The sequence below is a fragment of the Providencia sp. PROV073 genome (assembly GCF_033688125.1).
GTDB classification, from domain to species: Bacteria; Pseudomonadota; Gammaproteobacteria; order Enterobacterales; family Enterobacteriaceae; genus Providencia; species Providencia hangzhouensis.
Map to the genome: position 1 here is coordinate 3,575,629 of NZ_CP096353.1, position 57,671 is coordinate 3,633,299.

55 protein-coding genes, 1 tRNA gene, 1 other RNA gene and 4 pseudogenes (1 of these 61 running past the window's edge) are annotated in these 57,671 nt (G+C 40.7%); 27 read left to right on the forward strand and 34 right to left on the reverse strand.

Going from position 1 to position 57,671, the window contains the following annotated elements; translation table 11 throughout:
• Positions 1-50 precede the first annotated feature (50 nt).
• From M1F17_RS16300 to M1F17_RS16360, 13 genes and pseudogenes are all read right to left on the reverse strand, one after another.
• Positions 51-611 (reverse strand): fimbrial protein, encoded by a 561-nt coding sequence (locus M1F17_RS16300; protein ID WP_004258027.1) that lies wholly within the window; start codon positions 609-611, stop codon positions 51-53.
• Between the two features lie 105 nt (positions 612-716).
• Positions 717-971: a helix-turn-helix domain-containing protein gene (locus M1F17_RS16305; protein WP_004258030.1), complete on the reverse strand. Its 255-nt coding sequence runs from the start codon at positions 969-971 to the stop codon at positions 717-719.
• 1,390 nt (positions 972-2,361) lie between these two features.
• Complete coding sequence (locus M1F17_RS16310; protein ID WP_165879888.1) at positions 2,362-2,571, reverse strand: hypothetical protein; 210 nt, start codon at positions 2,569-2,571, stop codon at positions 2,362-2,364.
• 210 nt (positions 2,572-2,781) lie between these two features.
• The gene (locus M1F17_RS16315; protein ID WP_094962673.1) at positions 2,782-3,051 is read right to left on the reverse strand and encodes a PAAR domain-containing protein; all 270 of its coding nucleotides are present in this window, start codon (positions 3,049-3,051) and stop codon (positions 2,782-2,784) included.
• Positions 3,044-3,970: a hypothetical protein gene (locus M1F17_RS16320; RefSeq protein WP_318837068.1), complete on the reverse strand. Its 927-nt coding sequence runs from the start codon at positions 3,968-3,970 to the stop codon at positions 3,044-3,046. The genes M1F17_RS16315 and M1F17_RS16320 overlap by 8 nt, the downstream gene beginning before the upstream one ends.
• 471 nt (positions 3,971-4,441) lie before the next feature.
• Positions 4,442-4,774, reverse strand: a complete 333-nt coding sequence (locus M1F17_RS16325; RefSeq protein WP_180312120.1) for a hypothetical protein — start codon at positions 4,772-4,774, stop codon at positions 4,442-4,444.
• A 111-nt stretch (positions 4,775-4,885) separates the two neighbouring features.
• Entirely contained in the window at positions 4,886-5,212 is a 327-nt protein-coding gene (locus M1F17_RS16330; protein ID WP_180312121.1) for a hypothetical protein, read from the reverse strand.
• Positions 5,205-6,974 carry an S-type pyocin domain-containing protein gene (locus M1F17_RS16335; RefSeq protein ID WP_318837069.1) on the reverse strand — a complete coding sequence of 590 codons (1,770 nt, stop codon included), beginning with the start codon at positions 6,972-6,974 and terminating at the stop codon, positions 5,205-5,207. Before M1F17_RS16335 ends, M1F17_RS16330 begins: the two co-directional genes overlap by 8 nt.
• Complete coding sequence (locus tag M1F17_RS16340; protein WP_318837070.1) at positions 6,971-7,777, reverse strand: DUF4123 domain-containing protein; 807 nt, start codon at positions 7,775-7,777, stop codon at positions 6,971-6,973. The genes M1F17_RS16335 and M1F17_RS16340 overlap by 4 nt, the downstream gene beginning before the upstream one ends.
• Positions 7,774-9,903: a type VI secretion system Vgr family protein gene (locus M1F17_RS16345; protein WP_318837071.1), complete on the reverse strand. Its 2,130-nt coding sequence runs from the start codon at positions 9,901-9,903 to the stop codon at positions 7,774-7,776. The genes M1F17_RS16340 and M1F17_RS16345 overlap by 4 nt, the downstream gene beginning before the upstream one ends.
• 69 nt (positions 9,904-9,972) lie before the next feature.
• Positions 9,973-10,486: pseudogene (locus tag M1F17_RS16350) on the reverse strand (Hcp family type VI secretion system effector).
• Between the two features lie 848 nt (positions 10,487-11,334).
• A pseudogene (gene tnpA, locus M1F17_RS16355) lies at positions 11,335-11,792 on the reverse strand (IS200/IS605 family transposase).
• Between the two features lie 188 nt (positions 11,793-11,980).
• Positions 11,981-12,057 (reverse strand) — tRNA-Ile (locus tag M1F17_RS16360).
• Between the two features lie 359 nt (positions 12,058-12,416).
• On the opposite strand from M1F17_RS16360, the gene M1F17_RS16365 reads away from it, so the two are divergent.
• Positions 12,417-13,490, forward strand: coding sequence for a dihydrodipicolinate reductase (locus tag M1F17_RS16365; RefSeq protein WP_144139770.1), 1,074 nt, complete (start codon positions 12,417-12,419; stop codon positions 13,488-13,490).
• Positions 13,491-13,535: 45 nt separating this feature from the next.
• Here the strand turns inward: M1F17_RS16365 and M1F17_RS16370 are convergent, their stop codons facing one another.
• Positions 13,536-14,111, reverse strand: coding sequence for a GNAT family N-acetyltransferase (locus tag M1F17_RS16370; protein WP_226617075.1), 576 nt, complete (start codon positions 14,109-14,111; stop codon positions 13,536-13,538).
• A gap of 245 nt (positions 14,112-14,356) precedes the next feature.
• On the opposite strand from M1F17_RS16370, the gene M1F17_RS16375 reads away from it, so the two are divergent.
• From M1F17_RS16375 to M1F17_RS16385, 3 genes are all read left to right on the forward strand, one after another.
• On the forward strand, positions 14,357-16,378 hold the full coding sequence (locus M1F17_RS16375) for an NADPH-dependent 2,4-dienoyl-CoA reductase (RefSeq protein WP_094961530.1): 2,022 nt from the start codon (positions 14,357-14,359) through the stop codon (positions 16,376-16,378).
• A gap of 151 nt (positions 16,379-16,529) precedes the next feature.
• Positions 16,530-17,447, forward strand: a complete 918-nt coding sequence (folE2, locus tag M1F17_RS16380; RefSeq protein ID WP_094961529.1) for a GTP cyclohydrolase FolE2 — start codon at positions 16,530-16,532, stop codon at positions 17,445-17,447.
• The gene (locus tag M1F17_RS16385; protein WP_004258097.1) at positions 17,437-17,997 is read left to right on the forward strand and encodes a carbonate dehydratase; all 561 of its coding nucleotides are present in this window, start codon (positions 17,437-17,439) and stop codon (positions 17,995-17,997) included. The genes folE2 and M1F17_RS16385 overlap by 11 nt, the downstream gene beginning before the upstream one ends.
• Before the next feature lie 75 nt (positions 17,998-18,072).
• On the opposite strand, the gene sstT is transcribed toward M1F17_RS16385, so the two are convergent.
• Both sstT and M1F17_RS16395 read right to left on the reverse strand, forming a co-directional pair.
• Positions 18,073-19,326: a serine/threonine transporter SstT gene (gene sstT / locus M1F17_RS16390; protein ID WP_004258100.1), complete on the reverse strand. Its 1,254-nt coding sequence runs from the start codon at positions 19,324-19,326 to the stop codon at positions 18,073-18,075.
• Positions 19,327-19,591: 265 nt separating this feature from the next.
• Positions 19,592-20,551, reverse strand: coding sequence for a TerC family protein (locus tag M1F17_RS16395; RefSeq protein WP_004258103.1), 960 nt, complete (start codon positions 20,549-20,551; stop codon positions 19,592-19,594).
• Positions 20,552-21,165: 614 nt separating this feature from the next.
• Between M1F17_RS16395 and M1F17_RS16400 the strand changes: the two genes are divergently transcribed.
• The 5 genes from M1F17_RS16400 (at position 21,166) to M1F17_RS16420 (ending at position 23,709) form a co-directional block, all read left to right on the forward strand.
• The gene (locus M1F17_RS16400; RefSeq protein WP_004258110.1) at positions 21,166-21,834 is read left to right on the forward strand and encodes a DedA family protein; all 669 of its coding nucleotides are present in this window, start codon (positions 21,166-21,168) and stop codon (positions 21,832-21,834) included.
• Between the two features lie 236 nt (positions 21,835-22,070).
• Complete coding sequence (locus tag M1F17_RS16405; protein WP_004258145.1) at positions 22,071-22,376, forward strand: DUF883 family protein; 306 nt, start codon at positions 22,071-22,073, stop codon at positions 22,374-22,376.
• A 6-nt stretch (positions 22,377-22,382) separates the two neighbouring features.
• On the forward strand, positions 22,383-22,790 hold the full coding sequence (locus M1F17_RS16410; RefSeq protein ID WP_004258148.1) for a phage holin family protein: 408 nt from the start codon (positions 22,383-22,385) through the stop codon (positions 22,788-22,790).
• Positions 22,777-23,076 (forward strand): YqjK-like family protein, encoded by a 300-nt coding sequence (locus M1F17_RS16415; RefSeq protein WP_004258151.1) that lies wholly within the window; start codon positions 22,777-22,779, stop codon positions 23,074-23,076. The genes M1F17_RS16410 and M1F17_RS16415 overlap by 14 nt, the downstream gene beginning before the upstream one ends.
• Before the next feature lie 237 nt (positions 23,077-23,313).
• Complete coding sequence (locus tag M1F17_RS16420) at positions 23,314-23,709, forward strand: DoxX family protein (RefSeq protein ID WP_004258158.1); 396 nt, start codon at positions 23,314-23,316, stop codon at positions 23,707-23,709.
• Between the two features lie 244 nt (positions 23,710-23,953).
• Here M1F17_RS16420 and M1F17_RS16425 read toward each other — a convergent pair.
• Positions 23,954-24,848 (reverse strand): annotated as a pseudogene (locus M1F17_RS16425) (LysR family transcriptional regulator).
• Positions 24,849-24,971: 123 nt separating this feature from the next.
• On the opposite strand from M1F17_RS16425, the gene M1F17_RS16430 reads away from it, so the two are divergent.
• From M1F17_RS16430 to dagF, 10 genes are all read left to right on the forward strand, one after another.
• The gene (locus M1F17_RS16430) at positions 24,972-25,679 is read left to right on the forward strand and encodes a pirin family protein (RefSeq protein ID WP_094961527.1); all 708 of its coding nucleotides are present in this window, start codon (positions 24,972-24,974) and stop codon (positions 25,677-25,679) included.
• Positions 25,680-25,814: 135 nt separating this feature from the next.
• On the forward strand, positions 25,815-27,785 hold the full coding sequence (locus tag M1F17_RS16435; RefSeq protein WP_004258168.1) for a BglG family transcription antiterminator: 1,971 nt from the start codon (positions 25,815-25,817) through the stop codon (positions 27,783-27,785).
• A 482-nt stretch (positions 27,786-28,267) separates the two neighbouring features.
• On the forward strand, positions 28,268-28,606 hold the full coding sequence (locus M1F17_RS16440) for a transcriptional antiterminator (RefSeq protein WP_004258172.1): 339 nt from the start codon (positions 28,268-28,270) through the stop codon (positions 28,604-28,606).
• Positions 28,607-28,638: 32 nt separating this feature from the next.
• Positions 28,639-29,004: an SFCGS family glycine-rich protein gene (locus tag M1F17_RS16445; RefSeq protein ID WP_004258177.1), complete on the forward strand. Its 366-nt coding sequence runs from the start codon at positions 28,639-28,641 to the stop codon at positions 29,002-29,004.
• Positions 29,004-29,300: a DUF4312 family protein gene (locus tag M1F17_RS16450; protein ID WP_004258180.1), complete on the forward strand. Its 297-nt coding sequence runs from the start codon at positions 29,004-29,006 to the stop codon at positions 29,298-29,300. The genes M1F17_RS16445 and M1F17_RS16450 overlap by 1 nt, the downstream gene beginning before the upstream one ends.
• Before the next feature lie 26 nt (positions 29,301-29,326).
• Positions 29,327-30,118: a DUF4311 domain-containing protein gene (locus M1F17_RS16455; RefSeq protein ID WP_004258184.1), complete on the forward strand. Its 792-nt coding sequence runs from the start codon at positions 29,327-29,329 to the stop codon at positions 30,116-30,118.
• Positions 30,119-30,120: 2 nt separating this feature from the next.
• Complete coding sequence (locus M1F17_RS16460; protein ID WP_004258187.1) at positions 30,121-30,771, forward strand: DUF4310 family protein; 651 nt, start codon at positions 30,121-30,123, stop codon at positions 30,769-30,771.
• Between the two features lie 407 nt (positions 30,772-31,178).
• A complete protein-coding gene (locus M1F17_RS16465) occupies positions 31,179-32,318 on the forward strand; it encodes an amidohydrolase/deacetylase family metallohydrolase (RefSeq protein WP_112307577.1) in 1,140 nt (379 codons plus the stop codon).
• A complete protein-coding gene (locus M1F17_RS16470) occupies positions 32,302-33,414 on the forward strand; it encodes a DgaE family pyridoxal phosphate-dependent ammonia lyase (RefSeq protein WP_165879518.1) in 1,113 nt (370 codons plus the stop codon). Before M1F17_RS16465 ends, M1F17_RS16470 begins: the two co-directional genes overlap by 17 nt.
• Position 33,415: 1 nt before the next feature.
• On the forward strand, positions 33,416-34,156 hold the full coding sequence (gene dagF / locus M1F17_RS16475) for a 2-dehydro-3-deoxy-phosphogluconate aldolase (RefSeq protein ID WP_004258199.1): 741 nt from the start codon (positions 33,416-33,418) through the stop codon (positions 34,154-34,156).
• A 138-nt stretch (positions 34,157-34,294) separates the two neighbouring features.
• Here the strand turns inward: dagF and M1F17_RS16480 are convergent, their stop codons facing one another.
• The 3 genes from M1F17_RS16480 to rsmI all read right to left on the reverse strand — a co-directional run bounded on the left by M1F17_RS16480 (position 34,295) and on the right by rsmI (position 37,014).
• Positions 34,295-35,371 carry a 4Fe-4S binding protein gene (locus M1F17_RS16480; RefSeq protein WP_094961523.1) on the reverse strand — a complete coding sequence of 359 codons (1,077 nt, stop codon included), beginning with the start codon at positions 35,369-35,371 and terminating at the stop codon, positions 34,295-34,297.
• A 301-nt stretch (positions 35,372-35,672) separates the two neighbouring features.
• An RNA gene (rnpB, locus tag M1F17_RS16485) (RNase P RNA component class A) lies at positions 35,673-36,046 on the reverse strand.
• 95 nt (positions 36,047-36,141) lie between these two features.
• A complete protein-coding gene (gene rsmI / locus M1F17_RS16490; RefSeq protein ID WP_004258206.1) occupies positions 36,142-37,014 on the reverse strand; it encodes a 16S rRNA (cytidine(1402)-2'-O)-methyltransferase in 873 nt (290 codons plus the stop codon).
• A 61-nt stretch (positions 37,015-37,075) separates the two neighbouring features.
• On the opposite strand from rsmI, the gene M1F17_RS16495 reads away from it, so the two are divergent.
• The 4 genes from M1F17_RS16495 to dolP all read left to right on the forward strand — a co-directional run bounded on the left by M1F17_RS16495 (position 37,076) and on the right by dolP (position 40,488).
• Entirely contained in the window at positions 37,076-38,776 is a 1,701-nt protein-coding gene (locus tag M1F17_RS16495) for a penicillin-binding protein activator (protein ID WP_318837072.1), read from the forward strand.
• A gap of 39 nt (positions 38,777-38,815) precedes the next feature.
• Positions 38,816-39,196 carry a YraN family protein gene (locus tag M1F17_RS16500; protein ID WP_004258211.1) on the forward strand — a complete coding sequence of 127 codons (381 nt, stop codon included), beginning with the start codon at positions 38,816-38,818 and terminating at the stop codon, positions 39,194-39,196.
• Between the two features lie 116 nt (positions 39,197-39,312).
• Positions 39,313-39,903, forward strand: a complete 591-nt coding sequence (diaA, locus tag M1F17_RS16505; protein ID WP_004908326.1) for a DnaA initiator-associating protein DiaA — start codon at positions 39,313-39,315, stop codon at positions 39,901-39,903.
• A gap of 9 nt (positions 39,904-39,912) precedes the next feature.
• Positions 39,913-40,488 carry a division/outer membrane stress-associated lipid-binding lipoprotein gene (gene dolP / locus M1F17_RS16510; RefSeq protein ID WP_318837073.1) on the forward strand — a complete coding sequence of 192 codons (576 nt, stop codon included), beginning with the start codon at positions 39,913-39,915 and terminating at the stop codon, positions 40,486-40,488.
• 63 nt (positions 40,489-40,551) lie between these two features.
• Here the strand turns inward: dolP and mtgA are convergent, their stop codons facing one another.
• From mtgA to arcB, 3 genes are all read right to left on the reverse strand, one after another.
• A complete protein-coding gene (mtgA, locus tag M1F17_RS16515; RefSeq protein WP_153673829.1) occupies positions 40,552-41,274 on the reverse strand; it encodes a monofunctional biosynthetic peptidoglycan transglycosylase in 723 nt (240 codons plus the stop codon).
• Positions 41,275-41,282: 8 nt separating this feature from the next.
• Entirely contained in the window at positions 41,283-41,933 is a 651-nt protein-coding gene (elbB, locus tag M1F17_RS16520; RefSeq protein WP_096864412.1) for an isoprenoid biosynthesis glyoxalase ElbB, read from the reverse strand.
• 232 nt (positions 41,934-42,165) lie between these two features.
• On the reverse strand, positions 42,166-44,511 hold the full coding sequence (gene arcB / locus M1F17_RS16525; protein WP_144139756.1) for an aerobic respiration two-component sensor histidine kinase ArcB: 2,346 nt from the start codon (positions 44,509-44,511) through the stop codon (positions 42,166-42,168).
• 300 nt (positions 44,512-44,811) lie between these two features.
• Between arcB and M1F17_RS16530 the strand changes: the two genes are divergently transcribed.
• Positions 44,812-46,218, forward strand: a complete 1,407-nt coding sequence (locus M1F17_RS16530) for an FAD-dependent oxidoreductase (RefSeq protein ID WP_318837074.1) — start codon at positions 44,812-44,814, stop codon at positions 46,216-46,218.
• 123 nt (positions 46,219-46,341) lie between these two features.
• Here the strand turns inward: M1F17_RS16530 and tnpA (M1F17_RS16535) are convergent.
• The 6 genes and pseudogenes from tnpA (M1F17_RS16535) to zapE form a co-directional block, all read right to left on the reverse strand.
• A pseudogene (gene tnpA, locus M1F17_RS16535) lies at positions 46,342-46,817 on the reverse strand (IS200/IS605 family transposase).
• Positions 46,818-47,002: 185 nt separating this feature from the next.
• Complete coding sequence (gene sspB, locus M1F17_RS16540) at positions 47,003-47,494, reverse strand: ClpXP protease specificity-enhancing factor (protein ID WP_172412237.1); 492 nt, start codon at positions 47,492-47,494, stop codon at positions 47,003-47,005.
• Between the two features lie 7 nt (positions 47,495-47,501).
• Positions 47,502-48,143 (reverse strand): stringent starvation protein SspA, encoded by a 642-nt coding sequence (gene sspA, locus M1F17_RS16545; protein ID WP_004258227.1) that lies wholly within the window; start codon positions 48,141-48,143, stop codon positions 47,502-47,504.
• 545 nt (positions 48,144-48,688) lie between these two features.
• Entirely contained in the window at positions 48,689-49,081 is a 393-nt protein-coding gene (gene rpsI, locus M1F17_RS16550) for a 30S ribosomal protein S9 (RefSeq protein WP_004258235.1), read from the reverse strand.
• Between the two features lie 14 nt (positions 49,082-49,095).
• Positions 49,096-49,524, reverse strand: a complete 429-nt coding sequence (gene rplM, locus M1F17_RS16555) for a 50S ribosomal protein L13 (RefSeq protein ID WP_004258237.1) — start codon at positions 49,522-49,524, stop codon at positions 49,096-49,098.
• Between the two features lie 307 nt (positions 49,525-49,831).
• Positions 49,832-50,962 (reverse strand): cell division protein ZapE, encoded by a 1,131-nt coding sequence (gene zapE, locus M1F17_RS16560; RefSeq protein ID WP_110591214.1) that lies wholly within the window; start codon positions 50,960-50,962, stop codon positions 49,832-49,834.
• Between the two features lie 346 nt (positions 50,963-51,308).
• Between zapE and zapG the strand changes: the two genes are divergently transcribed.
• The 3 genes from zapG to degS all read left to right on the forward strand — a co-directional run bounded on the left by zapG (position 51,309) and on the right by degS (position 54,666).
• A complete protein-coding gene (gene zapG, locus M1F17_RS16565; RefSeq protein WP_004258244.1) occupies positions 51,309-51,713 on the forward strand; it encodes a Z-ring associated protein ZapG in 405 nt (134 codons plus the stop codon).
• 378 nt (positions 51,714-52,091) lie between these two features.
• On the forward strand, positions 52,092-53,486 hold the full coding sequence (locus M1F17_RS16570) for a Do family serine endopeptidase (protein ID WP_094961516.1): 1,395 nt from the start codon (positions 52,092-52,094) through the stop codon (positions 53,484-53,486).
• A 115-nt stretch (positions 53,487-53,601) separates the two neighbouring features.
• Positions 53,602-54,666, forward strand: a complete 1,065-nt coding sequence (degS, locus tag M1F17_RS16575; RefSeq protein ID WP_004258255.1) for an outer membrane-stress sensor serine endopeptidase DegS — start codon at positions 53,602-53,604, stop codon at positions 54,664-54,666.
• Between the two features lie 98 nt (positions 54,667-54,764).
• On the opposite strand, the gene murA is transcribed toward degS, so the two are convergent.
• The 5 genes from murA to mlaD all read right to left on the reverse strand — a co-directional run.
• Complete coding sequence (gene murA / locus M1F17_RS16580) at positions 54,765-56,027, reverse strand: UDP-N-acetylglucosamine 1-carboxyvinyltransferase (protein ID WP_004258258.1); 1,263 nt, start codon at positions 56,025-56,027, stop codon at positions 54,765-54,767.
• 52 nt (positions 56,028-56,079) lie between these two features.
• Positions 56,080-56,334: a BolA family iron metabolism protein IbaG gene (gene ibaG / locus M1F17_RS16585; RefSeq protein WP_004258269.1), complete on the reverse strand. Its 255-nt coding sequence runs from the start codon at positions 56,332-56,334 to the stop codon at positions 56,080-56,082.
• A gap of 222 nt (positions 56,335-56,556) precedes the next feature.
• A complete protein-coding gene (mlaB, locus tag M1F17_RS16590; RefSeq protein WP_094961515.1) occupies positions 56,557-56,847 on the reverse strand; it encodes a lipid asymmetry maintenance protein MlaB in 291 nt (96 codons plus the stop codon).
• Between the two features lies 1 nt (position 56,848).
• A complete protein-coding gene (gene mlaC, locus M1F17_RS16595) occupies positions 56,849-57,478 on the reverse strand; it encodes a phospholipid-binding protein MlaC (RefSeq protein ID WP_094961514.1) in 630 nt (209 codons plus the stop codon).
• Positions 57,479-57,513: 35 nt separating this feature from the next.
• On the reverse strand, positions 57,514-57,671 hold the end of the coding sequence (gene mlaD, locus M1F17_RS16600; protein WP_004258272.1) for an outer membrane lipid asymmetry maintenance protein MlaD. The gene runs 346 nt beyond the window's last position; 158 of the gene's 504 nt are visible here — the last part of the coding sequence; its start codon lies off the right edge, out of view — the gene reads right to left on this strand; it ends in the stop codon at positions 57,514-57,516.

The window sequence follows — 57,671 nt, forward strand, 5'->3', positions numbered from 1 at the left end:
ACAAGCTCCATGATTAATGATTGGCCATCACTGGCCAATCATTAATAAAATTAATTGTAGGTAAGCATAAAGTTAGCTACAGATTGAACTTTACCAGCAGTTACTACGGCCCCTATTGATTTATAATCAACAGATAATGGAATAGTAGTTGTATCAGTTAAATCAACTTTTGAACTTAATGCGCCAATTTCTAATGGACTACCATCTGGATTAAACAATTGTAGACCTACGTTTTCCGCAGAGCCTGCACCAGCAGTATTTGCTAATAAACCAGGCTTACCATCAACAGTTTGCCCATTGAATGAAATTTGAACTGATTTACGAGTTGCAGTATCACACTCAACCAAATTAATATTGAATGGCTTAGCTCGCATTGCAAGTTGGTCTGCAGCAGTAAAAGTTGTTGTTTTAACTGTATCTAAAGTAACAATTTTGTCAGTATCTGATCCAGAAATTGCACAAGCTCCAGATGTAATCTCACCATTAAATGTTACTTTACCACCATTAACTGTTAATGCAGGGAGAGGATCATTTTCTGCAGCAAATGTTGAACTACAAATAATTGAAGAAACAACTACAGATAATACAGCAAGTTTATTTTTAATATTCATATATATTCCTAATTTATTTAGTTTGTTTTTATTACCGACAGATAATAATTAAAATATAATTATCGCCTATCTTATTTAATAGCATTAAATTTTAATAGAAAACAATTAAATGCCATTTAATCTTTTAGCATTTTTAATTACTTCATTAGTAAAGTAATTCCAGTCCAAGCCAAATATCTCAAGATATTGATTTACCCGTCCTATGGTCAATTGTGTTTTTCCATTTTCATACCTTGAGACTTGTTGTTGGCTTATTTTTAATAATATGGCTAATTCACCTTCTGTGATACCATTTTGTTTTCTTAATTTTTTTAAAAATGAAGACGCCGCACTATTTAATATGTCATTTTCAACTCTCATTTTTATCACCAGAAAATATAATATTAGAGTAGACAATTTAATATTAGAGATAAAATTTAATTATTTTCCTATATCAAGTATCAAGCTATGGACCTGAATTTAATTTATATTTTTCAAATACACAAATATGAATTATTTTCCATTTACTCCTTACACGTGTTACACCCCGTTTTGTTCATATTTCTCCATTGAAAAACTTGTTTTTACCAACCTTTAATCATGTTACAAACACATAAAATGAAACAATTAATCACAGACTGAAACACAATGCTCAGAGCTTAAGTTAACGTTAACAGTTAGCCGTCTATAGGTTAAATTCTCATCACTCATCCTTATACAGCAAATGATAACGTTAACATTATCATCTGAAAATAAAAAAAATAAAATAAACATAGTGACTATACCTATGTATATTACTTTATAACTCTAAAAAAGTTAGACAATTTGCTTACAAATTTTACTTTAAAAACACATTAAAACTTACAAAATGATACTGGTAAACATATCTTATCCTATTTGGATAATTTATATTCATACTGAATTGATAAAAAACAAATATAACATTTACACTAAATTACAATACTAATTCCTTATCGTGGAATTTACACATTTATTTTAATACCTAATTGTATGAACTCTACCTAACCCATTAACTTATTTGATATAAATAATATATGTATCTTATTTAATTGGTTATAATTAAATATACGTCCTTTAAAATCTAAAATATTATCCTACTACTCTTAGCACCAAAATTCGCAGAGAGGTACTAGATGCATTAGTATCAAAATGCAATCCTCAGGGGAAAATATTCTACTTACGCGACTATATAAAGAAAAACAAAAAAGATAAGTTTATTCAAATTTGACTACGGAATGAAATGAAAATACCAGCTCTACATGAAATGACTAAAATATATAATTTATGGTTAAACAAGGATAAAGATCCAACCAATGGACTAGATATTATTAAAAAAGAAGAGCAATAACTAACTCAACTTAATAATAACAGGTTTTACTTGAGCAATTAATATATGGCTATGTGAATACTTCCAGTGCCTTTTTCCCATAAGAATATTATCTAAAATATTTTTTGTTAGACATTCAGGTAGTAAAGGACATGATAAAAAACCACTGCTAATTAAATTATTTAGCACCAAAAATAATTATATCTTTAGCGAATAAATGAGCCTAAGAATAATAAGCTAATTGAAATACTATACAACATCACGATACTACAACATAATGCAAGAGCAAACCTGATGAATACAGTTGAAAGACTCGAACTTCGAATTCCTTTAAAACAGCAAAAAATTAAATATATCAAAATAAGATCAATAATGACCGTTGTTATAAGCCCAATTGTCGGTATCAACACATTTAATCCTAAGTCATTTAAAAGGATTGTTTAGTTTTCTTGTTTTCCCCATAAACCGACAGATTTCTGGGGAGTACAACACTAAAGCGATAGAAAAGAACCCAATGACAAAATAGTCATTAAATCCGCTAATTAGCACAGCGACACCTGCAACAATCATTACTGCAGTACGCCACTTGAACGAGGAGAGGAAATCAATAATTACATCCAGTAAATCCTGCATACAATTCCTTTTAACAGCCTTGAGTGAATAGTAACCATATCTACTTTAGGTAGATACTCATAGGGATAAACTAATTATTGATGGTTTTTAATGGATTCAATTCTTGCCATTTAAACTGTTAGTTTTATCTCACTAACGAGTAACCAAAGTAAAGCAGCAACACGTGACAATGATATGCGACCTATATGAGAAGTTAAAACACATTAACATTTAGCCTACAGCAACAAGCACACAGCCCCCAGAACAACCACAAGCTACTTTGTGACCTTCTAGCGCAACAGGGATACCATTAATTTTCATTAAGCTATCACCTTCAACGATAGTCCCTGTTTTTTTACATGAAGGACAATAAACAGAGTCGCCCACACAGGCGACTCCTTGAGTTTGCTTGGCGAGAGAAGAAGCTGTCAGCACCGTACCACCGGTATTCGTCGTATCATTTTTTAAAATGAGTTTTCTGCCGTTCACAAGACTACGCATTGCGTTTTTTCTCCTGATCAAGCTTTGCTAAAATCTGTTCGACCTGTTGCTCAAAATCAGTAGGAAGTGGGTTTTTACCAAAAAACAAAAAGGGGTTACGAGCTTGGTAATCGACTGACGAAACGGCATCTCGCCCCTCTTGCATATAAGCATTGAGAAACGTGATAAAACGATGGTTTTCACTGTCGGTGCTGGTCAGGAAACTGGAGTAATGTGAGACATTCGGGCGGTAGAGGATCGTTTTCAATTTCCCTGTTTTTTCATCAATGCCATACAGTTTAATCGCCAGCATTTTACCTACATAGCCGAATTGTGCATCTTCATAGCGCGTTAAACGTACTTTCCCCATCCCATAGCTATACAATATTCCTCGTTGCCTATCCGCAATAAGGTAAACCGGAGGTGTGAAGAAAGAGAGATAACCCAATAGCCATAAAAAACCCGGGAAAAAAATTAGCCAGCCGATTATTAAAAATATTTCCGCTTGGCTATTACGGCTAAGTTCACCAGAATAATATGCTTTAATATAGGTCCATATACTTATTTTTTCTTTGTTAAAGTATGGAACATATTTATCTAAATATTTTGGAGGGCTACTGCCTTGTTCATTATATGAGTCATAAATGCTTTTGTTATAATTAATTGTATCCTGAAATGTATACATTTTAGATGAGTGTCTACCCATAAAGCCCCAGAGTGTATAACAAGCCATTACTAAAAGTACGATAAAAAATGGGAGCGTATTAGTTAGTTGACTATTCCGCTGTGGAGAGTTAATCACACAACGCTGTTTATTCACCGCATCTAAAAATACCAGTTTTTGAGGCTCCAACGGATCATCGTAGTGATGACTTTCTTCAATCAATGGCGTGGCTTCTAATTGCTCTGGGTGCTTTGTTGCCGTATATAAACTCGTCATTCAGTGCCTTCCTCATCAATACAGCCATAAAGTTTATCATTAGGATCACCGTTTCGGTAACGCAATGGCGCAATCTCGCCTTTAAGACGATCCACCAAGTAGTACCAATAAATGGATGGGATAGATTGCCCCAGAGGATTACCGGCAAAAATACCTGCTTCAACCTAAAAACTCAGTACAAGCTCTCCATCACGCAGTGCCGTGGTTGCTACGTATTTTGCTGTTTTGCGCAACAAAATTAAGACGTTTTCCTTAAGAAGCTAACAAATATTAAAAATGTCAAAAAAGTTAGTAATCGTTAGCTTTCCGTCATTAATACCTTTGATGTGTTTCTCCCAATCCCCTTTAGGAAGAGCCTCAGTTGAAACTCTTGGATCATGTACATACACGTTCTTCTTCAAAGATGACCTATTAAAACAGATTCTGAGCATTTTTTAACTCAGAATCAGCTTAACATTTTAATATAATGTCTTAAAAATAAAAAAAGACTCCTGTTTTTTTATCTAGTGCAGTATTAACTAATAATAATATTGAATTAATTATACTCTCATTGTCTTTATTTGACACATTGTTTAAAATATCTCTTAAATTCTCTATTTTACTCATATCTTGCAAACTCTCATCCTCATAATCATCTATATTTAAGCCTAAATTAGAATTAATCAATTCAAATAAATTAACTTTATTTAATAGATACAATTGGTTATCATTTAAATCTAACTCTAGTAAATCTCCATCAACAGACTCATTGTAATCTAACCTATACATTGCTTCTTTAGAAAGAGGGATAGTGATTATTTTCATTGAGCCTCTTTTATTAGATGAGATTTAATCTTGGTAGACTATGTCTTGTTTGAAATATTTCACTTTATAAACCAACACACGCTAATACCATTAGCGTGTGTTGGTAATTATTTATGAGATTACATCTTCAAGACATTTGGCATTTCTATATATTATTATTCCAGAAAGGCCTACACTTGAGTCTATATAACATAGTAAATTATTTAATGGTAATGCTTTTTTTATTCCAAATTCTTCTTTAATCCACAAAGGAACTTCTTGATACTGCTTAATATCAAATATTATATTTTGTTTTTCAAACTCCGAAAAATCCCAATGTATAACTTGTTCAAATCGTAATTTTTTATTATTAGATAATAATAATTCAAGAGCTTCCTCTTCTTCGATATAAAATATACCATGTATATTTACATCATGAAAATTAATGTTATTAATCATTGATTGTCTCTCCAGATTGAAGTGGTCTCCCTGCTGACCTTACTTTGTTTGGTGCAGAATTTGATGGGTATTTCCACTCATGGACATGTGGATCCCCTGCACCATGGTCATGACCATAATCTATATCTTTTACTGGTTTACCTTCTGAGTCATATTTCCTTACTTGAATTAATTCATTCGTTTCTGGATTTCTTTTTTCTAATATATCATCACTAGGGCCTAAATCTCCATTTTTACCTTCTGGTAGCCTATTCTTAGTTCTTTTCCCTTTAACTTGCATATAAACATAAATCATCGGTAATGATGGTATCGGGGTGATTAGAATATAGTCACGTAAATCTTTCGCATCCGGAACCGGTGTAATGTATATCTGTGGCTCACCTTCATGAATTGGAAAACCACCCGCAGAGGTTATATCCGCAGGCTCTGGGATCTGATTGCCACCTGTATGCGGTCTAATATCTAAAGGCGGTGACGGTGGATGTCCCGTATGAATTCGGCTTTCTCCCTCATGGATTTTCGATTGAACGCCCACAAAGTTACCGTTTTTCGCATAACTGATAAAAACATCATCCCCATCATCAGTCGTAAATTTGTACACCTCTGCTGTACTGCCTGCATATCGTAAGCCTTCTGATGCTTGATAGGCCGCCAATGAACGGACTTTTTGCGTCTCCGCTTCTGAAGCGAGTTCCATCATCCTAACAGGAACTTGGTCTTGCCCACTTTCCGTAGATGTATGATAGCCGACCACTTGGTCATCTTCATCGATACCCATGCGTATTCGTGTAGTCGCGGTTCCCTTAGCGAGAGCCTTTTCTTTTAAATCCTCATAAGTCAGCAAATCACTCGAGTCACTCGATTCTGTACGTGTAAATACCCCCGCATAGCCCATACCCACAAGGATACTCAGTGCTGATAGTGTTGAAGGAACGTTCACTTTTATTGAAGGTGGCTTATGAGATGTTGAGTAATCATCATAAAACTCATCCGAAGATTGCCAAGTATCTTGACTCTGAGCCGCACCAGCAGATATAGCCATTTGCTCTAACATCAATTTCTGCATGGTTATTGATATTAGAGGGTTCGCTTCAGCAGTCGAAATACCAAATAAAGACGCAATCGAAAATTCAGACGGTTTTGCTTGTTCAGATTGAATGAGCTTCGGCTGCATTTGATAAACAGATGTGGAACCAAAGTAGTTACTGATTTCAGGATGTTCGCCCGCATCCGTATTACCCTCACCACGCAACACCGATTTGGCAAACACCGGCTCTGCAATGCGTTTAATCGCAATCACGCGACGATGGTCATACGGGAACAACAGAGGATAGCCCTTATCACGTTGCTGATAGTGGGTAGAACGGCTTATTTGCCCCGCCGTCATGCGGTGGACGGTAGTGGGTACATTGAGGTTAAACGCCCCTGCGCGGTTATTTTCACTCAGGAGATACCCTTGCTCACGGCAATAATCACTCAGTGACTTATCGTTGCCTTGAATCGCTGCCGGAGGCGACAGCGTTGTCAGGGCATCGGCTAAGGGTTGCGGTTCAAGGCTCAGTGTATACGGACGAGCCGTTAAGCCTTCCGCTTTAATCAAGCCCTGTGGGTCGCTGCTGCCTTGCAACGTACGGCCTGTGCCTCGCTCGGCGAGCGAATAGGACACGTTGGCTAAGGGTTGTCCTTTATCATCAACCAATTGCAACTCTAACCAAAATCGATAGTTTTCACAGATAATGCACGATTCGACTTTCTGACTCATGACGGCTCCGTTGTCGTGGTTAGCCAGCCTTGTTGCTGGGCATAGTCCGTAAACTGTGTGGCGGTACGGGTATGGATATCCCCCGCGAGTGAGGGATGCAGGTGTAACCAATCCACTAAACGTCGGTGAAGTTGACCTTCCGGTGTGTCGAGGGATAGAGCAGCTTCTGCGTGATTTTCCCACAGTTCACACGCCAGGTTTTCCGCTAACAGCTCGATAAACTGTGCAGAGTTTTCCCACGCAGCCTGTAAGTGTTCCCCCATGATGAACGGACGGGCTTGCAGTTCTGGAATAGGCAAAGGGTTATGGCGGGTAGGCGATTCAAAAAAAGCAGGGTCACTGGGTGTCTCCAACATCACCTCATGAACAGGGGTCATCAGCACAGACCAATCCACCGCACGCATTTTGGGAATAAGCACATTCGCAATACGTGTGTCCATTAAACGCAGCACCACGAGCTCTTCATTCAGCTCCACCCATTGGCGGTTTTGCCAATGACGTAACTGGTATTGCCAATCCAGCGAGCTGCGATACGCCCAGCCCCATGTGTTATCACTTAAGCCTTTACGGTCAAGCAGTTGCCCCAATGGGGCATACGCACTCGATTTTAATTGCACAAGCCACGGGCTCTGACCGATTAAATGGGCCAGTGCAGTGCCATTGTAAATAGGAAATGCCTGTTCAACCCAATCGTTGGCAAACAATAAGTCTGTCGGGTTGGGTGTGGCTAACGTATTAAGCAGTAAATAGATAGGGTCCGTATTGGATGCCGTTAACCATGTTGTCCAAGGGGTGAGTCTCATTGATTTCCCCCATTAGGCTTAATCACCCAACTGCCCGTCGCTTGGGCTTGCATCGCGCAATAGGGTTTAATCGGATAAGGCGGTGTCGCAAACGGGTCAACGCCATCCGGCAATTGAATGTCTACCGCTTGCCCTGAGCCTCCGGCACTGTCGCCAATCGCCACATTGCCTGACGTAAACACATTGCCCGGTGTCACTCGCACAAAACTGCCGCCCACTTTTAAGGTAATTTCCGTCGCCGCATCAATCACCACTTTCCCTTGGCTGGTGATGTGGGTCTCTTGACCACTTTCACTCACCAGTGCACCGTTAATTTGTTGGTGATAACTGCCAAGCACCTGTTCAGAGATATCACCTTCTATTTGAGCCTTGTGCGTCCCTTTAATGTGAAGGTGGTCATCCCCTTGAATGTCAGTAAAACGGTGTTGGTCAATGCGCTGTTTGACATCGTGTTGAACATGGGTGTGGCTATCATGTTGAATATGCACATTCATGTCACGCTGGGCATGAATATATACTTCTTCTTGTCCTGCTTGGTCTTCGAAACGTAATTCGTTAAAACCTTCCCCTTTATGAGTGCACGTTTTAAAGGTGGTGCGTGTTTTTTGGGTCGGTAAATCTAACGGAGGGGCATTGCGACCGTTGTACATGCATCCCGTAATGACGGGGCGGTCAATGTCGCCATTCAGATAACTGATTAAAACCTGCTGCCCAATATGGGGAATACTCATAAACCCATAGCCATTTCCGCTCCAGCCATGCATTACAGGTACCCAGCAAGAAGCACTGTGGTCAGGAATACCACGCCTGTCCCAATGAAAATAGACGGTCACTTCCCCTTTGCTGTTCGTGTAAATTTCTTCCCCTTTTGGGCCTACGACTGTCGCAACTTCATCCCCATCGGCAAGCGGCTTATATCGGTAAGGCGGTCGCCACTCTTGAGTGCTAGGCACAAAGGAAAGCTGGTTACTCAGTTGGGTGCCTTCACCGCCACTGTTGTCGGCTAATGGCTGCACGCCGTGATGAGAGACACTCACTACTTGCCACGTCGTATTCATTCGAGGGCTAGGATGGTTTGATAGGCTAAAGATGCGTCCCGGGGCTAACTCAATGCAGTTAGTCGTCGCCGTTCCCACTTGCCGCTGGTTTTGTGATTGCTCGTAGCGGATTTGGTTGAAGGGCTGCCCCTCGGCATCTTCTTGAAAGCGACCATAGCTTTCAAACACTTCATGTTGTTGATGAACTTCCCCCGTGACTTGGTGGCTCAGTGGGTAAGAGGGGCGAAGTTGATTATAATCTTTATCCACACGGATATCGCTGCACAACTGCTCGGCATAGCGCCATGTGGTGGCGGTACTGTCGGTGATATCCGTTTCAGATTGCGGATTATAGGTCAGGGATATTCCCGCTTTCATGCCTAAATGGCGGTCACTGTAAAACAGTTGCGGGCCTTCTTCGAACCAGTAATTAATCCCTTCCTCGGCAGCAAGGCGACACCAGAATTCATACAGGGTTTCGCGCTTTTGAGTAATATATTCGCGTTTCAGATGTTCTTCAGGGTGGTAAAACTGCTTATCAAACTTGATATGAGATTCGCTCAATAGCGTCTCAAGAATGTTCGGCACCGTCATATTTTGGAAAATGCGGCTGTCCTGCTTAAGCGTCATTACCCACATTTCAGGGCGTATCACAAAGTGATACCAGGTTTTCACCCCATCCGTGTTGCCTTGCTCTGCCCCGGCTAAAATGCCTTGTACCGTGCGAAGAATTTTTCCATCTCGCTTTACAGTCAACGAAGAGGCCACACCCAGTACCGTTTGAAAATCAATCTCGGGTAACGAGCTGACCGCCTGAATCGACAGTGAAAAGAGCTGGGAAAGCCCTTCTTGCAAATCAAACTGGGTCACTTGAAATGTATTATCAGGGAGTCCACCAATCGTGCAAGTGAATACCAATCCCGTCCCCATTTCGCCATTCATAATACGCTCTAGCAGTTGACCATGGGCTTCTTGCAAGGCTTGGTCTTGTGCATAGGTTCTGCCACCCGCATACCCACCACCGTGAATAAGCGGGTTATTTTCGGGGCTGCCAAGTCGTTTGTTTTTATTGGGGTCTTTCCAAGACATGGGGATTTCCTCTACAGAAGAAAAAGCTAAAAATGCAAACGAGCCTCGAAAGGCTCGCTAAATTCAAACTTACGCTTCGAGCGGTGCGCGCCAGTCATCGGCACCGGATGTGCCTGCAACGGTGTGTTCCCAATCGATTTTGCGGTAAGACAGAGACACTTCGATTAACTGTGTGAAGTCCGCTTTGGCCGGGTCTTGGCAGTGCGGCATTTGGCAATCGATATTAACAATCGTCGCATCGGTTAATGTAGTGGTGAAGAAATGCTCTTGCTTGCCTTCAACGGATGTGCGGTACCATTTCAGTTCCACTTTCGGCAACATTTCACCGGAGGCTAAGGCGTTATACAGCAGCGGAACCGCTTTATTTAACGCCACGGTAAAACGGAAGGGCTTGTGCGCACGTTGGCCTGAAGGCTGGCCGGATTGTGGGTCGGTCGGCACAGTCACGACGTGAGAAAACTCTTGCACCAGCATTTGGTCTTCCTTGCACGTAGATGTTACCCACTGAATCGGCAGTAAATGCACCGGCAGTGATGTTTCCTTGGGTTTTTCCTTCAATGGAAATATAGCATGGAGTTGGCATAGCGATATCCTTTATCAAGAATGACAAATTGGGTTAAGTCGACATAATTATCGATTAATTTCCGTCATCTCAGCCAGTGCGCACGGTAAGATTTGAGTTAAGGATAATAAAAGCTTATGAATGGACTGTAAACCTGATGACCTTTTTGTATCTCTCTAGGATAAGTGACTTAGCGTAAACGGGTTGAAATATCGCTATATAACTCCAGAAAAACACCAAAAACGAATCATAACAAAACAATCATCGAGCAAAAAATAGACCAAACTGCGATAAGCCCAGTAAGTTCTAATGTACATAGAAATAAACTATGTAACCAAATATTTCACACAGAAAAAATGAAACAACTCATTGATTAATAAAAATAAAAACACACTATTAGATCAACATTTAATTCCACAGGGATTAACCACTTTGACGGTGCAGTTTAATATTCTTTAAATGCGCATTTAAAGAATATTTTACTCCAACGCTTAGTGATTTATCGAATCAACATATAAAAAACATTTTTTTATGTCCGTTTTCCATTTTTTCAGAATTTTTGTCGCCATTTACGTTATACACTCTTTATTCTTTCCTATTGCGGATAAAATAGGATGGATAAAGGAAGAACACGTTGAACGGCAAAAACAATTTCACTGTTTTTCTAACGATAAGTGTTGAAATTGATTTTTAAAATGTTAAAACCGAAGACTCACAGCCAGTTAGATTGTGAGTTAAACACTCACGATAATGAGGTGAAAATAAATATCCTCCGGCATAGCCGGAGGTTTTTAATATGCGCCTATAAGGCTTTGTTACCAGCCGCGCCCTAACAGGCGCATAACGGCCCTGACATTTGCATCTATGGATTACTTACGGCCCGTAAACGGGCTGCCCGGATAGGGGATCGACATTGCTCTCCCAATTTATCCTGTTCTAACTGATGTTTTATATATTCTTGTATTCGTTTCGTATTCTTTCCTACCGTATCAACATAGTACCCTCTGCACCAAAACTCTCTATTTCGATATTTAAACTTTAAATCCCCAAATTGCTCATAAAGCATTAGGCTACTTTTTCCTTTTAAATACCCCATAAAGCTCGAAACACTCATCTTGGGTGGGATTTCTAGAAGCATGTGTATATGGTCAACACAACATTCTGCCTCCACTATCCTGACATTTTTCCACTCACACAATTTCCTTAAAATACTACCTATCGCCCTACGTTTTTCACCGTAGAAAACTTGCCTTCTATACTTTGGGGCAAAAACAATGTGATATTTACAATTCCATCGTGTATGCGCTAAGCTCTTTTCGTCCCCCATTGGGACCCCCTTTTGATTTTTTGTTTGACTCTTGCAGTTGCCAGACCGCAAGGTGTTTTAACAAATCAAAAGGGGTTTTAATATCTTATTCAAAGCTGAAAGCTTTACGGAACCCCCAGCCTAGCTGGGGGTTTTCTATGCACAACAAAAAGGAGTTAGATGATTAACATCTAACTCCTTGATAAATTTGGTGGCCCCTGCTGGACTTGAACCAGCGACCAATCGATTATGAGTCGACTGCTCTAACCAACTGAGCTAAGGGGCCAAAGTGGGAAGGATTATACGTGTAGTTTTAGCTTAGGTCTAGTGTTTCGAAACCGTATGCTGAAATTGTGTTCAACTCAATCACCCCTCTTATAATTCAATGCGATAGCATAATCAATTGCTATCATTTGAAAGTCGTTTTCTGCAATTTTAATGAGCCCTACTATTTTTTATTTAAATCAGTTTCTCACACCTTATCTATATTTAACTTTTACCAATATCAAATTAATAATAAAAACAACATCATAATGACAACTAAATTTATTAAAAATTCTTTGTTCAACCAATTGATATAAAACAATATTTTTTACATTCAGATCTCACAATATGATCTATAGATAATTCGCATATAGGACAAAAATGATGAAAAAAGTACATGCAGTTCAATATGGTTGCGGAAAAATGGGTAAATTTTTGATCCGTTACTTGCAAGAACATGGTGCTGAAATTGTGGCGGCTTTTGATATCAATGAAGCCGTTATTGGCAAAGATATAGGTGAAATTGCAGGAACGACGCCATCAGGGGTAAAAGTACAGCCGCTACATGAAGCGGATAAAACCCTCGAAATCTTAAAACCTGATGTTGGCATCATCGCAACATTGAGTACCATGGCTGATTTAGAAGATGCATTCTCCTTATTTGCACGTCATGGTGTAAACGCTATTTCAACCGGAGAAGAAGCCCTTTATCCATGGAATTCATCACCTGAAATTACACAAAAGCTTGATGCATTAGCCAAAGAAAATAATTGTACCCTTGCAGGAAGTGGCTACCCAGATATGTTTTGGGGGGTGCTCATTGACACTTTAGCAGGCTCCATGCACAAATTGGTGAAAATTAAAGGTTCTAGCTGCTATAACGTTGAAGATTACGGTATCGCTCCCGCTGTCGGCCACGGCGTGGGTTTAACCGTTGACGAGTTCGACAAACAAATTGGTAACTATAACGACTTACCTCACGATGTTATTTCACAGAAAATCGAAAGCGGTGAATATGCACCACCGTATATGTGGACACAAAATGGTTGGTTATGCAGCCGACTTGGGTTAACGATCACCAGCCAAACTCAGCGCTGTGTACCGCAAATTGCCCAACAAGATATTTACTCCGACACCCTCAAAATGACCGTGAAAAAAGGGGATGTATTAGGCTTATCTGCAGTGGTAATCACCGAAACCGCAGAAGGTATTACCCTCGAAACAGAGTGTATTGGGAAAATCTTAACAGCGGATGAGTGCGATAAAAATAGCTGGCAGTTAATTGGAGAACCTGACACCTCAATTGAGGTGAAAAACCCAGCAACCGTAGAATTAACCTGTGCAAATTTAGTGAACCGTATTCCTGCACTGATTAATAGCCCTGCTGGCTATACCACCACAGAAAAAATGCCAAATAATGTGTTTATGACCAAACCCATGCATGAATATTTATAGCTAATATCGCCCACCTTTCGGTGGGCGACTTACCTACAGCTAACCTTAGCGCGGTTTCACCATCTGCCATTCTAAGTGGTGTTTTACTGACGGCCACTCTGACTCGATAATGCTATATACACAGCTATCACGCAGTTCACCCGTTTTAGTTTTCATATGATTACGCAAGATACCATCGAGCTTAGCCCCTAACCGTTCAATGGCTCGACGACTTTGGCTATTTAAAAAATGTGTACGAAACTCCACTGCAACGCAATTTAATTCCTCAAAAGCATGCTTTAAGAGCAAATATTTAGCTTCTGTATTTAATGCGGTGCGTTGTACTTCTATTCCATACCAAGTGGCTCCGATTTCAACCCGCCTTACTGCATGGTCCACACGATTGTAAGAAGTAATACCAACTGGTTTACCGCTTCGTTTATCGATCACCACAAAAGGTAAGCATTCCTTTTTCTGGAAATTTTCCAGGCGCTTTTCCACATCTTGAGAGAAATGCTCAGGCTCAGGAACTAAGGCATACCACAAATTATTCAACCCATCTCGTCGAATGATATCTGCCAATTCGACATCATATTGGTGGGATAGAGGTTCAAGGCGAACGTATTCACCTTCTAAAGTAATAGCTTAGCAAATCTCTTTCATCATGGTTTCCCCTATATCGTTCTTTATGCTGTGTGTCTCTTTTTTTAATCTCTGTTTATGACATAAAAATAAAAAAACACCTATTTTTTTATGACACTCAGCTATTTAACCGAAAACATATGATAAAAATCACAAAATTTTAACATCTTTACCAAATTGCAGCTTCATTACGCTACAGTTAACTCATCTGACCTGTTAATGAAATCCCGAATGGGAGTATAATAATGAGCAATTTTCCACACCTTTTTACCCCGCTTGATTTAGGCCATACCGTCCTAAAAAACCGTATTTTGATGGGTTCAATGCATACTGGGCTTGAAGAGCACCCACAAGGCAGCGAGCGACTAGCGCATTTTTACCGCCTACGCGCTGAAAATGGTGTCAGTCTGATCATTACCGGTGGTATCGCCCCCAATCCAGAAGGAGCACTTACCGCTCATGGCGCGGTATTAAACGATAAAAACCAGCTTTCATTTCATCAACAAATGACGGATGCCGTCCACCAAGCTGACGGTAAAATCGCCTTACAAATCTTACATGCAGGGCGTTATGGCCTGCATCCTAAATTAGTTGCACCAAGCCCTATTCAAGCAGAGATTATTCCATTCGCCCCCCGAGAACTCTCAACTGATGAAGTTGAAAAAACGATTGATGACTTCGTGACAACAGCCAAGCTAGCTCAACAAGCTGGCTATGATGGTGTCGAAATTATGGGATCTGAAGGTTATTTAATTAACCAATTTATCACCAAACGTACCAACCATAGAACCGATGAATGGGGTGGAAGTTACACAAACCGAATTCGTTTTCCCATTAAAATCGTACGGCGAATACGGGAAGCCGTTGGCGCTAACTTTATTATTATTTACCGGCTTTCCATGCTGGATTTAGTTGAAGATGGCTCAACGTGGGAAGAGGTTGAATTACTTGCCAAACAAATTGAAAACGCGGGTGCGAGTATGATCAACACCGGTATTGGTTGGCACGAAGCTCGAGTACCGACGATAGCAACGCAAGTTCCTCGCAGTGCATTTAGTTGGGTTACGCAAAAATTAATGGGGAAAGTGAATATTCCACTGATAACCACTAACCGCATCAATGACCCTTTTGTTGCAGAACATATTATTGCCAATCACCAAGCGGATATGGTTTCAATGGCTCGGCCGTTTCTGGCTGATGAAGCATTTGTTCGTAAAGCCGCAGAAAATCGAGCAGATGAAATTAACACTTGCATTGGTTGCAACCAAGCCTGTCTCGACCTGATTTTTAGTGGAAAACTGGCCAGTTGTTTAGTTAACCCACAAGCTGTTAGGGAAATGGATTATCCCAACGAAAAAGCCGCACTGAGTAAATCCGTTGCGATTGTTGGTGCTGGGCCCGCTGGGTTATCTTGTGCAATTTACGCGGCAAAGCGTGGGCATCGTGTCACTTTGTTTGAAAAATCTAACCATATAGGTGGCCAATTTAACCTCGCTAAACTGATACCTGGCAAAGAAGAATTCCATGAAACCATCCGTTACTTTTGCCGCCAGTTACAATTATTGAATGTTGATGTACGCCTTGAACAACAAGCCGATGTTGACTGTTTATCGGGGTTTGATGAAGTCATTATTGCAACGGGTGTCATCCCACGAAAAATCCAGCTCGAAGGGGTTGAGCACCATAAAGTCATTTCCTATATCGATGTCATCACCAAACAACGCTCTGTTGGAAAAAGTGTCGCTATTATTGGCGCTGGAGGGATTGGCTTTGATGTTGCTGAATTGCTAACCCAAGAAGGGAAAAGCAGCAGTTTAGATAATTCACTCTTTAATAAAGAGTGGAATATTGATACCACAATTCATTCTAAAGGTGGTGTATTACCCCCACAAAAAGTCCCTATGGCATCAGCTCGTCAATTGTATTTATTACAGCGGAAAAACAGTAAAGTGGGAGCAGGCCTCGGTAAAACAACCGGTTGGGTACATCGTTTATCACTAATGAAACGCGGTGTTCAAATGCTAAATGGCGTGGAATACATGCGAGTTGATGACGAAGGGCTCCATATTCGCTATCAAGATAAAACACAGTGCCTGCCTGTTGATAATGTCATTTTGTGTGCAGGGCAAGAGCCTTACCGCCCATTAAAAACACAACTAGCAGAACACGGGATCAACGCCCATGTGATTGGCGGTGCGGATGTTGCTGCAGAACTGGATGCCCGCCGAGCAATTGAGCAAGGGATGAAAACCGCATATCAGATTTAGCCTCTTCATATCCCCCTAAGGTGAGCCTTTTATCTGAGGGGGAACTGCACTCCTTAACCTAACTGATATTTATACCTCTTTTTCTTCACCCCAAACAATTGTTATGTTATAACATAACCACTATTTGTAAATTAAGAATGGCTGAGGGGTTATGACAGTATCAACTGAATTACGTTGTTCATCTTTACCGGATGCGCAAAAGGAAAATGATATTTATAGCAATATCAAGCTAGACTGGGTCGGTATGACAGGGATTGCTTTACCTATTGAGATAGCGGGTCGTCCAATCAACGCACTTGTTGATGTCGGTACTGATTTACAAGGACAGAAAGGAATACACATGTCCCGGCTGTATCAGACCTTAGATGGACTCACACAGCATGAACTAACCCCCAATTTGATTCAACAGGCTCTAGAGCAGATTTTAATATCCCATAGCCATGTATCATCGAAGTCATCTCTTCGACTTTATGGCGATATTTTATTATCTCGCCCTTCTTTAGTTTCTCACCAGCATGGATGGAAAGCATATCCATTTGAAATAAATGCAAATTTCAACAAATCATTTATTATCTGTTTAAAAGTTGGGGTTCCTTATTCATCGACATGTCCTAGTGCCACGGCACTCAGTACCCAAGTGATTCAACAACAATTTGCTATTGAATTTGAGGACGAGACACAACCATTATATCCCACTCAAGTTTTCAACTGGCTAGCTAAAAATGGGTTACCCGCTACACCACATAGCCAACGCAGCTGGGCATGGGTAACCATAGCGTTGAAAGCTAGTCATAAAATATTTCCCATCATTGAATTAATTAATCAAATTGAAAACGTGCTTTCAACACCTGTACAAACTGTTGTTAAACGTAATGATGAACAAGCTTTCGCTATCGCAAATGCCCAAAACCTGATGTTTTGTGAAGATGCAGCGAGAAAACTAGTCATGGCTTTTCGTCATCAATGTCACTATGACGAAGTGAACATTAATATAGAGCATCAAGAAAGTTTACATGCACATAATGCAGTTGTTCACACGCACTGGAAACGGAGTACTCATGCTGCGTAAAAATCCATCAGGACACTCCCCTGTTATTTCAGAAAAAGCCTATATCGACCCTACCGCAATTATTTGTGGCAAAGTCATTGTTGAAGATTACGTGTATATCGGCCCATATGCAGTCATCCGAGCTGATGAACTCAATGAAGAGGGGGATATGTCACCGATAGTAATAGGCCCACATTCAAATATTCAAGATGGTGTTGTTATCCATTCTAAAAGTGGGGCTGGAGTACAAATTGGCTCACATACTTCAATAGCACATCGTGCCATTGTCCATGGCCCTTGTAATATTGCTACACGAGTATTTATTGGTTTTAATAGCGTTCTATTTAATTGCAAAATTGGGGAAAACTGTGTTGTTCGCTATAACGCTGTTGTTGATGGTTTAACGCTACCCCCTGCTTTATATATTCCATCCTGCGTACATGTAAATGCCCACAGTGATTTATCTCAGTTTAAGCAAGTTGACCGCGCCTCTTTGCAATTTTCAGAAGAAGTTGCCGCAACTAATGTGCAGTTAGTCGAAGGTTATCGCCGCTTACGTAATGAGTTTTAACTCAATAACCCACTAAAATAAGGGCAGAGTTCACTTTCGCTGTCTCTGCCCTTTCAAAATATATTTAATTAACAATTAATCACGATGAGATAGCCGCGCTTCAGCGTTAGCCAGTTTCTCATCTTCCGCTAAGCACACCGCTGCAGTAAATAACACGTCAGTTGAAGAGTTAAGCGCCGTTTCTGCTGAATCCTGTAATACGCCAATCATCACACCAACCGCGACCACTTGCATCGCAATTTCATTTGAAATACCGAACATGTTACAAGCTAATGGGATCAGTAATAGTGAACCGCCGGCAACGCCTGATGCGCCACATGCACACACCGCAGCAACCACACTTAATAACAGTGCCGTTGGGATATCAACTGGAATACCTAGAGTATGTACGGCGGCTAACGTCAGTACTGTAATCGTTACCGCTGCACCAGCCATATTAATGGTTGCACCTAATGGGATAGAAACAGAGTAAGTATCTTCATGTAGATTCATGCGACGACACATCCCCATATTCACAGGGATATTTGCTGCTGAACTACGTGTAAAGAATGCTGTTACCCCGCTTTCACGTAAGCAAGCGAGAACTAATGGGTATGGGTTACGTTTCATTTTCCAGTAAACAATCAATGGGTTAACAATGAAAGCAACAATCAGCATACAGCCAATCAATACTGCGAGAACGTGAATATAGCCTTTTAAGGTTGCAAAGCCTGTCGTTGCGATAGTGGAAGCAACCAAGCCAAAAATCCCTAAAGGCGCTAAACGGATCACAACCCGTACCAGTTGTGTTACTGCATTAGAAAAGTCATGAACTAAAGTTTTTGTGGTTTCATTTGCATGGCGCAGTGCAATACCCAGCCCGATCGCCCACGCTAAAATACCAATATAATTGCCCTTAATCAGTGCGTCGATAGGGTTCGCAAATATATTGATTAGCAAGCCTTTTAACACTTCAGCAATATTACCCGGTGGATTTAGCTGTGTATCACCTACCGCTAAGACTAAATTTGACGGGAACAGGAAAGAACCAATAACGGCGACAACCGCGGCAAAAAATGTTCCTAAAATATACAACACCAGTATAGGTTTGATATTGGTTTTTTGCCCTTGGCGGTGGTTAGCAATGGATGACATTACTAACACCCAAACCAGTACAGGAGCAACAGCTTTTAACGCACTAACGAATAAATCCCCTAACAACCCGACATTTTTTGCAGCAGATGGCCATAACCATGCAAGCAAAATACCCGCTATCAAGCCAACCAGTATCTGTTTGACTAGACTACCTTGGCTAATAACTCGCCATAACCCTGTTTTATTTGTATCCATAATAGACCTATATTATTTATCTTTATTAGGAATTAAATGTGTTTGCACAGCAAGTATAAGGAATAATAGTCGCCTGAAAAGGCAATTATTCAAAATATACACAATGATTGACTTTGTTTAACAAACATTTTACATAACTGTGATCTCAATAGAGTTTTGTTTCTTATAGTAGAATGGGATAAACAAAATGGTTGAGCGTTTTCAGGGGGTTAAAAAAAAATCCCCTGCTTTTTACAGCAGAGGATTTAAAAATAAAAAAGATAAATTAACTTTTTGCTTCGTTGCGTTTATTAACAATTGCATTAATGATTAACGTCACGACTAAAATTGACGCAATCACACCCAACGAAATCGGTGTTGGGATATGGAAAATATCAATCAATAGCATTTTTATACCGATAAAGCTTAAAATTACCGCTAAACCGTATTTTAGCATTGAGAACTTTTCAGCAACCCCTGACAACAAGAAATACATGGCACGTAGGCCTAAAATTGCAAATAAATTCGATGTTAAAACAATGAATGGGTCAGTCGTCACCGCAAAAATAGCGGGTATACTGTCCACCGCAAATATCACGTCACTAATTTCAACTAAAATCAGCACTAAAATAAGTGGGGTCGCAAATAGGACGCCATTACGTTTAATAAAGAATTTTTCACCATGTAATTCATCCGTCATACGTAAATGAGAACGAACCCATTTTACTAGCGGTTTATCCGTTATTGGCGAGTCATCTTCTTTGGCAAAAGCCATTTTCAAACCAGTAAATAGCAAGAACAAGCCGAATACATACAAAATCCAGCTAAATTGTGTGACTAACCAACTACCTGCAAAAATCATAATCGTACGAAGTACGATAGCGCCTAATACTCCATAAACCAACACACGACGCTGTAAAGTTGCAGGAATGGCAAAATAACTAAATAACATCAACCAAACGAATACGTTATCAACAGCTAATGCTTTTTCTAATAAATAACCCGTTAAGAACGCCATGGTTTGGCTATCAGCAAACTCACGCCCTACGTTCTCATTAAGATACCACCAAAAACCCGCTGCAAAGAGAAGCGAAAGCGTTACCCACACGATACTCCAAGCCGCAGCTTGTTTCATCGACATTGCTTGGCCTTTGTGTTTCCCTTGCCAGAACAAATCAATGAGTAACATAAGTAAAATAATAACGGCAAAACTACCCCATAAAATCGGGTTACCAACTGAGTGCATTTTCCTTTCCCTTAAAAAACAAAAAACGGCTGATATCCAGAAGACATCAGCCGCTTAAAATTCGTTAACCACAAGCTATTTCTTTTGGTTGTAAATTATGAGCAAACCTCGCCTTCTGGCAAGGTCTCACTTACAACACAAATAACCTAAAAATAGGTAACTGTGGTGCTCGGCTACCGGGTGTAATGTGTACACCGTAATGACGATAAACCGACAAGAAGAAGTTACTCCCCTTTGCTATGGCGATAAGATACGGTAAATAGTCTTAAAATGCAATAATTAGCCTTTATTGTTTTATCGTTATTTTTTTACATTAAAAGATAAATTAACAAGTATATTTCGCATACTCTCGGTAAAAAGCGGGTTAAACGCCATTTTTAAGCACTTTACATCGTTCCATGCCGCGCAATAAATCGTAAAAATCGGCCAAAACTTAAATGAATTCTAAAAATAAGCTTAAAATTTACTGTTTAGTTATTTTCTGTTTTGTTAAAGTGAGCGTGCTTTACACTAACAGCCTGAGGAAACACTACTTTCACTTTGGCATTCACTTAATCCATTTCTCCCTGCCCAACAACAAGTTTGTTGCTGTTATTGCCGTTTAGGAAACATTAATGGAATTAGTTAAAGAACTTTTTTTCGCCCTTTGGCACCAAGATTATGTCACCCTATCTAACCCATCGTTAGTGTGGTCGATTTACTTCATGCTGTTCGCTATCTTGTTTCTTGAAAACGGGGTGTTGCCTGCAGCGTTTTTACCTGGCGATAGCTTATTGATTTTAGTTGGTGTTCTCATCGCTAAAGGCACATTAAGTTATCCGCTCACTATTGTAATTTTAACCGCTGGCGCCAGTTTAGGCTGTTGGGTTGGTTATATACAAGGACGATGGCTGGGGAACACACGAATAGTTAAAGGCTGGCTTGAGCACTTACCTGAACACTACCACCAACGCGCTTATGGCTTGTTCCACCGTCATGGCCTCGCTGCCTTGTTAATTGGTCGTTTTTTAGCTTTTGTCAGAACACTACTTCCAACAATAGCAGGGCTAGCTGGCTTGCAAAACGGTCGTTTCCAAGTATTCAATTGGTTAAGTGGCCTACTGTGGGTGTTAATTTTGACTGCAATTGGTTATGGCTTTGGTAAAAGCCCGATTTTCCTACAATATGAACATCATATTATGAACATTTTGATGTTGATCCCTGTAGGGCTACTGATCCTTGGCTTAATTGGTAGCATTGCTGTTGTCGTTAAGAAAAAATTCTCAAATAAAAAAGCGAATTAATTCTCCATGCGGGAACTCTCAGTTCTCGCATTTTCATTTTTACTTAATTTTACGTCTTAGTATCCCCACTCCCCGCAATTAAATTAACTAACTGATATTTATGGCATTTATATAAATACTGTTTTTTACATTTTTTCTTAACCCCTAATTTATTATTGAATAACTCATTGCACTTAATGCAAAAACAGTTATTGTTAATACAGTGAAGTTTCTTTTCTATTGATAGGAGGTTCTATATGTCATCAAATCATTCATCAGAAGACCTACGCGCAGAACTAAAAGCGTTAGCAGATTCTCTTGAAGCCGTATTGAATGATACAGGCGAGAAGTCGAAAGAAGAGATTGAAAGCTTGAAATCCAAAGCGAAAGATGTACTTTACTCATCTCGCGCTAAACTCGGTCAAACCACCGAAAGGATCACTGAGCAAACTAAAGAAATTGCGGGCCGTGCAGACAACTATGTCAAAGAAAACCCATGGACTGGTATCGGTATCGGTGCTGCTGTTGGTGTAGTTCTTGGCGTACTTCTCGCGAAACGTTAATTGCTTATGGAACAAAATCAACAACGTCAGGGCCCCGGTAAAGGGGTCCTTGAAATACTGCAACGCATTGCCAGTATTACCGTTAATATTGTTGAAACTCGCCTTCAACTCATTGCCGTTGAGCTCGAAGAAGAGAAAGTTAATTTTATCCAGTTGTTATTGTTAGTTGGACTAGCGCTTCTTTTTACTGCTTTTGGCCTAATGTGTTTAATTGGTCTTATTTTTTGGTCTGTTGACCCTGTTTATCGTTATCAAGCACTTGCTATAACAACAGGGTGCTTAGTCCTACTCGCCATTACCTTTGCTATTTGGGCTCTTAAAAAAGCAAAGCAGTCTACCTTATTGAGCTCCACACGGGAGCAATTAAGCCAAGACGCGAATGCATTAGCAGGTAAAGATAATGACCAGAAATAAACGCCAATTACTTGCCGCAAAAAAACAACGGTTACTCAACAGAATTGAGCAGCAACGGAGCGACCTTGCTGCAAGTTCTGAAGATTGGCTACGAGTGACCGCTCCTTATGACCGTACATGGAAAACCTTCGTTACCTTCCGTCCTTTATTTATTGCGGCAACAGGCCTGCTTTCGATTTATTCACTGAAAAAACCCAAACGCATACTTCAATTAGGGAAAAAAGCCTTCACAATGTGGGGTATAGCAAGGACAATTCAAAGTACGATCAATGCAGGAAAGAAGTAATTTCAATTAAAATCAATATGCTAAATTAAGCCTCTTCACTTTAGCTAGCTCCCCTTCATCACCATTCAATTTTTTTGACTATCTTTGTTAATAAGCTTTGCTTTTTATTGAATAAGCAAATGACTATTATAAGCCCATCAAATGTTTTCTTACCTATTTGTGCTGAAAACAACATTACAAAGCGACACATATCGCAAATACTTTATATTTAATGGCTTATTAGTCTGGAGAATCTTAATGAAAAATTTAGAAAATGGTGCGGTATTGTTAGCTCGTATTATGATGCCAATTCTGTTCATTGTTGCTGGGTATGGAAAACTGGGAGATGCATACGCAGGAACACAACAATACATGCAAGCAATGGGTGTTCCAGGCTTTTTATTACCTTTAACCATTTTATTAGAACTTGGTGGCGGTTTAGCCATTCTATTTGGTTTCTTAACACGAACTGTAGCCCTATTTACTGCAGGCTTTACCGTATTAACGGCGCTACTGTTCCATATCGACTTTAGCGTTGCACCAAATAGTTTAATGTTTATGAAGAACTTTACTATCGCAGGCGGTTTCTTACTATTAGCAGTAACCGGCCCAGGGAAATTTAGTATTGACCATTTATTAAATAAAAAATGGTAACTCCGATTTCATTATCACCCTTATTACCTTATTGACTTTATTTGTTTGTCCAACTTATACCTCCCTCGGGAGGTATTTTTTTATTTAAATCTTTTGAATCGCTACCAGCAAACCCTACTCGTAAACTCTAAATAGTTTGAGTTGTAGGTAGGCGGCAAATTGAGTCATCCCGTGAGCATACATAAGTATGTGACTCGGGTGACTCAATGAAGCCAACACCCCTACGGCTCAAAATATAACGAGTTTACACTCTAAATAATTTGGGGATTTCTCGGAGACACCACGACTTAGCCTCCCCCATACTATCCCGCCGCCACGCCATAATAATATTCGTCTCATGGCTAAACTCTGCGCCAACCACCTTTAAACGCCCTTCGCGAATATCTTGTTCAACCATTGGGTACGGCATCGTCGCAACACCAAGGCCGGCCAACAAGGCTCTGTGTTTATCCTCAATCGTTGACACCGTCAATCGTTGTTGTTTATCCAACAACTGCACCGTGATCACAGGCCGCTCACGAGCGGTATCAGCCACTGCAATTCCACGGTATTTCACTCGAGTCGCATCAGATAACGGCTCAGGTTCTTGGTGAATGGGATGATCCGGGCTCGCTACATAAATATGATTAACGGTATATAACGATTTAGAGTTAATTTCTGAAGAGGATCGAAAATGCATATCAGGAGCAATGACTATATCCGCTTTACCGCTTTCAAGACGTTCCCATGCTCCCGCCAATACTTCAGTAATTAACGATAACTGTGTTTCTGATTTTTCCGCCAATCGTTCCACCAGCGGAAAAAGTGAATGAACAGGAACTAAAGCCTCACACACGATGGTTAAATGCGTTTCCCATCCTTTTGCAAGCGCTTCCGCATCAGATGTTAGCTTATCAGCGGCTTCAAGTAGGATCCCTTCCTCTATCAAGTAGCATCCTACCGACATTGGTAAACTTAGTTCTATGCCCTGAACGGTCAAATAAAATGACATCGAGCTCTTCTTCTAATTTTTGCATGGTATAACTCAGCGCAGATGGGACTCGCCCCAACTCTTCAGCGGCTGCAGCAAAACTACCACGGCGGTCGATTGCATCCATAACCCTTAATGACTCAAGCGTTAATGCTCTCTCTTTACTCATGAAGTTTCTCTTTCAGGAAATTTGAACAAAGGAAACAGATTAACTGGCTAACAATTCAACGTCCAGCTATTTATTATAACAATAGATTATTAACTTATTTATTTTCAATGAGGGTTAACCATTATGATGACACTAAGACCCGCTAACCATTGCGGAAAAGCTGATTATGGTTGGCTACAAGCCCGTTATTCCTTTTCATTCGGCCATTATTTTGACCCAGACTTTATGGGTTTTAAAACTCTCAGAGTGCTGAACCAAGAAGTTATCGCGCCACAAAATGCACTACAGCCAAGAACCTATCCACATGTCGATATCTTAAATATCATCCTAAAAGGGCATGCAGAATATCGAGATAGCCTAGGTAACACCATCCAAGCGGATGAAGGTGAGTGTGTGCGTTTTTCACCGCGCCCAGACCTGAGCTACAGCGAACAAAATGTGTGCCCAAAAACACCGTTGACACGTTTACAGCTCTGGCTAAATGCTTGCCCACAGCAAGAATCTTTGCCTTTGCAAAAAATAGCCATTAGTGAAAATGAGAACAAACTTATCGCATCTCCTGACGGGGAAAGTCAAAGCATTCAGTTACGTCAACAAATTTGGATCACCCAAATTCATTTGGCAACTAATGAGTCAACAGCGATCACGCTAAAAGGAAAAAACTCATTCCTTCAGTCTATACATGGTGGAGCGACATTGCGTACACCAAAAGGCGAGCAGTTAGAAATGAATTGCAATGATGGGGCTTTTATCCAAGACGACAATCAAGTCATCATTAGTGTAAATAAACCGTTTAGAGGGCTATTAATCGATCTTGGAGAGCAAAGCTAGCCCTTTTCCTGCTATAGCAGAGTGAATTTTGCGAACGGATTCGCAAATTTTATGATTTACATATCCTACATATTGACATGCTTGTGTTAGAGTCCTGCCATTAGCGAGCAAAAAACAAGTCATTTTCTTGCTCAAATGCTTTTTCGTTTTGATTTTAAAGGTGTTTCCGTGGCTCTATTCACTCAACAGCGACATAATCAAATTTTTGCTCAAATTCTCAATGAGGTAGTGCCTCAAGACGAGTTAGCCAAAAATTTCTCCGTTTCTACTCGAACTATTCGTTCTGATATCAATGAAATCAATGAATTGATACAGCCATATAGTGCTCATATTGTATATGAGCGAGGTCGCGGTTACCGACTAAAAATTGAAGACGAAGCCCTATTTGCTACCTTTACTCAACAAAGTGATGAAGACAATCAGATTCCTCGCACTAGCAAAGAGCGCATTGATGCCCTGCTATTAAAACTCTTGATGTTATCACTCCCCGTAAAACTTGATGATATCGCTGAAGAGTGGTTTATCAGCCGTGGCACTTTACAGCAAGATATGGGCGCGGTGAGAGAACAGCTTCATAAATACCAAATTGCATTAGAAAGTATCCCTCATCAAGGCATTCGTTTGAACGGTAGCGAGTGGGCAGTTCGAGCTTGTATGACCGAAACTTTATGGCGCCGCTATTCCGCACAGATAACCCCTGATTTAACCACTTTCCGCCCTGATTGCCTTGATAATTTAGACCTGACATATATCGATAAAGTTTTACATAACAGTATGAATCGCTTTGATATTCGGATTAGCAACGAAGGGCATTTATACCTGGTTTTTAATTGTGCGGTGACTATTTTGCGTATCACTCGTGGTCATGAACTCACCACCTCCGTCAAAAATGATGACAGTGAAGAAGTGATCCGCAAAGCCTGTGATGAAATATCCAAAGGTTTAATCTACTTTCTTGGCAATGACCTTTCAGGGGCAGAACTTAGCTATTTACATGACCAAATTGTTGCCCAACGCATTAGTAACCAAGACTCTAGCACGCAAAAAAGTGGTACTCATAATGAGCTGTGTGAATATATTTTAAATTATATTAATGAGTTATATAATTATGACTTACGGAGCGATGAAAAACTCAAAAAAGATCTCAATACTCATCTTGCATCGCTGATCACCCGTTTGCAGTATCATATTTCCACACCAAACCCGCTATTATCTGATATCAAACAATATTACCCGTTCGCCTATGATGTCACACTGAGCGCGTTAACCAGTGCAAGTAAGCAATTACTCCCCCACCCAATCAGTGAAGATGAACTAGGTTACCTTGCGGTTCATATTGGAGTCAGCCTCGAACGTAACTATGGCGCTGGCTCCATTCGCCAAACAGAAGTACTGGTAGTTACTGATGCAGGGAACTCCACGTTTCGCGTGGTTGAATCTAAAATCATGCGTGAATTTCCACAGCTCAAATTTAGCCGAGGGTTAACGTTACAAGAGTATGAATCCTTGGATGAAGTCTCTGAAGATTTCGTGATTACCACTGTACGAATTTCAGAGAAAAATAAGCCTGTTATTAAAATTGCGCCGTTCCCAACACCCTATCAACTAGAGCAAGTTGGCCGCCTCGCCATGGTTGATCAAACTCGCCCTTATATTATCGAGCGCTTTTTTGATGAACGGTTCTTCATGGTAATTAATGAAAAAATTAGCCAAGAAGAGCTCTTTCAAATGGTTTGCAATAAATTGCAGCAAGAAGGCTACGTCACACCTGATTTCTACCCTTCACTACAAGAGCGTGAATCAATTGTTTCCACCTTGCTCGGGGAAGGTATCGCATTGCCTCACTCTTTAGGTCTACTTGCCAATAAAACAGTGGTTGCAACCGTTGTCGCCCCGAAAGGCATTGAGTGGAATAAGGAAACCAAAGAAAATGCTTATGTCATTTTCTTATTAGCTATCAGTAAAACAGACTATGAAGAAGCAATGGCTATTTATGACCTTTTCGTTACCTTTGTAAAAGAAAAGACAACACGTCGCTTAGTGAGTGTCAAAAATTTCAATGAGTTCCAAGTAATAGCTAAAGATAGCTTAGCGCGTATCCTCTAACTTGATAGCAATTTCCACTTTGTAGTGGAAAAGTGGAAGTTGCTGACTTTTACGTGATCCTAACCACAACTCTTATAAATACTTTCCTATCCTAAACTGTCTATTTTACGGCCAAAGTGACTAAATGGAAGCGAGTACAACCCACGCAACATCATTTCCATTTATAGCTTCCACTTCCCTTTCCAGTTCCTTTTTTTGTTTCCATTTTTTAATTAAAAAAATAATTAATTGATAAATAACACATTTTATTCAAAGTATTGTTATTTACATCTTATTTAGATAGTTGACTGATGTCAATTTTTCCACTTAATTTCCAAATAGAGCAAAAAACATACCAAAGATACATTTATTAATTTCCAAACAATTTCCACTTATAAGTGGAAATTTCCTGCCTGCAAAAATGAACAAGAACAGACTAAGGTATTAAGCATGAAGGAACAGAGTAGTCTAACTTGCAATATTACTTTGGATTTTAAATAGTTATGAGTGAATCAGTTGTCGTTTTTAAAATGTTAGAACATAACCTTGATATTGATGAGGTGACACAAAAACTGCTAGCAGTGATTACTGACTGGCTCAAGCAGGAGGACTGCTACACCACAGATGTACAACAACAGATGTTGGAGTCTCATTTACGTGCCATGGTCGGTAGAGCAAAAACGGGTGAAGCCTTACCAGAAGTCGATATCAGCTTATTCGATGAAATTTCTGAACATTCGATAGTGCTCGCACAACGGGTTGTTGACACACTTCCTGGATTAGCACCTGAAGAGACTTATTTACTCTCTGTTCACTTTGAAGTCGCACGTTCAAATGATTAATTACTAATTTGGTAGGATTTGGAGAATATTTTATGAAACAGATAGTTGTTGTTATCGGTGACCGTTTAGGTAAAGGCCAAAAAGTAGCTGCCGGTGTTGAAGCTGCGGGTGGTAAAGCGGTTGTTGTTCCGGGGGTCGCTGCTGATATGAAACTCGGTGATGTCATGAACGCAGAACAAGCCGATTTAGGCATCTCATTTTGTGGTAGTGGTGGCGCTGGCGCAATTACCGCTCAAACTAAATATGGCTATAAAGCTCGCTATGGGATGCGCTCTATTGAAGAGGGAGAAACCGCGATTGCAGACGGTTGCAATGTATTAGGTTTCGGTTTTATGGACAAGGAAGAATTAGGCGAGCGCTTGGTAAAAGCATTCAATAAAAAATACGGCAACGCTTAATGAAAAAATCTATCGAAACGGTTGTACGGGTTACAGGGCAAGGCGACACTAAGCAAAAAGCAATAGCTGACGCCTTAAATTCAATTCAAAAAACCGTACTGAAGAACAGCACAGATATCATCCTACGGATAGAACCAAAGGATGTTGAAGTGATTAGTGCTCACTCTCATTCGCGGACAGAAAAATTTCTTTTTCTCTTTTTGCCACGCAAACGTGAACATTTTCGTGTTGTACTCGACGTTTCGCTGGATGTCACTTTACTTTCTGTCAACGAAATACCATTTACAGAACAATAATAGCAATCAGGTCTGGAGTTAATTCCATGAGTGAAACTGCATCTTTTTTAGAAATATTGGGCATGTCCCTGATCATCGGTGGGCTCTGCGGCTTTGGCTTAGGCGCAGGGGCTGCGCGTATGTTCCACGCACCAACCGTACAAGGTATGGGGGCATTCCGTACATTGGGTGAGCTGAACGCTTGTGAAGGCGACCCAGCGTCTCATTTTTCTTTCGGCTTAGGGTTCTTCTTTAACGCATGGGCATCGTCAGTTGCTGCTGGGGCATTTACACAAGATGTTGATCACCGCATCATCCCAAACTGGGGCGCGGCGGCACTATTAACCAAAAACCGTAGTGTCGCTGACACACTGCATAACCCGAAAAAAATGGCTATCGCTTGTGCCATCATTGGAGCATTAGTTGTCGCCTTCTTAAACACAACCGCTTCCGCAGTTCCTGCTGCACTACAAACGACAGCCATTAACGTACTAGTGCCTGCCGCAAACTTGTTAGTTAATACCGTGATGCCAGTCATCTTCTGGTTAGCCGCCATGGATGCAGGGCGTCGTTCAGGTTTCTGGGCAACATTATTTGGTGGTTGTGCTCAGCTAATCATGGGGAATGCTATCCCTGGTTTAGTTTTAGGTATCTTGATTGGTAAAGGCGTTGATGACAACGGCTGGAACCGTATCACTCGTACAATGATGATAACAGTGGTTCTCCTGTTCGTTCTCAGCGGCTTCTTCCGTGAATTCGACCTAAAGATGATCACCTCTTTCAACCTAGATAAACCATTGTGGCTTGAATACGTCCACGGTCTGCTGAGCGGGAAATAATCATGACAACAGAAATTAACAAACAAGATTTTTGGTACGCAGAATGGTCCTTCCCGATTTTTGTTGGGTTGCTTTCCGCAGGGATCTTCGCAGGTACCCACATGTATGTCGTCTACGGTTTTGGGGCATTTAACGAAGTGGCGTTCGTCGCCATGTTACGTGCAGGGTTAGATACCGGGGTTTATGGCGCAGTCGCAGCATTTGGTGCAAGTTTCTTATTTGCTAGGATCATCGAAGGTTCATTGGTCGGTATTTTAGATATCGGTGGTGCACTGCAAACCGGTATTGGCCTCGGTGTTCCCGCCTTATTTTTAGCCGCTGGTTGGGATTTTTTAGTCACTAACTTCTGGATGTCGTTACTAACTGGCTTATTCCTTGGCGTATTAATCGGCTTACTGATTGTATTTGCACGTAAATTCACGATTGCTCAGGCTAACTCAACCTTTGGTGCTGACGTCATGATGGGTGCGGGTAATACCTCTGGCCGTTTCTTAGGTCCATTAATTATTTTAGCTGCGATGGCCGCATCCATTCCAATCGGAATTGGCTCTTTAATTGGCGCATTGATTTTCTATGTATGGCAAAAACCCGTTGCCGGTGGCGCCATTTTAGGTGCAATGTTGTTCGGTTATTTCTTCCCAATCGTCGCTTAACCAACACTCTCCCGGGGCATATGCTCCGGGTTACTGAATAACATAAGTTAAAAACAGACTCGAAATAGTTCAAAGAGTAGCGAAAGTGCTGCCAACAACGCTGCGGTTGACATCATTTAGAATACGCACTTAGGCATACTCTAAATAATTCAAATTGCAGCTAGGCGGCAAACGACGATATCCCTAGGAGCATACAAAAGTATGTGACTAGGTGCTGCCAACAACGCTGTGGTTGACATCATTTAGAATACGCACTTAGGCATACTCTAAATAATTCAAATTGCAGCTAGGCGGCAAACGACGATATCCCTAGGAGCATACAAAAGTATGTGACTAGGGTAGCGGAAGTGCTGCCAACAACGCTGCGGTTTGAAGTATGACGAGTATCGAGTATAGAGAGGACAACTATGTACACTTTAATCATCAAACAAGGTAAGCGTATCGATGGCTCGATTATCGACATTCTTATTAAAGATGGAAAAATCGAAGCGGCAGGCCCTGAATTAGCGAATAATCAGCAAGCCGAAAAAGTCATTGACCTACAAGGAAAAACTTATGTCAGTGCTGGGTGGATTGACTCTCATGCTCATTGCTTTGTTGAGTCACCTATTTACTTCGATGACCCTGATTTAGCAGGAGCCGCTGGCGGAGTTACCTCACTGGTTGATGCAGGTAGTGTCGGTGCTGATGATATTGATAAATTTTATCAGCTCACCCAGAAATCAAAAACGAATGTCTTTTCTCTGTTAAATATTTCACGTATTGGCATCATTGCGCAAAATGAATTGTCGGATATGAACAACATCAATGAAGCCTGCTTTCAAGACGCTATCGAGCGCCACTCCGGCTTTGTTGTTGGTATGAAAGCCCGTATGAGTAAAAGCGTGGTTGGTGAAAATGGCATTACCCCTCTGGTTAAAGCTAAAGAAATGCAGAAAAAACACCATCTTCCACTCATGGTGCATATTGGCAACAACCCGCCGGATATTGATGAAGTCGCTGATTTACTGACGCGCGGCGATATCATCACTCACTGCTTTAATGGCAAACCCAATAAGATTTTAGGCGAAGATGGCTACCTAAAACCATCAATTGCTCGCGCACTCGCACGGGGTGTCATATTAGATGTTGGACATGGCGGTGAAAGCTTTAGCTTTAAAGTTGCAGAGCAAGCGATGCGCATTGGTACTTACCCTGACATCATCAGTTCCGATATTTACCACCGCAACCGCGTTAATGGCCCTGTTTATAGCCTCGCTTTTGTGATGACCAAATTTCTGTGTATGGGCTTTAGTGCGGAACAAGTGCTTCGCTGCGTTACCGAAAAAGCCGCCAACTTCTTATCGTTACCCGCAAAAGGCTATTTAAGGCCGGGCTTTGACGCCGACATAACCCTTTTTGACCTTAAAGAAGAGCAAACAGAGCTCACGGATGCAGAAGGCGAACACCGTATAGGCACTCACCGCTTCGTACCATTGGCTGCTATCGTCGGTGGAAAACACATTATTCATGCACAAGGTGAATCAGAACATGCAATCGATTTATGATAAATATCAGTTAAAACACGTTATTAATGCCTCTGGCCGCATGACAATTCTGGGTGTTTCAACGCCAACTCCAGAAGTTGTTGAACGTGTTGCTTATGGATTAAATAATTATTTTGAAATTAAAGACTTAGTTAATAAAACTGGCGAATATATTGCTAATCTATTAAATGTTGAAGCTGCGGTAGTTGTATCTTGTGCCTCTGCTGGTATTGCACAAGCTGTTGCAGCGGTGATTGTACAAGATGATGATGATTTACTGCTCAATTTGCATTCATCCGACAAAGTTGTTCCTCGTGAAATTATTTTACCTAAAGGCCATAACGTTAATTTTGGTGCCCCTGTGGACACAATGGTAAGCTTAGGTGGCGGTAAAGTAGTCGAAGCGGGTTTTGCTAATGAGTGCAGTGCCGCCCAGTTAGCAGCAAAAATCACCCCCAATACAGCCGCTATTTTGTACATCAAATCACACCATACCGTGCAAAAAAGCATGTTAACCGTGGAACAAGCCGCCAAAGTGGCTCATGACCACCAGCTCCCCCTGATCGTTGATGCCGCAGCAGAAGAAGAACTTACCGCTTACTACCAAGCCGGGGGCGATATTGTGATTTACAGCGGAGCAAAAGCAATCGAAGGCCCAACAAGCGGTCTGGTTATCGGTAAAAAACAATATATTGAGTGGGTAAAACGCCAAAGCCAAGGTATTGGCCGTGCGATGAAAGTAGGTAAAGAAGGTATTTTGGGGCTCACACTCGCTATCGAACAGTACCTGACTGCTACCAAAGAAACAGGCGCAGAGATGGTTAATCGAATGAGTCAATTCATCAGTGATTTAAATGCCATTAAAGGTATCTCTGCTCGAGTCGTCTGGGATGGTGCAGGACGTGATATTGCCCGTACCGAAATTAGCTTTGATGAAAAAATGATAGGCAAAACCACTTACCAAATCATGGCTGAGCTAAAACAGGGCGATACCGCGATTTACTTCCGTGAGTACAAAGCCAACGAAGGAAAAGTAGAGGCTGACATTCGCAGTGTTAGCACTGAACAACTTGATGTTATTTCTAAGAATATTCGTTTGTTAGTAGAAGGAATTTAAGATGAAATTGTCACCGAATTTTTATCGTGACCGTGTCTGTTTAAACGTACTGGCAGGCAGCCATCAAAATGCAAAAGATATCTATGCCGCAGCAGAAACCTTTGTTGTTGTTGGTGTTTTATCTAAAAATTACCCTGACTTAGAAAGTGCAATTGCTGATATGCGCATTTATGCACAAGAAACCGATAATGCATTATCAGTTGGTCTCGGCGCTGGCGACCCAAATCAGTCAACCATGGTGTCGTTAATTGCAAAAGAAGTTCAACCACAACACGTTAACCAAGTATTCACTGGTGCACCAATTAGCCGTGCACTATTAGGCCAAAACGAAACCTTCGTGAATGCGCTCATATCACCAACAGGCACGGTAGGTATGGTAAAAATTTCTACAGGCCCACTAAGCTCTCAAGCGCCAGATGGCATTGTTCCGGTTGAAACTGCCATTATGATGCTTAAAGACATGGGTGCTGACTCAGTTAAATTCTTTAATATGAAAGGATTAACATATATTGAAGAATATAAAGCCATTGCCAAAGCTTGCGCTGACTTTGATTTTTCTTTAGAGCCTACAGGCGGCATTGATTTAGATAACTTTGCTGAAATTTTGCAAATTGCCCTTGATGCAGGCGTGAAAAAAATCATTCCTCATATTTATAGTTCCATCATTGATAAAGAAACGGGCAACACTCGCCCAGAAGATGTACGTCAATTATTGCAGATGGTTAAGCAAGCGGTTAATTGATGTGGTAGTAAGCAGTAAGTGAGAAAATAAATATAAGCGAGTAAATAAGTATAAATAAGCAGTACAAAATCTGTCATCATGACAAAACAACAAGTTGCCCCGCTCATCATTGTATGCAGCGGGGCTTTTTATTGCACATCAATGACCTATCATTCTTGCATTTGGTATAATATGAAACCAATAATTATCAGGTACTGGGCTATCCCAAACGCCAAAATACATAGCAATACCAATAATAATAAATAAAACTGCTAAGGTTAGAATTGCCATCATCCAACCCGATAAGCGAAATTGACGTTTTTTTGTTGGCACTTGCAATGAAAAATCCAACGTTGATGCAACAGGGCAAGACTCAACGCAAGTCATACATCCCGTACATTCCACCGTTCTTACAGTAATTAGCTTATCGACAGGTATCCGTGATGGGCAGTTCTTGGCACATTTTCCGCAATCAATACAACTTTCCACATTTCGCCGAATTTTAAATGGCGAAAATAACGAAAAAATGCCTAACAAAGCGCCATAAGGACACAAATAACGGCACCAAGCATTACGAATAAACAAGCTTGCTATCACTAAAATGACCACAGTAATAAGCGCAAACAAGCTAATATAACGAAAAAAATCCAACATTTTTACGTCAATAATGATCCCATAAGGCGACATCATAAAATATTGGATCATCTGCGCAGACATGGAAAATGCAATATAAAGAAAGAAACCTAATAACAAATATTTTAGGCCTCTTAAAGGGATATCGAGCCATTTAGGTAAGCTAATTTGGTTTTGATAACGAAAGACTTTTTTCCCTAACTTACCAGTGTACTCTGATATTGTGCCAATCGGGCACATCCATGAACAAAATGCTTTTTTGAACAGTAAGCTAATCACAATAAAAGAGACTAATAAAAACATTGAGGCCGCATGAATTGGCGGAAAACTCCCCGTTTCCAAGGTATATTTTAAATTCATTAACCCCGCAATCGGCAGCCAACCTTCAATTCCACCAGGGCGAGGAAGGTGAATTGTCGCCCCTCCAGTTTCGTAATATCGTACCCAGTAATAGAAGGTAACTCCAATATAAATATTGATTGCCAATAGCGTGAACTGTACAAATTTACGCCATGTTGATGCATTTCGCCAATCATTCCAAGGGAGTTTTCCCCCAGTTGTACCTGGGCGACGTTGGTACCTTACACGTGATTTCTTTATCATCTACGCACATCTCTTTAACATGCATTATAAATACCACTATTGTAATTACATATTCACATAGCGTATTGATTTGCATCAGAGGGTTGTGACGTTAATGACTTGATGTATCAAATGATGAAGACAAGCCAGAAAAGAAAGAAGAGAAGTATTTTTATATTAAATCAAAAGATTATGATTTTTTCTAAATAATTCGAGTTGTGCCAAGGCGGCAAAATGAGGAAATCCCTAGGAACATACACAAGTATGTGACTAGGATTGACGAATGAAGCCAACACAGGCACAGCTTGAAGTATGACGAAAAAATGGGAGTTGGCCGATAAGCCGGGTTCTGTCATGGACAACCATTCATCTAGGCCAGCACTTGCGCACTGGCTCCAGCAACCTACCCGAGTTCAATGCGGGCCGCACCATATGAACCCCTATTTGGTCTTGCTCCGGGTGGAGTTTACCGTGCCACGAACTGTTGCCAGTCGCGCGGTGCGCTCTTACCGCACCCTTTCACCCTTACCTGATCCTGTAAACAGGCCATCGGCGGTTTGCTCTCTGTTGCACTAGTCGTAGGCTCGCGCCTCCCAGACGTTATCTGGCACCCTGCCCTATGGAGCCCGGACTTTCCTCCCCTCTACCCGTCTCCCGAAGGGACTACGATAAAGCAGCGGTTGTCTGGCCAACTCCGCGGCGAATTATAGGCACTTTGTTGTTGCTTGTACAGACTCTAACGTGGGCAATTTACCACTTATATCAATCAAATCGTGGTATTTGCCCAAAAATCATTCATCACTTTGATTATCAAGCATCAACTTATACAGCATATTTTTCTTGAGACCATAAATTTCAGCCGTGATTGCAGCCGCTTTTTTAGGGGGTAATTCTTTTTGTAATAAATTTAATGTTCTCACCACTTCAGGGGAAACTGCGGAGTCATCCGCTGGCTTTTTATACCCTTCGACAATCAACACCATTTCGCCACGGTGACGGTTTTCATCTTCTTTTACCCAAGCGAGTAATTCCCCCACTGGGCGGCCTTCAATGGACTCCCACGTTTTCGTAATTTCACGTGCTAAAACAACATGGCGATCCGGTCCCCAGACTTCCACCATATCTGCTAAACTGTCTAACAAACGGTGGGTTGATTCATAGAAAATCAGCGTGCGAGTTTCTTGTTCGAGAGATTGTAAAACATCTTTACGCCCTTTTGTTTTAGCGGGTAAAAAACCTTCATAACAAAAACGGTCTGAGGGTAAACCCGCTGCTGATAACGCGGTAATAGCAGCACAGGCACCCGGTAAAGGTACGACACGAATACCCGCTTCGCGGCAACGATTAACTAGATGATAACCTGGATCATTAATTAAAGGTGTACCCGCATCGGAGACTAATGCGATACTATCACCTTGTTGAAGTCGACTAATTAATTGATCTGCCTTTTGCTGTTCATTATGATCATGCAGAGCAAACAACCGCGCATTTATCGCAAAATTCTGTAATAGAATGCCTGAATGCCGAGTGTCCTCTGCTGCAATAAGGTCAACATGTTTAAGAACATCCAACGCGCGTTGCGTTATATCCCCCATATTACCAATTGGGGTAGGGACAATATACAGCGTGGATGCCATAACCACAGCTTGATTAGGTTGGTTCATTGTTTCATCCGAATAGCCGGTTTAAAATTAAGCAATTGAAAAATACACCATTGGATACAGTATGCGTCCTTCAATTTTTTTGCATTTGAAAAAAGGGTTAATCTGCACAGCAATGCTGTCCACATTTGCACTGTCAGGGTGCCAAATTGTCTCGGAATACTTTCCGTCAACCCAAAAAACGCCTGAGCAAAGCACATCTGATGATGCTAGCCGTTACCAAGCAATCATTGATGCTGCACAAGGTAAGCCTTCAATGGAGGCGATAAGGGCCTACATTAGCCAAGAACCTTTATTAAAAACAGCCGCTGAACGCCAAGCTAATATTGATGGGTTATGGCAGATGTTAACACAGTTAACGCCAGAACAAATTCATGGAATTGGGACAGATGAAAATATTCTCCAAGGCTGGGTCGATCTTTTAGATATTTATCAAAACAACCGAGACGACACAGATGCTTTACTTGCAGGCTATAACGATTGGAAAATGCGTTACTCGAATAACCCTGGAGTGATGACAACGCCGACTCTTTTGCAACAAGCCATGATACCTCAAGTGGGCAAAAACCCTAAGATTGCATTGTTTTTACCCATGAGCGGGCAAGGACAAGTATTCGGTCAAGCGATTATGCAAGGCTTTATGGATGCACAAAAAGGCCTGCCTCAAGGGCCCGCTACTCAAACAGCCATAACACCGCCACCAAGTAGTGGAAATGATGTGCTTGACCAAATTTATGAACAAGTTGCAGCAACAACAGGTAATGCTCCCACTTCTAGCGATAGCGACGTGGTGACATCAACTTTGCGTATTGATGCCGCCCCTGTGAATACCCAAAGCGTCAAAGTGTTTGATACCACAAACAAGCAAATGCCTGAGCTTATTGAACAAGCGAAAAATGAAGGTTTCAATCTTATTGTTGGGCCATTATTAAAAAGTGACGTTCAAGTTATTACCCAAATGGGAGCGCCTGTTAGTGTGCTCGCTCTCAATGAGCTTGATGCGAACCAATTACAGCCTCGACCTAATCTTTGCTATTTTTCATTATCGCCAGAAGATGAGGCACAAAATGCTGCCGCTTACATGAAAGCTGAAGGTAAGCAAATGCCATTGGTACTAGTTCCCGCTAATGCTTTCGGTGATAGGATAGCCAAAGCCTTTGCACAAGGGTGGCAAGAAAAAGGCGGCGGGACCGTTTTAATGCAAACCTTTGGGTCTGTCCCTTCTTTAAAAGAGTCGATTAATCGCGGCGCAGGTATCCGTATGACAGGAACGCCTGTGAATACCGGAATACAATCGATAGACTCACAATATGTCGATTCAACTGGTGCGATTGACGGCGTTTATATTGTTGCCACTCGTGATGAGCTGACCTTAATCAAGCCAATGATTGAAATGGCAATTAGTTCTCGTTCTCGCCCTTCGCTTTATGCAAGCTCTCGCAGTAACCAAGCTGGATCTGGCGCAGACTACCGCTTTGAAATGGATGGCGTTAAATTTAGCGAAATCCCTTTACTCGCAGGTGCAAACAATAACTTACGTAAACAAGCCCAACAAAAGCTGAACAATGATTACTCTTTATTCCGCTTATATGCCATGGGTATTGACGCATGGTCTTTAGCCAACAATTACGACAAACTACAGCAATCGGGACAATTTCGTATCAATGGTGCATCAGGAACCTTGAGTACTACACCAAACTGTGTAGTGTTCCGAGAATTACCTTGGTTGCAATTTAAACAAGGCAAAGTGGTTTCCTCACAATAACATCACTGAATACTTCATTTTTTTTCAGACAAGGACGTCATGAAAATTATGCCAAAAGCCATACAATGGTTAACAGGCCGGTACTATGAAAATCAAGTGCTCGCATTCCTGAAACAGCAGGGATTAACATTTGTTGAACGTAATGCAAGGAACCGAGGCGGAGAAATCGACCTCATCATGCGAGATAATACAGGTTGGGTATTTGTTGAAGTTCGGTTTCGCAAGAATTGTGATTACGGAGATGCACTTTTATCAGTAAACTGGCACAAACGTCGAAAACTATTAGCTGCTGCCAAATATTGGCTCTCACAAAGGCAAGAAAGTTTTGAAACCAGTGCATGCCGTTTTGATATCTGCGCCATCACGGGAAACCAATTTGACTGGATACAAAATGCATTCAACGAAAATGATATTTATTAACAAATGATATAATCAGTTTTATACGCTGATCATGCAGTCAACAAAGCTATAATTCAAATATAATGGCAATATACAAAAATAATTTGAATTATATCGAGGCGACAAAGGAAAAACTCGTGCTAGACCGAATAAAAGTTTGCTTCACTGAAAGTATACAAACTCAAATAGCAGCTGCTGAAGCGCTGCCTGATGCCATTTCAAGAGCCGCGATGATGATGGTTCAATCTCTACTCAATGGCAACAAAATTTTATGTTGTGGTAATGGTGCTTCTGCCGCTACTGCACAACGTTTTGCTGCAAGTATGATCCATCGCTTTGAAACCGAACGCCCTAGCTTACCCGCTTTAGCACTTAATACAGATAATGCAGTGTTAACTGCGATTTCGGGTAGTAAGCAGCCTTCTGAAATTTATGCGAAACAAGTTAGAGCATTAGGTCAACATGGTGATGTTTTGATGGCAATTTCAACCCATGGTAATAGTAGCGATATCATTAAGGCAGTTGAAGCAGCCGTAACTAGAGACATGACAATTGTCGCCCTAACAGGTTATGACGGAGGGGAACTCGCAGGTTTACTTGGCCCCCAAGATGTTGAAATTCGTATTCCATCCCAACGAAGTGTTCGAATTCAAGAAGTTCACCTTCTTACTGTAAATTGTCTATGTGACCTCATAGATAATACTCTTTTCCCACATCAGGACGATTAAGGAGATAAAATGCGATTAATTCCGGTTTTTGCCATAGTCATTAGTACTATTCTATTACAAGGTTGTATTGGTGCTGCTGTAGTCGGTTCCGCTGCTGTTGCAACAAAAAGCGCAACTGACCCTCGTACAGTTGGTCAACAAGTTGACGATGGCACCTTAGAAGCTCGAGTTAGTGGGCAACTGAACAAAGATAAAGAAATTACAGGCAAGGCTCGTATCATTGCAACCGCTTATAAAGGAAATGTTCTGCTAACAGGCCAAAGCCCTGATATGGCTTGGGCTGAACGAGCAAAACAAATAGCCTCTAAAGTTGATGGCACCATCGCAGTTTATAATGAAGTCCGTAGTGGTGAGCCTGTTGATTTAGGTACAGCCTCAAAAGATACTTGGTTAACAACCAAAGTTAAATCTAAAATCCTCGCGAGTGATAGCGTTAAATCTGGTAGTGTGAAAGTCATTACTGAAAACGGTGAGGTTTTCTTGCTAGGTGTATTAACAAGGCAAGAAGGAGATGCAGCGGCGAAAATCGCTAGTGAAACAGATGGTGTTCGTCGAGTAACGACTGCTTTCACTTATCTTAATTAATCATAAACAATAATATATTGTTATAAAAACAAAAGCCGTGGGTTAAAAACCATGGCTTTTTTCTTATTCGTTCATCAACTGGTTTATTTTCAGATAATTCTTACCTCCCAATAAGTGCATTTGGTTCAAGATCCAAGCTTGCCTTTTGAGCACATAAGAAGATGGGTTTTTTACACTATATCTATGAGGATTAGGCAAAACCGCAGCTAATAGTGCAGCCTCACTCATTGAAAGCTTGCTAGCAGGCTTATTAAAGAATTTATTTGCAGCCTCTTCGACCCCAAAAATACCATCACCAAACTCTACTATATTAAGATAAACGGTCAGTATTCTTTTCTTTGACCATAAAAGCTCCATAACAGGGGTCATTACTGTCTCTAAGCCTTTTCTTAACCAACTTCTTCCATCCCATAACCACACATTTTTTACTGTCTGCTGTGAGATAGTTGAAGCCCCTCTAATTGTTTGTTTATTACTCAAATTATGTTTGTAAGCTCGCTCAATTGCATCAAGGTCGAACCCCCAATGATGAGGAAAATTTTGATCTTCCGCTGCAATTACTGCTAAATAGATATACGGAGAAATGTGATTTTCATCTACCCATTCAGAATGAGATACATAAGAAAAATTTAAGTTTATCCATGCACTAACTTGCCGTTCAATCATAACTGCAGAAAAAGGCACTGGTATGTATTTAAATAAAATGACTGAACAAATCCACACCACAAGTAATGAAAATGTGATCTTCTTTAACCAGTGCCATAATCTAGAAACAATAGTTCGCATTCAAATAATCACGCCATTTCCAATACTTTCTTAACAAGCTTATTAATACCCGTATTTGCTTCAGAAATTGATTGAGCTAGCATATAAGCAGGTGTTGTAACAACTCGGTTAACTTCATCAATTACAATATCATCAACAGCACATTTAATATGTTTCCCCCCCATAATTTCTATTTGAGCAATCGTTTCACTATCATCTCCAATAGTTAGTTCTACTGATGTATTTAACATTTTAGGAAGCATCACTGGAGCAATACACATCAGCCCTAGCGGCTTTTTCTGTTGGTGCATTTGGCGTACTAAACTTAATAGTTCTTTATTAATTTCACACTCGCTTCCTTTAACTGCGAAATCACATAAATTTTTTGCCGCCCCAAAACCACCAGGAATAATGAGGGCATCTAGCTTTGAAGCATCAGCTGACGATAAAGGTGATATTTTCCCACGTGTAATACGTGAAGATTCTTCCATTTGGTTACGTTTTTCTGTTTTTAATTCGCCATTTATATGATTTATAACAGTAGGTTGTAACTCATCAGGCGCAAAAAAATGAACCTCAGCATTATATTGACTCAAAGCTAGCATAGTTAGCACTGACTCATGAATCTCGCTTCCGTCAAAAACACCGCAGCCACTTAAAATAACCGCAATTGATTTCATATCTTCCTCCATTTGTAGTAAATTATCTCTCAGGCGCTAAGGTGCATAAACATCAATCTTCATCACAGATTTTAATGAATCTTGTAACAGATTCGCTAAATTTTGGTATCTTGATGTTGCCCTTTACAGTGATATACCTAATTTTATGATTTGCAAAAAACAAAAAGCACATGCAAATCAACGATTTCCCTGGTGTTGGCGCAGTATTCGCGCACCCCAACTTCGGTTGGGGTTATTTTTTTGTACGCTCATCAACCCAGTTTCTCAAAGTTTCTATATCTGCTTTCCAATCCTGTTTTAATTCATCGACCCATTCTTGCACATTGTCCCACCATGCAGGTAAATCAGGAGATTGAATCTGTTGTGCAATTTTCTGTAAGTTCTTTAAGCCAACAGAACCTGCTGCGCCTTTTATTTTATGAGCTTCCTCAACAATCCCTTTTTGGTCTTTAGCCACCATATTTGAATCAAGAATAGCTAAGTAACCCGGCAGCATTTTTTCAAAGACATCTAGACCATCATAAATAAGCTTAGGGCCAACTAACTCAATATACTGTTCTAGCATATCGCAATCGAGCCTAGATTCATCAACACTCGAAGTCTCATGCTCACCCGATATTTTTTCAGGTTGAGTAGATTGCTCCCCCCAAAATTGCTCAATAATTTGGGTCAATGCTGGAACTGATAATGGTTTACTCAATACCCCATCCATACCTGCATCAAAGTATTCTTTTTTATCTTTAAGAACATTTGCCGTTAAAGCAATCAATGGTGGTAAGTCTTGCTTATCATACTGCTGTTTGAGTTGCCGAGAGATATCTAGGCCTGTCATATCAGGTAATTGGATATCCAATAAAACTAAATCATATTCTCCAGGGGCAAACATCTCGAGAGCATCTTTCCCATTCATTGCCACATCAACCGTATTTCCTAAATTTTCTAATACAGAACAAGCAACAACAACATTCAGTTCAATATCTTCTACGAGTAAAATATGTAATGCAGGCAATGGGTAATCCTCTTCACTATCTTGCTGTTCAATAACATTACTTTCAACAACAGGCGCTGTGATAGATAAAGTAAAGGTGGAACCTTGGCCTATTTCACTTTCAACTTGTATATCGCCTCCCATATTTTGTGCTAAGCGACGAGAGACAGAAAGCCCAATACCCGTTCCAGTTGCAGGTTTACCTCCAGCAGAATCTGTTACTTGGTAATACATTGCAAAGATTTTATCTAATTCGCCCTTAGGTATACCTATGCCACTATCCTGAACCCTGAAAAACAATTTATTTTCAGCTTCTTGCCAAATACTAAGCTTCACTTCACCTTTTTGCGTGAACTTAACTGCGTTACCAATTAAATTCCACAATATTTGCCGCAAACGGGTCCCATCAGTTAGCACCGTTTTCGGTAATGCAGGGGCAACATCCATGACAAATTTAAGCCCTTTTGGCTGTACCAATAATCCACTTAAATTCTCTAAATCATTCACAAATTCAGATAATGTGATGGGCTGGTTATCTAACTGAACTTTACGGCGTTCAATTTTATCCATCTCAATAATATCATTGAATATATTACCTAACGTAACGGCACTTACATGAATAGTTTTTAAATAGCTAGATTGTTCCGAAGTTAAATCTGTATCTAATAAAATTCGGCTCAAACCAACAATACCGTTAAGGGGGGTACGAAGCTCGTGGCTGATTGTAGAAATAAAGGTGGTTTTCTCCCTACTCGCGCTCTCTAACGCCTCCTGATAGCGTTTACGCTCCGTTATATCGCGCCCAAAGCCCATCAGACCATGGCGTTTACCAACGCGATCATAAAAAGGCACTTTACGAAGTTCAAAACAGGCTTTACGACCATCTGGATATACCAACCATTGTTCATAAGTGAGAGAAACATTATGACGAAATACTTTTTCATCGGTTTCCATAACCTTAGAGGCAATTTCAACATCATAAATATCTAATGGAGTTAACCCAACTAAGTGTTTTTCACTTTTTCCAGTCAATAGTTCCATTGCCCGGTTACACCCCGAAAACTCATTATTTTCGTTGCGGTAATAAACTAAATCAGGTGAGGCATCGAGGAATGAACGAAGTAAAACAGATTGCTGCTCAAGTTCAATTTGCGTCTGCTCACGGTACTTCATTTCTTGTTTTAATTGTTCCAGAAGTTCTAAATGAGCACGCTCTGCTTTTTCTCGCTCTAGAATTTCAAGGTTAAGCTGTTCAATATTTCCCTGTAACTGAGTGTTTAAATCAGCATCACGTTTTCGCATAACTTCAAGTTTATCAACCATTCGCGATAAACGCTGCCGAGACTCTTCAAGCTGCTCAACCACCACCGACAAAAAGTAAACAGCTAATGGGGTAATAATTAACCCAAAGAAAATTGACCCCACCATATCGAGGCTATCAACATGCCCTCTTAAAACAATTGTCACTGCCATTTGCATTATCATGGCGAGAACAACAAGTGCAGATGCGAGTAACAGAGAAAATCGCACCAGCCCGAGCTTCATCATTAAATCGACATAGTATTGCGCAAGGCCGCGAAGTACTTTCATAACCACCCCTTAGTTAAATTCTCTTTGAATCATATATCAAACAAGGCAGTTTCGGATGATTATTCACTCGAAATGTCGATCCTGCTCATTCAATAGCCATTTTTTACTATTAATGATAAAAAACAATCAGGTATTTTCTTTGTGTTAGATAAAGTAAAAATTTATTTTGGGTGTTTTTTAATCAAAATCACATAAAAATCAAAACAATAACGCTACTGTTTCTTGTGGAAGGCCGCTAAAATCAAAGTAAAAGCCCAAGCTATCTCAAGTAAAATCAGACAAAATTCAGTAAGGAATGCCATGAGTTCAAATATTTTCGGTCCCCAACGTTGCGAGTCCCCCAAAAAAGCGCTGGAAATCCGTAAAATAGAGTTTACTGAAGTCTATGAATCCAATAATGCCGTCGATGCACAACAGCAAGCCAGCCGCTGTCTCTCTTGCGGTAGCCCTTTTTGTGAATGGAAGTGCCCACTACATAACCCAATATCGAAGTGGCTCAAGCTTGCTGCTGAAGATAAAATTATCGAAGCTGCTGAATTATCTCACCATACCAATAGTTTACCTGAAATCTGTGGGCGCGTTTGCCCACAAGAAAAACTCTGCGAATTAGCATGTGTACTTCATGATACAACAGGTTCTGTGACTATTGGTCATATTGAGCGGTATATTAATGATACTGCTTTTGCGATGGGGTGGCGGCCAAACCTTTCCCATATTAGCTCTGTAAACAAACGTGTCGCCATTATTGGTGCAGGCCCTGCGGGTCTTTCTTGCGCAGATGTGCTTATTCGAAATGGAGTAAATGTCGTCGTTTTTGATAAACACCCTGAAATAGGGGGCCTACTAACCTTTGGTATTCCGTCATTTAAGCTAGAAAAGAAGCTAATGGTCCAAAGACGGGAAATATTTACAGAAATGGGTATTCAGTTTCAATTGAATACTGAAGTAGGGACAGATGTCTCTCTAAACGAGCTTCTTTCCAATTATGACGCTATTTTTATTGGTACTGGTACTTACCAAGCAATTCGAGGTAACTTACCTAAAAAAGCGATTCAGGGCGTTTTTGAAGCACTTCCCTATCTAATCGCAAATACACGCCATTTAATGCAACTTTCCAACCCTAATGGCGAACCCTATATTAATTTACACGCAAAAAGAGTCATCGTATTAGGTGGTGGAGATACTGCAATGGATTGCGTACGTACCGCTATTCGTCAAGGAGCGAAGCAGGTTAGCTGTTTCTATCGTAGAGATGAACAAAGTATGCCAGCCTCACGAAAAGAAGTCGCTAATGCATTAGATGAAGGAGCCCAGTTCCATTTTAATATGCAAGTCACAGAATTTGTGATTAATGAGCAGCAGAAACTTATGGGAGTTTATGCCGCTCGTACGCAAAATGGCGAATTAGAAAATGGTCGTTATCAAGTAGAACTAATTAAAGATTCAACTTTTTTTATCGAAGCCGATGCCATAATTGTGGCTTATGGATTTATTCCTCATAACCAAATTTGGTTAGATAAACCGTTAATCCAGCGCGATAAATATGGTCATATTATAGCAAACCGTAACAGTCCCTTTCCTTATCAAACCTCCCATGAAAAAGTGTTTGCCGGCGGGGATACAATAAGAGGCTCAGATCTTGTTGTGACTGCTATTGCTGATGGGCGCAATGCTGCTGAAGGGATTTTATTATTTTTAGGGGTTTAATGATTCATTTATATAATAAATATCCTCCGGCATAGCCGGAGGTTTTTAATATGCGCCTATAAGGCTTTGTTACCAGCCGCGCCCTAACAGGCGCATAACGGCCCTGACATTTGCATCTATGGATTACTTACGGCCCGTAAACGGGCTGCCCGGATAGGGGATCGACATTGCTCTCCCAATTTATCCTGTTCTAACTGATGTTTTATATATTCTTGTATTCGTTTCGTATTCTTTCCTACCGTATCAACATAGTACCCTCTGCACCAAAACTCTCTATTTCGATATTTAAACTTTAAATCCCCAAATTGCTCATAAAGCATTAGGCTACTTTTTCCTTTTAAATACCCCATAAAGCTCGAAACACTCATCTTGGGTGGGATTTCTAGAAGCATGTGTATATGGTCAACACAACATTCTGCCTCCACTATCCTGACATTTTTCCACTCACACAATTTCCTTAAAATACTACCTATCGCCCTACGTTTTTCACCGTAGAAAACTTGCCTTCTATACTTTGGGGCAAAAACAATGTGATATTTACAATTCCATCGTGTATGCGCTAAGCTCTTTTCGTCCCCCCATTGGGACCCCCTTTTGATTTTTTGTTTGACTCTTGCAGTTGCCAGACCGCAAGGTGTTTTAACAAATCAAAAGGGGTTTTAATATCTTATTCAAAGCTGAAAGCTTTACGGAACCCCCAGCCTAGCTGGGGGTTTTCTATGCACAAAAAACAGAGGGTTTATTCCCCTCTGTTCATTCATTAACTTCTAACCCGGCTAATGGATTATTTGACAACCCTTAACGAAGGCCGACCTTTTGGTGGTCGTGGTGGTTCATCCCCTGATGGCTCATGCGAATTTTCATCCACAGATTCAGTTTCATGAACTAAAGAAATGTTGTCTTCAAGCTCTTCGACCTGTTCAAAACCTGCTGATAACTCTGCATCATAAGCAGCTTCAGGCTCAAACATCATTCCAGCCCCATTTTCACGTGCATATACCGCCATAATTGCGGCCATTGGGACATAAACTTGGCGAGGTATCCCACCAAAGCGAGCATTAAAACGCACTTCTTCGTTGGTTATTTCAAAATTACCAACAGCTCTTGGCGCAACATTCAATACAATTTGCCCATCTCGAGCAAATTCCATCGGAACGTTAACCGCTGGAACGGTGACATCAACCACCAAATGCGGAGTCATATCGTTATCAAGCAACCACTCATAGTGGGCACGTAACAAATAAGGGCGACGTGGTGACATTGCTGTCATTTCCATCATTCTTTTAGCCTCTTGTAGACAAACGCATTTCGCGCTCAGATTCAGTCAACGATGCTAAGAATGCGTCACGTGCAAACACACGTTGCATATATAATTGCAGATATTTGCTGCTAGATGGGTTCAATTCAATACCGAGTACAGGTAAACGCCATAGCAATGGAGCCAAATAGCAATCTACGAGACTAAACTCTTCACTCATGAAGAATTCCATTTCAGCAAAAACAGGAGAAACCGCAATCAGTTCTTCAGAGAGTTGGCGACGAGCGTTTGCTGCCTCTTGCGCACTACCATTCTCTATTTTGCTCATTAATGAATACCAATCATTTTGAATGCGGTGCATCAATTGACGGCTAGTCCCACGTGCAACTGGATAAACAGGCATTAATGGCGGATGAGGAAAACGCTCATCAAGGTATTCCATGATAATGTGTGGGTCATACAGAGTCAGGTCACGATCAACTAATGTTGGAACGCTTTGGTATGGGTTGAGATCAATCAGATCTTGAGGCAGATGACCGGGTTCGACATGTTCAATTTCAACACTTACCCCTTTTTCAGCCAAAACAATCCGTACCTGATGGCTAAAAATGTCAGTAGGGCCAGAGAACAATGTCATTACCGAACGTTTATTAGGAGCGACAGCCATTAAAACCTCCAAAATACAAAATGGACGAAATGTAATTAATTTTTAATTACCCATTACCCATTTTAAAATCCCCTGTGTTTAACTCTCATTTATCCATACTGAAAGTCAACACAACCCTCCCGCACAGTAAAGGCGAGAAATGTGAAATAAAAAAACAGGGGCATATTCTAACAGATTTTGTACAACTTAGGGGGAGCACACCGAAAAAATCACAGATTTATTTCATTCTTAGGTTCAAAAAGATAAAAATTCAGAGTTTTTTAATGAAAAAGCAAAGATAAATAGAATAAAAAACCTAAAGTAAACTCTAGGGTTCGGGTTATATTTAGTAGAATTATCCCAATATTGTTCCACTAATAATTATTTTTGATTTTAGACTAAATTATTATTTTTCTCTTTTATTATATTCATTCTTTTATAAAGAATCATAATTAGACACAGCTATTCTAGCATCAATAATAAAAATGTAAGTAAAACAATAGGCAATAAAAAACCCGCCATTAAGACGGGTTTTTTCATCAATTTTATACCCAAAGGGTAATAAATTAACGTTTGGAGAACTGTGGACGACGACGTGCTTTGCGCAGACCCACTTTTTTACGTTCAACAGAACGCGCATCACGGGTAACGAAACCAGCTTTACGCAGATCAGAACGAAGAGTCTCATCATAAGCCATCAGTGCACGAGTAATACCGTGACGGATTGCGCCTGCCTGACCTGAAATACCACCACCTTTAACAGTGATGTACAGATCCAATTTTTCCAACATTTCAACCAACTCTAACGGCTGACGAACGACCATGCGCGCAGTTTCGCGACCAAAGTATTGTTCCAGTGTACGTTGATTGATTGTGATGTTACCGCTACCCGGCTTAATAAAGACACGAGCAGATGAGCTTTTGCGGCGACCAGTGCCGTAGTATTGATTTTCAGCCATTGCTATAATCCCGATTAAATGTCAAGAACTTGCGGTTGTTGAGCCGCGTGGTTGTGCTCATTACCTGCGTAAACTTTCAGTTTACGGTACATTGCACGACCCAGAGGTCCTTTTGGCAACATGCCTTTAACCGCGATTTCAAGCACACGCTCAGGACTGCGAGCAATCATTTCTTCGAAAGTTGCTTGCTTGATTCCACCTACATGGCCAGTGTGGCGATAGTAGATTTTGTCTTCGCGTTTATTGCCGGTAACAGCAATTTTTTCTGCATTCAGAACGATGATGTAATCACCAGTATCCACGTGCGGAGTATATTCCGCTTTATGCTTACCGCGCAGACGGCTAGCAATTTCAGTTGCAAGACGGCCTAAAGTTTTGCCATCTGCATCAACAACGTACCAGTCGCGTTTTACGGTCTCTGGTTTAGCTGTAAAAGTTTTCATTAAAACTTACCCAATATTGAAGTTACACGTTGGTGAACACTCATGTTCATAAGCTTTCTGAGGTTCACACGACTCTTTGTCCAGTAAACCTACCCCTTCGAGCAGCCTAACTGGCATTAATGCGTTATTTTTTGGGAAATAAAAAACAACGCTGTAACGTGGGGTCGCAAGATTATAGAGAAGTCAGAAACAAAAATCGACCCCAAATGCATTTTTTTTACGTTTGCTCAAATAAACATCGTATATTGTGCTTAAATCATGCAATTCAGGTAACTTGTTCGCTAATAACCCTGCTTTGTCGTTTACCTTAAGTTAAATGAGGTATTTTCAGGTACTCTTCACTTTGCATTTCTTGCAATCGAGACAAGCAGCGTTGGTACTCAAAAGCCAAAAGTTGCCCTTGATACAGCGACTCCATTGGCACTTCAGCATTAATGACTAATTTAACTTTTCGTTCGTAAAACTCATCAATTAACGCTAAAAAACGACGCGCTGGATTTTCATCTGTTGCTCCCATCACGGGGACATTGTACAGCAACACAGTGTGGTAGCAATTTGATAGGTAAATGTAGTCATTTTGGCTACGAGGCTCTTCACACAGAACTTTAAACTCGATTGCTAGCACCCCTTCCGCAGCATGAATGGCTTGCATCTTACGATGATTAACCTCTAAAACGGGATTTTGCTCCCCTTGCTTACCCGCCAATTTAACGAAAACCTCATCTAAATGCTGACGATTTTGAGAATTAATTGGGGATAAAAAAAGATGCGCTTGAGTTAAAGTTCTTAAGCGGTAATCAATGCCTGCATCGACATTCATTACATCACAATATTTTTTAATTTGCTCAATAGCAGGTAAGAAACGAGCTCGCTGCAAACCGTTACGATAGAGATTATCAGGGATGATATTTGAGGTAGCCACCAGTGTGATACCTCGAGCGAATAGACCTTCGAGTAAAGTGCCAAGGATCATAGCGTCGGTAATATCTGACACAAAAAATTCATCAAAACACAACACATCTGTTTGTTTTTTAAACTCATCCGCAATAATATCCAGCGGGTTCTCTTGCCCTTGTAATGCCATCAAATCTTCTTGTACTTTCTTCATAAAGCGATGAAAATGTAAGCGAAGTTTACGGTTACCCGGTAAACTTTCGTAAAACATATCCATCAGCCATGTTTTTCCACGCCCTACTCCGCCCCACATATATAACCCTTTTACTGGGGTAATTGGTGCTGTCGATGCTTTACCAAGAAGGCGGCTAAAGCGTTGCTTTAAACCTGAGGGCTTATCTTGTAAAGTGGGAGAAGTTGTATTAACAAGCTGCTGATATATTTTATCTAAGCGTTCTACAGCGAGCTTTTGTACGTCATCTGGCTGATAGTTTCCATCAGCCAGCGCTTGTTGATAACGCATTGTAGGGGTCATCGGCGACATTAACTGAATAATCCTTAAAAATTTTTCGGTTTTTTTACCGTTATTTGATATACACTGCCTTTATTATAACCAGATTCAGTTATCATTTAACTTTCGGTTAACGAGCCGCTATAGAGTAAGGAAATTCGATTTAAGATTCCACTCTTAATAAGTTGTTGACTAATTTAACCTACCTACTCAGGGCTTGTAGATTTTGTCATCACTTAACTAGCCAAATTACAATATGTTAAGACGCTTTACTTGACGCTTACATGCAACTTGAATTATTTAAGGTATAGTAACGGTAACAACATTTAATTTCTGCGAACATTGAATCTGTGAACATTGAAGTAATGAAGGAGTCAGCATGACCTGGGAGTATGCATTAATCGGATTGATTGTGGGTTTTATCATCGGTGCATTAGTTGTGCGCTATGGCAACCCAAAGCTTCGCCAACAAAAAACAGCGCAAGCTGAGCTAGACAAAAAAAGTACTGAACTCGAAGAGTACCGTAAAGAACTTGTTAGCCATTTTGCTCGTAGCGCAGAATTATTGGATAAAATGGCGCGCGATTACCGCCAGCTTTACCAACACATGGCACAAAGTTCATCTGAATTAATGCCTGATATGCCAGCACAAGACAACCCATTTAACTATCGTTTAACCGAATCTGAAGCAGATAACGACCAAGCGCCTGTTAAAATGCCACCAAGAGATTACTCAGATGGTGCTTCGGGTCTATTCCGTCCTATTGATGAGAAAGAAAAGTAAATTTTTATCTTTTATCACCAGTAAGCAGTGCTTACTGGTGATTTCCTATAAAACCTACTAAATTTTATCACTTTCCGTGTGTCTTCCATTATTAAATTTTTAGTTAATAATTCTGAACAAGATTTCCATCCAAATATAATTTAATAATTTATTTATCTACTGTATAGAAGTTAAAGTTTCACTTAAGGTACATGTAAATAGATGTAAAAGAGTGGATATTCGCTACCCGTCATGGGAACTTTTGCGCATAATCGGTGGTCATAGTCATCAGTAAAATTGAATCTGATACCAACCAACATTATCTCAACGCATTGTGTTTCTTCTAAAACCGCATTCACAGTGAGTTGATAACTTATTCTTGAGAGAATCGACTGAATTATGAAAAGAAAAAACTTTTTTCTTACCGCAGCAGCAATGAGTTTAGGCTTATCTTTAGCGGCTATTCCTGCGGTTAGTAGCGCAGCATTGCCTGCCACTTTACCTGCAACAGCACAAAGCCAGAACATGCCTAGCTTAGCTCCAATGCTTGAAAAAGTATTGCCAGCTGTAGTGAATATTCATGTGTCTGGTACTCGCGTACAGAACCAACAAATTCCAGAAGAGCTTAAATTCTTTTTTGGCCCGAATATACCACAACAGCAACAAAGCGTACGTCCATTTGAAGGCTTGGGTTCTGGTGTCATTATTGATGCTCAGCAAGGTTATATTTTAACCAATAACCATGTAATTGATGGCGCCGACAAAATACAAATTCAATTAAACGATGGCCGTGAAATTGCCGTTAACTTAATTGGGAAAGACCCACAAACTGATATCGCGTTATTGAAAATAAGCAATGCAAAAGATATCAAAAACTTAACTGCTGTTAGTATTGCAGACTCTGACAAATTGCGTGTAGGTGATTTTGCGGTTGCAGTCGGGAACCCATTTGGTTTAGGGCAAACAGCAACATCTGGCATTATCTCAGCATTAGGTCGTAGCGGCTTAAACCTTGAAGGCCTAGAAAACTTTATCCAAACCGATGCTTCCATTAACCGTGGTAACTCTGGTGGTGCTCTCGTTAACCTAAACGGTGAATTAATCGGTATTAACACGGCGATTTTGGCACCTGGCGGCGGTAATATCGGTATCGGTTTCGCGATCCCAAGTAATATGGCGAAAAACCTTAGCGAGCAGTTAATTAAACATGGTGAAGTAAAACGCGGGATCTTAGGCATCAAAGGTACTGAAATGAACTCCGATATCGCTAAAGCATTTAATATTGATGCGCAGCGTGGTGCCTTCGTGAGTGAAGTTTTACCTAAATCATCTGCAGCTAAAGCGGGTATTAAATCCGGTGACGTGTTAGTTTCCGTTGATGGTAAACGCATTAATAGCTTTGCAGAGTTAAGAGCCAAAATCGGTACCAGCCAAATTGGTAAAGAGATCACTATCGGTTTAATCCGTTCAGGCAAACCGATGGAAGTCAAAGTGGTTCTTGAGAACGATGAAGGCTCAACAACTAAAGCTGAAAAGTTGAGCGAATCCTTATTAGGTGCAACGATTTCTAATGCAACCGTTAGCAATACTAAAGGTGTACAAGTTGATAGCGTGGCACCAAAATCGCCAGCTGCCGCCATTGGCCTCGTAAAAGGCGATTTAATCTTTGGTGTTAATGACGCTCGAGTTGAGACTATTGAACAATTCCGTAAGATTATTGATGCTAAACCTCCTGTATTAGCAATGAAAGTATTACGTGACGGTGAAACCTTATATTTACTGATGAAAAATTAATTCATCAAAAACCATCTGAAAATCAACAAAACAGGTACAGTATCACTCTGCTGTACCTGTTTTTTTATGTTATGCTCTGAACATGTTTAAGCAATAACTAAATATTCTATATCCTATGGTGAAGAAGCTAACCTTATCTGTCATGCTTGGCCTGTTGACTGCATTGATTATTATCGTTGCGGTTCCTTCGTTGCGCCCTCAAGGTTTAGCCGACTTATTATATGGTAAAACAAATAGCGAGCCCGTCAGTTATAATAAAGCAGTACGCCGTGCTGCGCCTGCAGTAGTCTATGTTTACAGTAGCTCAAAAGGTAGTTTTTCCCAGTCAGGGCGTGAATTAAAATCCCTCGGTTCGGGTGTGATCATGAGCCCAAATGGCTACATTATCACGAATAAACACGTCGTTGATAACCCAGACCAAATCTTAGTCGCTTTACAAGATGGTGCTATTTTTGATGCCTTACTGGTTGGCTCGGACCCATTGACTGATCTCGCCGTACTGAAAATTGACGCTGATAACCTACCCGTTATTCCAATTAATACGCAACGGGTCACTCATGTTGGTGATGTCGTACTCGCTATTGGTAACCCTTATAACATAGGCCAAACCGTTACTCAGGGGATTATCAGTGCAACGGGTCGCGTAGGGTTAAGCTCTACCCGTCGGCAAAATTTCCTGCAAACCGATGCCTCAATCAACTCGGGTAACTCTGGCGGGGCATTAATTAATACCGAGGGGGAGTTAGTTGGCATTAACACACTTTCTTTCACAGCAGGCCAAGGCATTAGTTCTGAGGGGTTAAGCTTTGCCATTCCAACCGCCCTTGCCACTAAAATCATGGATAAGCTAATCCGTGATGGCCGAGTGATCCGTGGTTATATTGGTATTACGGCGCGTGAACTGCCTCAAATTAGGTCAAATAACAATAATATTAACCAAATACAAGGCTTGCGGGTTTTCCAAGTTGCCCCAAATGGGCCAGCAGCTAAAGCGGGCATACTACAAGGGGATATTATTTTATCGGTTGATGGCAAACCTGCTATTTCAGCCGCAGAAACCATGGATTTAGTCGCAGAAATCCGCCCCGGAAGCAAAACCGCAGTGCAAATCTTACGAGATGGCGAAATTAAAAACATTGATGTGATTATTGAAGAAATTCCTGATGAGCAGGCAGGATAATCATTGATAAATACTCTTTCGTAAAAAAAGGTTGCTCGATATCGAACAACCTTTTTTGATTCGCTGAATGGAGGAGCCCCATTCACCCTACCAATGCATTAATCATCTGAATGTACGCGTTGAATATCAGCACCTAAACCACGTAGCTTATCTTCGATGTGCTCATAACCACGGTCAATATGATAAATACGGTCAACTGTCGTTGTCCCTTCAGCAATGCAGCCCGCAATAACTAAACTTGCAGATGCTCGTAAATCTGTTGCCATTACCTGCGCACTAGTTAATTTTTCAACACCGTGACATAACACAGTATTGCTTTCAATTTCAGCATGAGCTCCCATACGGATCAGCTCAGGGATATGCATAAAACGATTTTCAAAAATCGTTTCAGTGATCATCCCCGCCCCATCAGCAACAAGATTAAGTAAGCTAAACTGTGCTTGCATATCAGTTGGGAACCCTGGGTGTGGTGCTGTACGTAATGTCACCGCTTTTGGACGCTTGCCTTCCATATCTAGGCTAATCCAGTCATCACCGATTTCAATTTTAGCCCCAGCTTCACGCAATTTAGCTAGCACCGCATCCAGTGTATCTGGGCGAGCATTACGGCAGATGACTTTACCGCGTGAAACCGCAGCAGCAATCAAGAATGTTCCCGTTTCAATACGGTCAGGCAGTACTTTATAAACTCCACCGCCTAAACGTTCAACACCTTCAATTACAATGCGGTCAGTCCCTGCCCCAGTGATTTTTGCACCTAGGGTATTTAGGAAGTTAGCGGTATCTTCAATTTCAGGTTCACGTGCCGCATTTTCAATTATTGTGGTTCCTTCAGCTAAGGTTGCCGCTGTCATAATAGAGACTGTCGCCCCCACACTGACTTTATCCATCACAATGCAAGCACCTTTTAAGCGACCATCAACCGTTGCTTTCACATAACCATCTTCTAAAGCAATCTTTGCGCCTAATTGCTCTAAACCAGAAATATGTAAATCAACAGGGCGAGCACCGATAGCACAACCACCTGGTAAAGAGACTTCACCATGACCAAAACGGGCAACCAATGGCGCTAAAGCCCAAATGGATGCACGCATGGTTTTAACGAGGTCATAAGGCGCGCAGTATGTCGTTACCGTGCTTGCATCGACATATACTGAGCCATTGCGTTTTACTTTAGTACCAAGTTGATTTAATAATTTAATCGTTGTGTCAATATCCCTCAAATGAGGGACATTCTGTATTTCTACTGGCTCTTCAGCCAACAGAGCAGCGAACAGAATTGGTAATGCCGCATTTTTTGCGCCAGATATCGTGACCTCACCCTCTAAGCGGGTTGGTCCTTTAACTAAAAACTTATCCATTCAAGTATTCTCGTATGTCGAATTTTACAGTCTGTTCGCTTAGGCTTTGAAATCAAAGGCCACTAAGTTTACGATCGCGCTCCCATTGCGCAGGGGTGTACGCTTTAATAGACAAAGCATGAATGCGGTTATCCGCAATATACTCCATTAAAGGTGCATAAATTGCTTGCTGTTGCTTAACACGGCTCATGCCGTCAAACATGTCACCGACAGCAATAACCTGAAAGTGGCTACCATCACCAGTAACAATAGCCTCATTCAGAGACAATTTTTCCATCAATACTTGCTTAATTTCGTTGGTATCCATAATGACTCAATTTATTAATTATTTGTGATTTATAATTTTACTCTAAATAGTGCAAATTGCATGCGTTGCATACAGAAACATCGCAATAAGAACAGCCAGAGCTTAATCCTCTATCCTAAAGGATTAGGCTTAACACTTAAACCAAAGAAAACGCCTCTCGTGCCGAAAAGCACATAGAGGCGCTCATTTTTACATAACTTGACCCAATTTAGGATATTTAACCTAATTGAGAATAACCTCTTGAACCCCGTATAGCTCAATCAATGTCTTCAAGTTATCACTGACACCAGTAATATTCAGTGAACGGTTTTTAGCTTGGAATTCACCTTTTAAGCGAACGAGCATCGCCAACCCTGTTGAGTCCACATGTTTAAGACCAGAAACATCTATACTTTCAGTATGTTCTAGCGATGACTCTTTTCTATTCCAAAACGACATAAGCGAATCACGGTCTAATGTCCCGTTGAAATATAGCGTTGTTTCAATGAGTTCCCATGCTAACAACTGACTCATATTACTTATTCTCTTCTAAAGTAATAGGTGCTTTTGCACTGATTTCTAACTGTTTTGTTAAGCCATCAACACCTTGCTTACGTAAAATATCACCCCATTCATTTTGCTTAGTTGTGATCATACTCACACCTTCTGCAATCATGTCGTAAGCTTGCCAGTAGCCAGTTTTACTATTTTTACGCCATTGGAAATCTAAACGTACGGGAGGGCGGCCGTTGGTATCAACAATAGTCACACGAATAGCAACAATGTTTTTATCTCCCAACGGTTGCTCTGGTGCTATTTGATACGTTTGACCATGGTACATGGCCAATGCTTGACCATAAACTTGCTCAAGGTAATCTTCAAACGCTTTGAAATAAGCCTCACGCTGTACTGGAGTTGCCCCTTTATAATAGGTTCCTAACACCAAAGCCCCTGCATATTTAACTTGTACATAAGGTAATAATTCCTCACGAACAATTGTTCTAAGGTACTCAGGGTCTTGCTTAATTTTAGGTTGCTCTGATTTCAAGCGGTTAAACGTTTTCGCCGCCGCTTCATCCATTAATTTATAAGGGTTGGTTTGGTCTACTGCCATGGCAAATGGCGCAATTGCCAACATAGCAACCATCATTAAACGTTTAAACATAATTCATTCCTTTATTCTTCAAAGGGAGCATCAAATTACTGTGCAGTTGACTCTGGCTCTGCACCTTGGCTATCACCACTTTTATATAAAAACTGGCCAATTAAGTCTTCTAATACCATAGCTGGCTTAGTATCTTCAAGACGCCCGCCATTTTTTAAGATTGCTATACCTAATTCTTCATCATCTGGGCCGA

What these genes read in the sequence shown, in the direction of transcription:
- M1F17_RS16300 (WP_004258027.1), bottom strand. Translation starts at nt 611, where the DNA reads ATGAATATTAAAAATAAACTTGCTGTATTATCTGTAGTTGTTTCTTCA.
- M1F17_RS16305 (WP_004258030.1), bottom strand. Translation starts at nt 971, where the DNA reads ATGAGAGTTGAAAATGACATATTAAATAGTGCGGCGTCTTCATTTTTA.
- M1F17_RS16310 (WP_165879888.1), bottom strand. Translation starts at nt 2,571, where the DNA reads ATGCAGGATTTACTGGATGTAATTATTGATTTCCTCTCCTCGTTCAAG.
- M1F17_RS16315 (WP_094962673.1), bottom strand. Translation starts at nt 3,051, where the DNA reads ATGCGTAGTCTTGTGAACGGCAGAAAACTCATTTTAAAAAATGATACG.
- M1F17_RS16320 (WP_318837068.1), bottom strand. Translation starts at nt 3,970, where the DNA reads ATGACGAGTTTATATACGGCAACAAAGCACCCAGAGCAATTAGAAGCC.
- M1F17_RS16325 (WP_180312120.1), bottom strand. Translation starts at nt 4,774, where the DNA reads ATGAAAATAATCACTATCCCTCTTTCTAAAGAAGCAATGTATAGGTTA.
- M1F17_RS16330 (WP_180312121.1), bottom strand. Translation starts at nt 5,212, where the DNA reads ATGATTAATAACATTAATTTTCATGATGTAAATATACATGGTATATTT.
- M1F17_RS16335 (WP_318837069.1), bottom strand. Translation starts at nt 6,974, where the DNA reads ATGAGTCAGAAAGTCGAATCGTGCATTATCTGTGAAAACTATCGATTT.
- M1F17_RS16340 (WP_318837070.1), bottom strand. Translation starts at nt 7,777, where the DNA reads ATGAGACTCACCCCTTGGACAACATGGTTAACGGCATCCAATACGGAC.
- M1F17_RS16345 (WP_318837071.1), bottom strand. Translation starts at nt 9,903, where the DNA reads ATGTCTTGGAAAGACCCCAATAAAAACAAACGACTTGGCAGCCCCGAA.
- M1F17_RS16365 (WP_144139770.1), top strand. Translation starts at nt 12,417, where the DNA reads ATGATGAAAAAAGTACATGCAGTTCAATATGGTTGCGGAAAAATGGGT.
- M1F17_RS16375 (WP_094961530.1), top strand. Translation starts at nt 14,357, where the DNA reads ATGAGCAATTTTCCACACCTTTTTACCCCGCTTGATTTAGGCCATACC.
- folE2 (WP_094961529.1), top strand. Translation starts at nt 16,530, where the DNA reads ATGACAGTATCAACTGAATTACGTTGTTCATCTTTACCGGATGCGCAA.
- M1F17_RS16385 (WP_004258097.1), top strand. Translation starts at nt 17,437, where the DNA reads ATGCTGCGTAAAAATCCATCAGGACACTCCCCTGTTATTTCAGAAAAA.
- sstT (WP_004258100.1), bottom strand. Translation starts at nt 19,326, where the DNA reads ATGGATACAAATAAAACAGGGTTATGGCGAGTTATTAGCCAAGGTAGT.
- M1F17_RS16395 (WP_004258103.1), bottom strand. Translation starts at nt 20,551, where the DNA reads ATGCACTCAGTTGGTAACCCGATTTTATGGGGTAGTTTTGCCGTTATT.
- M1F17_RS16400 (WP_004258110.1), top strand. Translation starts at nt 21,166, where the DNA reads ATGGAATTAGTTAAAGAACTTTTTTTCGCCCTTTGGCACCAAGATTAT.
- M1F17_RS16405 (WP_004258145.1), top strand. Translation starts at nt 22,071, where the DNA reads ATGTCATCAAATCATTCATCAGAAGACCTACGCGCAGAACTAAAAGCG.
- M1F17_RS16410 (WP_004258148.1), top strand. Translation starts at nt 22,383, where the DNA reads ATGGAACAAAATCAACAACGTCAGGGCCCCGGTAAAGGGGTCCTTGAA.
- M1F17_RS16415 (WP_004258151.1), top strand. Translation starts at nt 22,777, where the DNA reads ATGACCAGAAATAAACGCCAATTACTTGCCGCAAAAAAACAACGGTTA.
- M1F17_RS16420 (WP_004258158.1), top strand. Translation starts at nt 23,314, where the DNA reads ATGAAAAATTTAGAAAATGGTGCGGTATTGTTAGCTCGTATTATGATG.
- M1F17_RS16430 (WP_094961527.1), top strand. Translation starts at nt 24,972, where the DNA reads ATGATGACACTAAGACCCGCTAACCATTGCGGAAAAGCTGATTATGGT.
- M1F17_RS16435 (WP_004258168.1), top strand. Translation starts at nt 25,815, where the DNA reads ATGCTTTTTCGTTTTGATTTTAAAGGTGTTTCCGTGGCTCTATTCACT.
- M1F17_RS16440 (WP_004258172.1), top strand. Translation starts at nt 28,268, where the DNA reads ATGAGTGAATCAGTTGTCGTTTTTAAAATGTTAGAACATAACCTTGAT.
- M1F17_RS16445 (WP_004258177.1), top strand. Translation starts at nt 28,639, where the DNA reads ATGAAACAGATAGTTGTTGTTATCGGTGACCGTTTAGGTAAAGGCCAA.
- M1F17_RS16450 (WP_004258180.1), top strand. Translation starts at nt 29,004, where the DNA reads ATGAAAAAATCTATCGAAACGGTTGTACGGGTTACAGGGCAAGGCGAC.
- M1F17_RS16455 (WP_004258184.1), top strand. Translation starts at nt 29,327, where the DNA reads ATGAGTGAAACTGCATCTTTTTTAGAAATATTGGGCATGTCCCTGATC.
- M1F17_RS16460 (WP_004258187.1), top strand. Translation starts at nt 30,121, where the DNA reads ATGACAACAGAAATTAACAAACAAGATTTTTGGTACGCAGAATGGTCC.
- M1F17_RS16465 (WP_112307577.1), top strand. Translation starts at nt 31,179, where the DNA reads ATGTACACTTTAATCATCAAACAAGGTAAGCGTATCGATGGCTCGATT.
- M1F17_RS16470 (WP_165879518.1), top strand. Translation starts at nt 32,302, where the DNA reads ATGCAATCGATTTATGATAAATATCAGTTAAAACACGTTATTAATGCC.
- dagF (WP_004258199.1), top strand. Translation starts at nt 33,416, where the DNA reads ATGAAATTGTCACCGAATTTTTATCGTGACCGTGTCTGTTTAAACGTA.
- M1F17_RS16480 (WP_094961523.1), bottom strand. Translation starts at nt 35,371, where the DNA reads ATGATAAAGAAATCACGTGTAAGGTACCAACGTCGCCCAGGTACAACT.
- rsmI (WP_004258206.1), bottom strand. Translation starts at nt 37,014, where the DNA reads ATGAACCAACCTAATCAAGCTGTGGTTATGGCATCCACGCTGTATATT.
- M1F17_RS16495 (WP_318837072.1), top strand. Translation starts at nt 37,076, where the DNA reads ATGCGTCCTTCAATTTTTTTGCATTTGAAAAAAGGGTTAATCTGCACA.
- M1F17_RS16500 (WP_004258211.1), top strand. Translation starts at nt 38,816, where the DNA reads ATGAAAATTATGCCAAAAGCCATACAATGGTTAACAGGCCGGTACTAT.
- dolP (WP_318837073.1), top strand. Translation starts at nt 39,913, where the DNA reads ATGCGATTAATTCCGGTTTTTGCCATAGTCATTAGTACTATTCTATTA.
- mtgA (WP_153673829.1), bottom strand. Translation starts at nt 41,274, where the DNA reads ATGCGAACTATTGTTTCTAGATTATGGCACTGGTTAAAGAAGATCACA.
- elbB (WP_096864412.1), bottom strand. Translation starts at nt 41,933, where the DNA reads ATGAAATCAATTGCGGTTATTTTAAGTGGCTGCGGTGTTTTTGACGGA.
- arcB (WP_144139756.1), bottom strand. Translation starts at nt 44,511, where the DNA reads ATGAAAGTACTTCGCGGCCTTGCGCAATACTATGTCGATTTAATGATG.
- M1F17_RS16530 (WP_318837074.1), top strand. Translation starts at nt 44,812, where the DNA reads ATGAGTTCAAATATTTTCGGTCCCCAACGTTGCGAGTCCCCCAAAAAA.
- sspB (WP_172412237.1), bottom strand. Translation starts at nt 47,494, where the DNA reads ATGGAAATGACAGCAATGTCACCACGTCGCCCTTATTTGTTACGTGCC.
- sspA (WP_004258227.1), bottom strand. Translation starts at nt 48,143, where the DNA reads ATGGCTGTCGCTCCTAATAAACGTTCGGTAATGACATTGTTCTCTGGC.
- rpsI (WP_004258235.1), bottom strand. Translation starts at nt 49,081, where the DNA reads ATGGCTGAAAATCAATACTACGGCACTGGTCGCCGCAAAAGCTCATCT.
- rplM (WP_004258237.1), bottom strand. Translation starts at nt 49,524, where the DNA reads ATGAAAACTTTTACAGCTAAACCAGAGACCGTAAAACGCGACTGGTAC.
- zapE (WP_110591214.1), bottom strand. Translation starts at nt 50,962, where the DNA reads ATGTCGCCGATGACCCCTACAATGCGTTATCAACAAGCGCTGGCTGAT.
- zapG (WP_004258244.1), top strand. Translation starts at nt 51,309, where the DNA reads ATGACCTGGGAGTATGCATTAATCGGATTGATTGTGGGTTTTATCATC.
- M1F17_RS16570 (WP_094961516.1), top strand. Translation starts at nt 52,092, where the DNA reads ATGAAAAGAAAAAACTTTTTTCTTACCGCAGCAGCAATGAGTTTAGGC.
- degS (WP_004258255.1), top strand. Translation starts at nt 53,602, where the DNA reads ATGGTGAAGAAGCTAACCTTATCTGTCATGCTTGGCCTGTTGACTGCA.
- murA (WP_004258258.1), bottom strand. Translation starts at nt 56,027, where the DNA reads ATGGATAAGTTTTTAGTTAAAGGACCAACCCGCTTAGAGGGTGAGGTC.
- ibaG (WP_004258269.1), bottom strand. Translation starts at nt 56,334, where the DNA reads ATGGATACCAACGAAATTAAGCAAGTATTGATGGAAAAATTGTCTCTG.
- mlaB (WP_094961515.1), bottom strand. Translation starts at nt 56,847, where the DNA reads ATGAGTCAGTTGTTAGCATGGGAACTCATTGAAACAACGCTATATTTC.
- mlaC (WP_094961514.1), bottom strand. Translation starts at nt 57,478, where the DNA reads ATGTTTAAACGTTTAATGATGGTTGCTATGTTGGCAATTGCGCCATTT.